Below are 55048 nucleotides of genomic sequence, written 5' to 3'. Positions count from 1 at the left end.
GCCGTCGTAGTCGAAGTCCCAGACGGCTCCGAGGACGTCGCGTTTGGAGACGACCTCGCCCGCCCGCGAGACGAAGTACTCGAGGACGCTGAACTCGCGCGCGGTCAGCGGCACGGCGACTCCGCCCCGCTCGACGGTCCGGGACGCCGGATCCAGCACGAGATCGCCGACGACGCGCACCGTGGGCCGCTCGGCGGCTCCGCGGCGGATGAGGGCGCGCAGCCGCGCGACGAGCACCGGGAACGAGAACGGCTTGGTGAGGTAGTCGTCGGCGCCGGTGTCGAGGGCCTCGACCTGGTCGAGGTCGCCGTCCTTCGCGGTGAGCATCAGGATCGGGGTCCAGTCCTCGGCGGCGCGCAGCCGCTCGCAGACGCGGAAGCCACTGACGTCCGGGAGCATCAGGTCGAGGACGATGGCGGCGTAGTCGGCCTCCTGCGCGTACCAGAGGGCGTCGGTGCCGGTGGTCGCGGTGTCCACGGCGAAGCCCTCGGCCTCCAGGCCCGTCTCGAGGGCGCGGAGCAGGTTGATCTCGTCGTCGACGACCAGGATGCGGATGGCGGCCTCCCCGGGCTCGGCGCGCGGGGCCCCGCGCGAGCCCAGGCTAGCCGCGGCCCCGCTGAAGCCCGCCTGAAGGGCCGGCGGACCACCTCCCCGCCGAGGCGCCGGCTCCCCGCCGGGACACCGGCCGGAGCGCGGTGTCCCGGCGGGACGCGCGGCGCCCGGGCGCGGGTCACTCGTCGCGGTCGGTGTACTCGCCCTCGCCCTCGGCGGAGGTGCCCGCGGCGCTGGTGTCGACGTAGCTGCCCTTGTCGGCGGTGCTCTGCTCGTTGACCGAGGTGTCGACGTAGCTGCCCTCGGCCTCGCCGGCGGTGTGCGAGACGCCCTCCGTCGAGGTGTACTCGCCGCCCTCGGTGTCCTCGGTGCTCGTGCCCTCGGCGACGTGACGGCCGTGGCCGGCGGTGTGCTCGTCGTGACCCTCGTGGTGGTCGTGGTGCTCGTGACCCTCGTGGTGCTCGTTGTCGTGGTCGTGGTGGGCCATGGCGGCCTCCTCGCTTCGTCGCGTCGGTGCGCGGTCGGATCCGCCGCGCTCGCTCCGAGACTTCTGCATCGGGGGCGGGGGTGCAAGACGTGGCGGCTGCACATCCGTGCCGCGCAACTCCTACCGGCGCCGGATCCGTCCGCCTAGCCTCCGAGGATGAGCAGACCCCTTCGCACCCGCTGGAGCGTCATCGGCCAGCTCGGCCCTGCCTTCGACGACGGCGGTCCGATGCTGCTGGTCGAGGCCCGATCGGCGTTCGGGCGCCGCCCGATGCACCGCGCCAAGGCGCAGCTGCTGCTGTCGGCGCTCCGCCACCGCGCCCGCGAGCTCGGGGACCGCGCCGAGTACGTCCGCTCCGAGACCTTCGGCGAGGCCCTCGCCGGGCGCGACGACCTCGAGGTGATCGACCCGCCGACCCGCGGCGGCCGCCGCCTCGCCCGCAGGCTCGGCATGAGCGTCCTGCCCAGCCGCGGCTTCATCACGGCCGAGGAGGACTTCCGCGAGTGGGCGCTCTCCCGCTCGGGCAAGCGCCTGCTGCTGGAGGACTTCTACCGGTTGAGCCGCGAGCGCACCGGCGTGCTGATGCGCGGCGACCAGCCCGAGGGCGGCCGCTGGAACTACGACCACGACAACCGCCAGCCTCCGCCCAAGGGCGCCTCCCGGCTCGGCCTGCCGGACCCGTGGTGGCCGGAGGAGGACGACATCGACGAGGAGGTGCGCGCCGACCTCGCGCGCTGGGAGGCCGAGGGGGCGGTCCGCCTGGTCGGCGCCGACGGTCCGCGCCGATTCGCCGCGACGCCCGCCGAGGCCGAGGCGGCGCTCGCCGACTTCGTGTCGTCGCGCCTGGGCGACTTCGGGACCTACGAGGACGCGATGCTCTCAGGCGACTGGACGATGGCCCACTCGCTGCTCAGCGCCCCGATGAACCTCGGCGTGCTCGATCCGCGGACGGTCGTCGAGGCGGCCGAGGCGGAGTACGCCGCCGGGGGCGCGCCGATCGCGGCGACGGAGGGGTTCATCCGCCAGATCCTCGGCTGGCGCGACTACGTCTGGAACCTGTTCTGGCACCTCGGACCGGAGTACCGGAACCGCAGCCGCGCGCTCGGCGCCTCCACGCCGCTGCCCGCCGAGCTGCTCGCGCTCGACCCGAGCGGCATCGAGGCGAACTGCCTGCACGAGACTCTCGACGACGTGCACCGGCACGGCTGGGCGCACCACATCCAGCGCCTGATGGTGCTCGGCAACTGGGGACTGCAGCGGGGGTGGGATCCGGCGGAGCTCAACGACTGGTTCGTGGACGTCTTCGTCGACGGCACGGAGTGGGTGATGCCGGCGAACGTGATCGGGATGTCCCAGCACGCCGACGGCGGCGTCGTCGCGACGAAGCCGTACGCCTCGGGCGGCGCCTACATCAACCGGATGTCCGACTACTGCGGCGGCTGCCGCTTCGACCCGAAGGTGCGCCTGGGCGAGAACGCCTGCCCGGTGACCGCCGGGTACTGGGCCTTCCTCGACCGGGCCGAGCCGGTCCTCCGCGGCAACCACCGGATGGCCCAGCCCCTCGCGGGCCTGCGCCGCCTCGCGGACCGCGAAGCGGTGGTCGACCAGGAGCGCCTGCGCGAGACGTACTGACGCGGGGTCGGCGGCACGCCCGCCGCTACTCCGCGCGCACGAAGCGCGACACGGTGACCGCGACCGTCACCGCGGTCGTCCCCTCCACCGCCGCGAGCCGAGCGTCCAGCGCCTCGGGATCCACGTGGTGGGCACTCGGCCCCATCAGCACCTCGGCGCGCAGCTCGTCGACGCTCATCAGCACCGTCGTGTCGAGCTCGATGCGCTCCTCGAGCGCGAACCCCGCCAGCTGCTCGTCGAGCCGCTCCGCCTTGCCGGCGTCGATGCCCAGCATCCCGAACCGCTCGCGGATCTCGTGCAGGTGCCTCTCGCGCGGAGTGACGACGACGGCGACGCCGCCCGGACGGAGCACCCGTCGCATCTCCGGGGCGTTCCGCGGCGCGAAGACGGTGAGCAGCGCGTCGGCGGAGGCGTCGGCCAGCGGGAGGGGCTGCCAGAGGTCCGCGGTCGCGATCGCCGCCCGAGGGTGCGCGCGGGCGGCGCGGCGGGCGGCCGGGGCCGAGAGGTCCAGGCCCAGCCCGTCCGCCGCCGGATGCGCCTCGAGCACGGCCGCGAGGTAGGCCCCGGTGCCGCAGCCGAGGTCGACCACGAGCCGCGCATCGGCGGGGACGGCCGCGGCGACCGCGTCCTGGATCACGCGGTAGTGGCCGGAGCCGAGCAGGTCGGCGCGGGCCTGCACCATCGCCGTGGTGTCGCCCGAGGTCGCGTGCCTCCCGCGCAGGAGCGAGGCGTAGCCCTGGCGCGCGAGGTCGGAGCTGTGCCCGAGGGGGCAGCGGAGCGAGGAGGGGCGGGGCAGCGCGTCGGGGGCGAGCGCGCCGCCGCAGACCGGGCAGGCGAGGGCGGGCAGCACCGTCGATCCGGGTCGGGCGGCCGGATCGAACGCGCTCACTCCGCTCCGGGCGCGCGCGCCCGCATGGCGGTGACCGCCGCGTTCAGCGTCGCGATGGTCGGCACCGCGAACAGCGCCCCGGCGAGCCCGGCCACCTCGAGCCCGGTCGCGACTCCGAGCACCACGGCGAGCGGATGCACCTTCACGGCGGTCCCGAGGATGAGCGGCTGCAGCACGTGCCCCTCGAGCAGGTGCACCAGGATCACGACGCCGACCATCACCAGCGCGGCGACGGGCCCGCTGAACAGCAGAGCGACCAGTGCGGCGAGCGCACCGGTCACGATCGCGCCGAGGATCGGGACGAACGAGCCGAGGAACACCACGATCGCGATCGGCACGACGAGCGGCAGCTGCAGCGCGAGCGCGCCGATGCCGATGCCGACGGCGTTGATCCCGGCGACGCCGAGCTGCGCGATCACGAACTGGCTGAGGGTCCGCCAGCCGGCGGCGCCGCCGCGCTCCATCGCGGGGCGCGCGCGGCGGGGGAGGAGGCGGAGGAACCAGTGCCAGATCCGGCGGCCGTCGAGGAGCAGGAAGATCAGCGAGAACAGGGTGAGGAGGGTTCCGGCGAAGACCTCGGCCAGCTGGGAGCCGACGGCGAGGGCCCCGGACGCGATCGTCGACGCCTGCGCGTCGGCCCAGTCGACCGCGCGCTGCGCCCAGTCCGAGAGCTGGACGTCCGAGAACGACAGCGGCGGGCTCCGCAGCCACGCCTCGACGCCGTCGACCGCGTCGAGAGCGCGCTGCCCCACTCCGCTGAAGCCGGAGCGCGACTGCACGATCACCAGCCCGACGAGGCCGGTCAGCAGGAGGAGCATCAGGACGATCGAGACCAGGACCGCGAGCGGGCGGGGGAGCCGCAGGCGCTCGAGCCGGTTCCGCAGCGGGGTGAGGAGCGCGGTGAGCAGCAGCGCGATCAGCACCGGCACGACGATCACGGGCAGCAGCGAGACGAGGCGCACGAGGAGGTAGAGGAGCCCGGCGACGGCGAGGAAGCGCCACGACCAGGCGGCGGCGATCCGCATCCCGGTCGAGACGTCGCCCGAGGCGTCGTCCGGCGAGTCCGAGGGGGCCGGAGCCGTGACCGCAGCCGGGGGAGCGGCGGCCGCAGGCGGACTCGCCGCCGTGCCGTGCCGCTCGTCGCGCGCTCGCCGTCCCCGCATGACCCCTCCGATCCTCTCGCAGTGTACGGCGGAGCGGCCGTCCGGGACCGGGAGGGAGCCCGGGGGCGCCCCGCCTGGAGGGATCCGGGCGCCGGATGTGCCGGCAGCGGCTCGTCCGGAGGGCGGAACGCGCCGGATCGCGCCGTCTCCGCCCCGTTCCCCGTCTCGGCCGCGGGAGGCCGGTCCGCGCCGGTAGCGTTGTGCGGGTCGATGCCGAGCGAGGAGGGCGACGGATGCTGGAGGCGGTTCTCGCGATCGCCGCGTGGTGCGCGGGCGCGGTGCTCGTCGTCAGCGGCGCCCTGAAGCTCGGCCGCACGGAGCGGTTCCGGGCGAGCCTCGAGGCGCTCGGGGTCCCCCTCCTCCTCCGGCGCCGCGGCTGGTTCGCGGCCGCCTTCCCCGTCGTCGAGATCGCGCTGGGCGCCGCGGTGGTGCTGGCGCCCGCTCCGGCGCACCGTGCCGCCCTCGTGCCGGTGGCGCTCCTCGACGCCGTGTTCCTCGTCGTCGCCGTCCGCGCGGTCCGCGCGACGGAGGACGTCGACTGCGAGTGCTTCGGCGGGCTGGGCTCGGCACGGATGACCGGACGCACCGTCGCGAGGAACGCGGTGCTGCTCGCGCTCGCGGTCGCCGGGGCCCTCGGCGGGCTCGCTCCGGCCGCGCTGCTCGGCGGCGGCGGTGCCTCGGCGGCGGCGTCCGGGCTCGCCGCCGCTCTCGCCGCGGTCTCGCTCGTGCTGGTGCGCGACCGCCGTGCGGCGTCGACGGCCGCTCGCGTCCGGGCGGCCGCCCGCCTGTCCGCAGCCGACAGGGAGTCCGCGCCGGGGCGCGCGCCCGAGGGCGACCTCTCGGCCGCCGACCTCGCGTTCGTCACGGTGGCCGGCGAGCTCCTGACGCTCGAGGAGCTGTCCCGCCCGGCGACGCACCTCGTCTTCTTCTCGCCCTCGTGCGCCGCCTGCCACGAGCTCGTCGAGCGCTTCCGCTGGTGGCCCCACGGCCTGCGCCCGGGCGAGGAGCTGCTGCCCGTCCTCCTCGGCAGCCGCGAGGACTTCGCGGTGCACGCCGTCTACGGGCCGCTCGTCGACCACGCCCTCTACGATCCGGAGGGCCGCGTCGCCGCCGCCCTCGGCCGAGCGGGGACGCCGGGCCACGTGCTGCTCACGCCCGAGCGTCCGCTCGGCGACGGCTGGACCTCGGGAGCCGCGTCGATCGAGGCACGCGTGCTCCGGCCCGGATTCCTCGCCGAGCTGCAGGCGGCCGGCCCGGACCCGGCTCCGGCGGCCGGCGGCGCGGTACCGGCGGGGTGACGACGGCCGGCGGGCGGAGCGGTGCCGCCGGGCTGTCGACGACCGACCGACGGCGGCCGGGCTCAGCGGCGCTCGAACTCGCCGGACATCGAGCCGTGCACGGGGTGGGCGGGATCGTCACCCACGGCGCGGGCGGGATCGTCGATCTCCACGGCGCGGGACGGGGGCTCCTCGTCGCTCGCGTCGAGGCCGAAGCCGTCCTCGAGCAGCTCCTGGGCGATGCGGCTCGACAGGCCGCTCCTCTCGCCCGGTCCGGGGTCGCTCTCCGGGTCGACGGGGGCGGCGAACGCCTGCTCGAGTCCGGACGCCGGCATCCCGGCGTCGTCGATCGAGTCGGCTCGCCCGTCGAAGGGTCCTCGTGCAGGTCTCGGCATGCGCCCGAGCGTAGAGGACGGGCCCCCGGAGGTCGACGCTCCGTCGCGCACTGCCGGGCCGCCCGCGCGCCTGGTCAGTCGTGCAGCGACCAGGAGTGGGGAGCGACCTGGACGCCGCCGACGGTCGCCGTCTCGTCGCCGATGTTCAGCGCGAGCCGCGCGGTGCGTCCCTCCGGGCCCTCCGCCACGAGCATCACGGCGGTGTTGGAGAGGTCGACCGTGCGGGTGCTCGCGCCGACCAGCCACGGGTTCCGTCGGCGGAACGCGACGACCTCCTGGTGGGCCCGGTAGGCCTCCCCGCCCGGCCACTCGGCGGGCTCGGCCGGGAACTCCGGGCGGATCGCGTCGTCGCCGCCGATCCGCTCCTCCTTGACGCCGCGCAGGCCCCGCTCGTCGCCGGAGTAGATGCTCGGCACGCCGGCGACGAAGCCGAGGATCGCCGCGGCGTGGCCGTGGTGGCGCTCGTCGCTGACGGCGCTGGCGATCCGGGTCACGTCGTGGTTGCCGACGAAGGTGAGGGGCAGGAACTCGCGGACGAAGTCGTCGTGGCGCTTCAGGGACCAGGCCAGCTCGAAGAGGTTCGCCTCCTCGAGGGAGTTGCGGACGGCCTTCCAGAGCTCGTACTGCGTGACCGAGTCGAGCCCCGACTCCCGCACGTAGCCGGTGTAGTCGCCGTGGATGACCTCGCCGACGAACCATGCGTCGGGGAAGCGCTGCCGCACCGGGTCGATCGCCGCGTGCCAGGCCGCCGGCGCGACCGCGTACGCCGCGTCGAGCCGCCAGCCGTCGATGCCCCGCTCGAGCCAGTGCGCGAGCACGGAGGACACGTGCTCCGCGACCTCGGGGTTCCCGTTGTCGAGCTCGACCAGAGCGTCGTGCCCCTCGAACACGTCGACGCGGAGGCCGTCGACCTCCTGCGACCGCTCGCTGCGGGAGAAGCGCGCCGCCTCGGGGGAGCCCTCGCCGGCTGCGACCGCGGCACGCCACCAGGGGTGCTCCCGTCCCACGTGGTTGAAGACCCCGTCGAGCAGCACCCGGATCCCGCGCTCGCGGCACGCGGCGATCAGCGCGTCGAGGTCTGCCTCGTCGCCGAGGCGGGGATCGACCCGGAAGTGGTCGACCGTGTCGTAGCCGTGGGTGGAGGAGGCGAAGACCGGCCCCAGCAGCAGCCCGTTGCAGCCCAGCGCCAGCAGGTCGTCGAGCCAGGGGAGCAGGGCGCGGAGGCGGTGCTGCGGCTCGTCGTCCGGGCCCGGACCCTCCGAGGCGCTCGCCTCGGCGCCCGTGAAGCCGAGCGGGTAGACGTGCCACCAGATCGCCGTCGAGATCCAACCGTCCGTCTGAGCCATCGTGGCCGTCCTCCCGGCCCGCTCGGGCGCAGGCCGCCGTCACTGTAGCGAGGCGGGCTGGACCGGAGCCGCGCCCGCTCACGAGCCGGGCCGCAGGGCGGCGATCCAGGCCAGCACGGCGAGGCCCGCCCGCACGGAGGCGGGTGCCGTGACGGTGCAGACGAGCAGCGCGAGAGCCGCGCAGGCGAGCCCGGCCACCGCGCTCCCCCGCTCGCCCGCCCACCGCAGCGCCCGCACGGACGCGATCACCGCGGCGACCGCCACGGCGACGGCGGGGAGGGCCCAGAGCGGATGCACGGAGGACGCGAGCGCGAGCAGGCCCAGCGCGAGCGCGGCGAGGCCGGGCTCGTACGGCCGGCGAGCGGGAGGGTGCCGCCGGGGCGGCCGGGGGAGGGCCGCGTCGGCCGGAGCGGATGGAGGGAGGAGTGCCGTCGTCGTCATGAGCCGATCCTCGTCAGGCGGCGGACTCTGCGGAGTGGCGATCGGCGGATCGGTGGACGAGAGGCGCCGAGCGCCTCCTGTGGAGGGACCGACCGGCGCGATCGGCGTCGTTCCGGGCGTCTCAAGGCCGGAATCGCCGGAGATCCGGGGCGGGGCTGGTAGGTTACCGACGGTCCGACCGGTTGAGGACGTCCGTCCCCGGCCGAGGACGATCCATCGAAACCAGCTGTTCCGACAGCGAGAACGTCCTGGGAGGACACTCCATGGCTGACAAGTCGCTCAACCGCACCGAGCTCGTCGCGAAGATCGCCGCCGACTCCGGCCAGAGCCAGGCCGCCGTCAACGGCGTCCTCGACTCGCTCTTCACCACCCTCGCCGACTCCGTGTCGAACGACGTGAAGGTCACCATCCCCGGCTGGATCGCCGTCGAGCGCACCTCCCGCGCCGCGCGCACCGGCCGCAACCCGCAGACCGGCGAGACCATCCAGATCGCCGCCGGCCACTCGGTCAAGGTCTCCGCGGGCACCAAGCTCAAGGCCGCCGCGAAGTAGTCGCGCCCTCCGACACGGCCCCGGCACTGCGCCGGGGCCGTCGTCGTCCGCGGACGCGGCTGCCGATCAGCCGCGGAACGTAGGCTGGACCGGTGAATCGAACCGTCCGGATCGTCGGCCCTGCGCTCGTGCTCGTCGCCGCAGCGCTCGTCGCCCTCCTCGCGGCCCTGGCCTTCGGCGGGGGAGCCGCGGCTCCGCTGCTGAACGATCCCGGCCCCGTGGTCCGCTACGGCCTCCCGATCGCCAAGCTGGCCGTCAATCTCGGCGCCGCGGGCATGATCGGCTCGCTCGTGCTGACGCTGTTCGCGCTGAGCCCCCGCGCCGCCGCCGCCCGCGACGCCCAGTCCTCGTCCCGCGCCTCGACCGCTCACGCCTCCTCGCGCGGCGGCCAGTCCTCCTCCCGCGCCGGATCGACGCGCACCGCGGTCGCGCCCGCGCGCCCCGCGCCCGCCGAGGCCGCGCCCGAGCCGCGCACCGAGTTCTCGATCGCCCTCGACGTCGCCGCCGCCAGCGCCGCGTTCTTCGCGGCGGCCAGCGCGGTGACCGGGTTCCTCACCTTCCTCAACGTCACGCAGACGCCCCTGAGCCTCGACCGCGACTTCGGCACCAAGCTCAGCTACTTCATCGGCAGCATCGAGGTCGGCCAGGCCTGGCTCATCACGACGCTGCTCGCGGCCGTCGTCACCGTCCTCTGCTTCGCCGTCCGCAACCAGACCGCGCTCGTCTTCGTCACGGGCCTGGCCCTGCTCACGCTGCTGCCGATGGCGCAGCAGGGGCACGCGGCGGGAGCGAGCGGGCACGACGCCGCCGTCACGGCGCTGGGCCTGCACCTCGTCTTCGCGGCGATCTGGCTGGGCGGCCTCATCACCGTCATCGCCCTGCGGCCCCTGCTCGGCGGCTCCCGCCTGCTGCCCGTGATCGAGCGCTACTCCAGCCTCGCGCTCGTGAGCTTCGTCGTGGTCGCGGCGTCCGGGTACGTCAGCGCCGAGCTCCGGCTCGCCACTCTCGACAACCTGCTGACCGGCTACGGGATCCTCGTGCTGGTCAAGGTCGCGGCGCTGGTCGCGCTGGGCCTGTTCGGCGTTCTGCAGCGCCGCTACCTCATCGAGCGGATGCGGAAGGCCGGCGGTGTCGGCGGCCGCAGCTTCTGGTGGCTCGTCGGCGCCGAGATCGCCTTCATGGGGATCGCCTCCGGAGTCGCTGCGGCGCTCGCGCGCACCGCGACCCCGGTCGACCAGATCGCCGCCAGCCAGCTCACGGATCCGACCCCGGCCCAGCTGCTGACGGGCGAGCCCCTGCCGCCGCCCGCGAGCGCGATGAACTTCCTCACGCTCTGGAACATCGACCTGGTCTGGCTCCTGGTCTGCTCCTTCGCCATCGCGTTCTACGTCGCCGGAGTGGTGCGCCTGCACCGCCGCGGCGACCGCTGGCCCCTGCACCGCACGATCCTCTGGATCGCGGGCATGCTCCTCCTGGCCTACATCACGAACGGCGGGGTGAACGCGTACGAGAAGTACCTGTTCAGCGCCCACATGCTCTCGCACATGGTCCTCACCATGGCGGTGCCGCTGCTGCTCGTCCCGGCGGCACCGGTCACGCTCATCGCCCGCGCCGCCGCCCGCCGCACCGACGGCTCCCGCGGCGCCCGCGAGTGGGTGCTGCTCGCCGTTCACTCGCGCTTCGCCACCGCGATCTCGCACCCGATCGTCGCCGCGCTGCTGTTCGTCGGGTCGCTCTGGGGCTTCTACTACTCCCCGCTGTTCCGCTGGGCCACCACGGACCACATCGGCCACGAGTGGATGATCGTCCACTTCCTGATCACCGGCTACCTCTTCGTCAGCGTCCTGATCGGAGTGGACCCGAGCGTGCACCGCGTGCCCTACGCGATGCGCCTCCTGCTGCTGCTGGGCACCATGGCGTTCCACGCCTTCTTCGGCCTCGCACTGATGACGGGGGAGGGGCTGCTCCTGGCCGACTGGTACGGAGCGATGGGCTGGGGCACCTCCGCGCTCGCCGATCAGCAGGCGGCCGGCGGCATCGCGTGGAGCATCGGCGAGATCCCCACCCTCGCGCTCGCGATCGTCGTCGCGATGATGTGGAGCCGCTCCGACGCCCGCGAGACCAAGCGCCGCGACCGCCAGGCCGACCGCACCGGAGAGGCCGAGCTCACGGCCTACAACGACCGCCTGGCCGCCCTCCAGAAGCGCGGCTGATCCGCGCCCGGGCCCCGGGGTCCCGGCGGCCCGCGGGTACAGTGGAGCGGTGACTCAGCCGACCCTCTCCGACGAGCAGCAGCGGGTCTTCGACCTCATCGAGAACACGCGCGAGCACCTGTTCGTCACGGGTCGCGCGGGCACGGGCAAGTCCACCCTGCTCAACCACCTGAGCTGGAACACCGACAAGCAGATCGTCATCTGCGCCCCCACCGGCGTCGCGGCGCTGAACGTCGGCGGCCAGACCATCCACTCGCTCTTCCGACTGCCGATCGGCGTCATCGCCGACTCCGACCTCGACCAGCCGCCCGAGCTGCGCAAGCTCCTCAACACCATCGACACGCTCGTCATCGACGAGATCTCCATGGTCAACGCCGACCTGCTCGACGGGATCGACCGCAGCCTCCGGCAGGCGCGGCAGCGGCGCTCCGAGCCGTTCGGGGGCGTGCAGGTCGTCCTCTTCGGCGACCCGTTCCAGCTCGCACCCGTTCCCGGCGATCCGGAGGAGCGCGCCTACTTCGCCGACCGCTACCGCTCGCTGTGGTTCTTCGACGCCCTCGTCTGGCAGGAGGCGCCGCTGCGGATCGTCGAGCTCGGCCGGATCCACCGGCAGAGCGACGAGCGCTTCAAGTGGATGCTCAACGCGGTCCGCTTCGGCATGGTGACGAAGGAGATCGCCGACGTGCTGAACGCGGCGGGCGCGCGGACGCCTCCGGCCGACGACGCGATCACGCTCGCGACCCGCAACGACACGGTCAACCGCATCAACCAGGCGGCGCTCGCGCGGCTGAAGGGCCCGCTGAAGACCGCGTCGGCCGAGATCAGCGGCGACTTCGGCGGGCGTGCCTATCCGGCGGACCAGAACCTCGAGCTCAAGATCGGCGCGCACGTGATGTTCCTGCGCAACGACTCCGAGCAGCGCTGGGTGAACGGCACGATCGGCCGGGTGACGAAGGTCGCGGGAACGGTGTGGGTCGAGGTGGACGGCGAGGTCCACGAGGTCGAGCCCGCGACCTGGGAGCGCTACCGTTACTCCTACTCCGCCGCGACGAAGAAGCTCACCCGCGAGATCGTCGCCGAGTTCGCACAGTTCCCGCTCCGCCTGGCGTGGGCGGTCACGATCCACAAGTCGCAGGGCAAGACCTACGACTCCGCCGTGGTCGACCTCGGGCAGCGCGCCTTCGCCCCCGGGCAGACCTACGTGGCGCTCAGCCGCATCACGAGCCTCGAGGGGCTCTACCTGACGCGGCCGCTCCGGCCGAGCGACATCATCGTCGACAAGGACGTGCTGCGCTTCATGTCCGAACGGCGAGCCGAGCCCGCCGCCGTCGCGGAGGCGTCCGCGGACTGACGCCCCGCGGAGGACGTGGGAGCAGGGGCCTCAGGCCGCCGCGCAGGTCCGGTCGAGATCGCGGAACAGCTCCGTCGTCAGCCGGTACGCCTCCGCGACCTCCGCGATGACCCGCTCGCGCTCCTCCTCGTCCCAGCCCGCGGCGTCGAGCTGCTCGCGGTAGGTGGCGCGGAAGGCCGACGGTGCGGCGATCTCGCCGAAGAGGAAGAAGCCGACGCCGTTGGTCTCGAAGCCGAACCGCCGCTGCAGCAGCCCGCGGACGATCGCGCAGCCGGAGAGGTCGCCGAGGTAGCGCGTGTAGTGGTGGGCGACGAAGCCGCCGCTCCAGCCCGCGGCCACGGTGCGGATCCGGTCGACGTAGGCGCTGGTCGAGGGCAGCGGGCGGATGCGCTCCCGCCAGTCCTCACCGACGAGGAAGCGCAGGTCCTCCGCGATCGCGGGGAGCCGGGTGAGCTTGGCCGAGAGGAAGGGCTCCGCGACCGGATCGCCGGCCATGTCCTCCGCCACGGCCTCGAGGGCCTCGTAGACGAAGTAGTGCTGCGAGATGAGCGCGATGTAGTCGTCGCGGCTGCCGGAGCCGGTCATCAGCGAGGTCATGAAGGCGGCGCCCTCGTCGTCCGCGCCGGACTGCCCGATGCGCAGGCGCAGGGCCTCGGAGAACGGGATGACGTTCGACACGGTGGCCTCCCTCGGCGACTGAGGTCTGCCTTACCTTAGCCGAGCGGGGCCGCCGGGACCAGAGGGCGTCAGTGCCCGTGTCCGCGGTCGACGACGGAGTGCATCATCCCGCCCATGTCGCCCGAGCCGCCCGAGGAGGCGGCCATGGCGGGGGTGGCGAGGGCGGAGACGGTGAGCGCGCCGGCCAGGAGTCCGACGAGAGCTCGCGACGGCGAGACGGCCTTCTCCTCGACGCGCGGAGAGCGGAGCGAGACGGCCACCACGGCGACCGCGATCAGCTGGAGGACCGCGGCCGCCAGCGCGGGGAGGGGCTCGGCGAGTGCGCCGAGGGCCAGAGCGAGGGCGAACGCCGCCAGGGAGGCGACCGCGACGACCAGCGCGGAGCGCGGCACGACGATCCGGCCGCGTGCCAGGACGAGGACCGCCCAGAGGATCTCGACGGCACCGAGCACTCCGATCACCGGGGCCTGCACGCCCTCGCCGCCGGCGGCGAGCGAGAGGTGGACGAGCCCGGCGCCGAGTCCGGCGAAAGCGGCGTTGCAGCGGGCCACGGTGGTCATGGCGGCTCCTTCGCTGGATCGGGGAAGAAGAGGAGGCCCCGGATCGACACACCGCATCGTGTCGTCCGGGGCCGTTCAGTCCGTCCGCCGCGGAAAACGGCGGGCCCACGGCGGACGGAGTAGAGGGGGGCGGCAGGTGCCGCCCGGGTCAGGCGGTCGCTGCGGTGCGCGTCCTCGCCGTCTTCTCGGTGCCGAGTCCGACTCCCAGGAGCACCAGCGCGCTGGCCAGGTGCAGGAAGTGGTCGGCGGTGTTCAGCGCCAGCACGTTCAGGGCGGTGTCGACCAGGAAGAAGCCGACGATGCCGAGCAGCAGGTACACCGCTCCGACGGTCACGTTGACGGTCTTCGCCGCGGCGACGGTCGACAGGCCCGCGATCAGCAGCGCGCCTCCGATGAGCAGGTGGGCGATGTTGTGCAGCGGGTTCACCTCGAAGACGCCGAGCAGGAGCCCGCCTTCGGTCGAGAGGAACTGCACGCCTCCGGTCACGACGAAGCCGAGGAGCCCGACGACGACGTAGACGGCTCCGAAGAGAGTCGCCAGCAGTCGATTGGGGGATCTGCGCATGGTCTCTTACCTCCTTCGAGCAGCGCCTCTGCGCTGTACTCCCTCTCTTCGTAACCCGGCGCCTGCCGGTTTGGGAACGGGGTGGACTCCGCCGGTCACGGTCAGGACACGAATCGCGATCGCGCGCTCAGCGGCCCTCTCCGGCCCGACGGAGCCCCCGTACAGTGGTGCCGTTCGCAGACGACGGGGGAGTCGCACGGCATGGGATCTCGCAGACGGACGCGGACAGGACTGCTCGTCGTCCCGGTCCTCGTGCTCGCACTGGCCGGCTGCACGCCCGCCGCCGCCTCGCGCGTGGCGGAGGCGCCCGCGCAGGCGGCGTCGGAGGAGCTCGCCTCCGCCCTGTCGGGGTTCCTCGACGAGACGGTCGGCGTCGCCGGCGCGACCGGAGCGGTCGCCGGCGTCTGGTCGCCGTGGGGCGGCAGCTGGGAGGGCGCGGTCGGCTGGGAGTCGGACGAGCGCACCACCGCCCTCACCACCGACGCGCACCTGCGGCTCGGCACCGGCGGCACCGAGGCGATGACCTGCGACGTGGTCCTCGCCCTCGCCGACTCCGGCCGGGTCGACCTCGACGCCGACGTCGGCGAGACGCTGCGCTCCCTGCCCGGCATCGACGGGCTCACCCTGCGCGAGCTCTGCGCGCACACCTCCGGCCTGGCCGACTTCCGCTCGGCGCTCTGGCCGACCGTGCTCCAGAACCCCCCGCGGCAGTGGCCGACGCTCGAGCTGCTCGCCGCGGCCCAGGTGCGCGGTGCCTCGGCCGAGTCCGGAGCGGCGTGGTCCGACTCCGCCACCGGTCCGCTGCTCGCCGGCATCGTCGCTGCGCAGGTGACCGGTCGGAGCATCGGGGAGCTCTACGACCAGTACGTGGTGCCGCGGTACGGGCTGCGGAGCACGGAGCTGCCCGGCGCCTCCGAGGTCGACCTGCCCGCTCCGTCCCCCCGCGGCTATGCGGTCGCGCTCGACCCGGCGACCGGGGAGAAGCGCTGCGACGTGCGCCTCGACGTCACCGCCGCGTCCCCGTCCGCCCTCGGCGCCGCCGGCGGAGCACTGACCGATCTGGAGGACCTCCGGCGGCTGGCGACGGGTCTCGCGGCCGATCCCGCGGACGACGCCATGTGGCGGGACCCGGTCGTCCAGGGCCAGGGCCGCGCCGACTACCTCCGCGCCGGGCTCGGCGGGCACGAGGCGGGACCCCTCCGCGGCTTCTCGGGCCTCGCGCCCGGCTTCGTCACCGCGGCGTACTCCGACCCGGTCTCGGGCCTGACCGTGGCCGTCTCGATCAACAGCTCGACGCCCGGCGGGGACTTCGCCGCGACGGTCGCCCGCACCCTGGCCGCCATCGCGGTCGAGCAGGGAGCCGCGGCGGGAGCCGAGGGCCTGCCCCGGCTCCCGTGGACGGCCGACGGCGAGCGCGGCGCCGTGCAGGGGACCCCGACGCGCTGCTGATCCGGCGGCGCCCTACTCTGGTGCCATGCCGATCACTCCCGACACCAAGGACTGGACCTGGGTCCTCGAGCGCCCGTGCCTCGAGTGCGGTTTCGACGCCTCGCTCGTCGACGCCGACGAGGTCGCCGAGCTCATCCGCGAGAACGCCGCCGCCTGGCCCTACGTGCTCGACCGCGACGACGCGGCGGGCCGGCCCGACGACGAGACCTGGTCGCCGCTCGAGTACGCCGCGCACGTGCGCGACGTGCACCGCATCTACCGCACCCGTGTGCAGCTGATGCTCGCCGGCGACGACCCGCTCTACCCCAACTGGGACCAGGACGTCACCGCCGTGGAGGAGCGCTACGACCAGCAGGACCCCGCGACGGTCGGCCGCGAGCTGGTCGAGGCGGCCGAGCGCATCGCCGAGGTGTTCGACTCCGTCGCCGGCGCCCAGTGGCAGCGCCGAGGCCGCCGCAGCGACGGCGCGGCGTTCACGGTCGACACGATCGCCCGCTACTACCTGCACGACGTCCAGCACCACCTGCACGACGTGCAGGGCTGAGCTCAGGTGTCGATGAGCTGGGGATTGAGGAACGAGAGCGTCCGCGCGTAGGCGAGCGCCGCGGAGGCGGGGCTGACCGCGTCGCGCAGGTTGCCGTTCGCGAAATGCCGCTGCGTGTCCGGGTAGGTGTGCGCCGTGACCGGCGTCCCCGACTCCTTCAGCCGTCCGACGAACGACTCCGGGTCGTCGCCCGCGGGCCACTCGTCGCTCTGCGCGTAGTGCAGGAGGGTGGGGCACGGGACCAGCACGTGCTCCTCCGCACCGAGGGTGGCGTAGTACGCGACCACCGCGTCCACGAGCCCGGTGCCCGCGGCGAGCAGCCCGAGGCGGCCGCCGAAGCCGAAGCCGATGACGGCGCTGCGCGGCGCCCCGGCCGCGACTCCGGTGCCGACCGCCTCGGCGACGGCGGCGAGGGTGCGGTCCTGCGCGGCCATCGCGGCGAGGTCGCGCGCGTCCTCCGGGGAGAGCGTGGCCCAGCCGTCGTAGAGGTCGGGCACGAGCACGTGGTAGCCGTGCTTCGCCACGGCCTCGGCGAACGGCTCCAGCCACGGCAGGCGCCCGAACACGTCGTGCAGCACGACCACCACGGGCCGGCCGGGGTGCCCGTACTCGAGGGCGACGCCCGGCGACGGGATCTGGACGAGCTCTGTCACCCCTCCACCCTGCCCTCTGCGTCCCGCGATCCCGCGCGCTGCCGCGGATCCGCCCGGCGTGTCGCGTCGAAACGCCGCGCGGGCGCCTCACCGCTCCGCGCGGCCGTGCGGCTTCAGCGGCAGGACGACCTGCTCGCGCAAGTGCTCGTAGACGACCGAGGTGCGCACGTCGGCGACCTCGCGGCGCTGCGTCAGCTCGTCGATGACGAAGGCGTAGAGGTCCTGGTTGTCGCGGACGGCGACGTGGATGATGAAGTCCTCCGAGCCGGAGGTGACGAACACGCCGACCGTCTCGTCGAGGCCGGCGACCCAGTCGCGGAAGGCCTCGATGATCTCGCGCGACGGCGGACGGATGCGGACCGCGATCAGCGCCTGCACGCCGCGCCCGAGGGCCGCGAAGTCGAGAGTGAGCGTCGCGCCGGTGATCACGCCGCGGCGCCGGAGGCTCCTCGTGCGGTCGAGGGCGGTGGTCGGCGAGACGTGCACGGCGGCTGCGAGGTCACGGTTCGTGATCCGTGCATCCGACTGCAGGACCTGCAGGATCCGGACGTCGAGTTCGTCGAGTGCCGCTCCTGGGCCGTTCTGCTGGTCGTTCATACGGAGATCCTGCCGAAGGGGAGCCCTCCTGCCTACTGTTCGTGACGTCACTGCGCACGAACCGAGGAGCATCATGACCATCCCCGCCCCCGACGCCGTCGGCTTCCACCCCGACGAGATCGACACCGCCGCGCCCACCCGCTCGGCCCGCCTCAAGTGGGTGGTCGTCGTCGACGAGTCCCTCCCCGCCGGCCGCGCCGTGAACGCCGCGATCTGCGTGGGCGCCGCGACGGCCGCGCACGTCGCGGGGCTGCTCGGACCGAGCCCCGCCGACGCGTCCGGATCGCTGCATCCCGGTCTGCCGTGGGCCGGCTGCACGGTCCTCGCCGCCGACGCGGCGACCCTGCTCGCGATCCGCGCGAAGGCCGAGGCGCACGACGGGACGTTCGTCGCCGACATGCCCGCGTCGGCGCAGGCCACCCGGGTGTACGACGAGTACCGGGAGGCGGTGGCGGCGAGCGGTTCCGACGAGCTGCAGTACCTCGCGGTCAGCCTGGTGGGGCCGAGGAACCGGATCGACAGGATCGTCCGGCGGCTGCCGCTGCTGGGATGACGGACGCCGCTGGTCTGCCGGACGCCGCTGCGCTGACGGACGCCGCTGCAGCGCCGGAGGAGGAGCCGCTCGCGTCGGGCCGGAGGAGGAGCCGCTCGCATCGGGCCGGAGGATCGGCCGCAGACGAGGGGAGGAGGAGAGCGAGTGACGGGAATCGAACCCGCGCCATCTGCTTGGGAAGCAGAAGTTCTACCATTGAACTACACTCGCGCGGCGCCGCTCGGGCGCACCAGGACATCGTAGCAAGGCCCGGAGCCGGCCCACGCCCCGGGTTCGCACCACGCCCTAGGATCGCAGCGTGCTCCTCTCCGACCGCGACATCTCGCTCGAACTCGCCTCCGGCCGCGTGGGGCTCGCCCCGCACGATCCGTCGATGCTGCAGCCGTCGTCCGTCGATGTGCGCCTCGACCGCTTCTTCCGGCTGTTCGACAACCACCGCTACCCGTACATCGATCCGGCCGAGGACCAGCCCGAGCTGACCCGCCTGGTCGAGACGCCGCAGGGCGAGCCGTTCATCCTCCACCCGGGAGAGTTCGTGCTCGGCTCGACCTACGAGGAGGTGTCGCTGCCGGACGACATCGCGGCGCGCCTCGAGGGCAAGAGCTCGCTCGGACGGCTCGGGCTGCTGACCCACTCGACCGCCGGGTTCATCGATCCGGGCTTCACCGGCCACGTCACCCTCGAGCTCAGCAACGTCGCGACGCTCCCCATCACGCTCTGGCCGGGGATGAAGATCGGCCAGATGTGCTTCTTCCGCCTCAGCTCGCCCGCCGAGAAGCCCTACGGCTCGGCGGAGTACAGCTCGCGGTACCAGGGCCAGCGCGGTCCGACCGCGTCGCGGTCGGCGCTCAACTTCCACCGCACGGACGTCTACACCGACTGACTCCGGCGCAGGGATCAGGGCGCGGGGGTCAGCCCAGCAGGCGGGGGAGCTGCAGCACGAGCCAGGGGGAGAACGCCCAGGGGGTCGAGCGGACGGCGGCGAGCGTCGCCTCGGCGTCGACCCACTCGTAGTCCATGACCTCGTCGAGGCGCGGATCGAGGGCGTCGCGGCTCGACAGCGTCGCCGTGTAGACGGGGCAGATCTCGTTCTCGACGACGCCGGACGCGTCGACCGCGCGGTAGCGGAAGTCCGGCAGGGCGACCTCCAGCGTGGCCAGCCGGGCGCCGAGCTCGCGCTCGGCCCGGCGGACGACGGCGTCCTCGATCCGCTCGCCCGGGGCGGGGTGCCCGCAGAAGGAGTTGGTCCAGACGCCCGGCCAGGTGCGCTTCTCGAGTGCGCGGCGGGTCACCAGAAGCGCGCCGTCCGGGGAGAAGACGTGGCAGGAGAACGCGAGGTGCAGGGGAGTGGCCGTGTCGTGCACGGTCGCCTTGTCGGCGACCCCCACAGCGTTCCCGGCCTCGTCGAGGAGGACCACCTGCTCGATCCGGTCCGTCTGCACAGTGGCGGCTGGCGAAGTCATACCCGCAAGTCAAGCACGCCGCAACACATCAGCCGGCTTATCGTCCTGGTTCTCCCCTTTGTTAGCCTTCCCACGTGGATACGCGCGACCCCGTGGTTCTGTCCCGGTTGAGGCAGGAGCACGTCGATGCCGTCCTGGACAGGTTCTTCTCGTTGGCGAGGTCCCGGGCGGTGCGTCTCGGACCCCGCTACCTGACCCTCTGGCAGACGCTGGAGGCCAACACCCGCGGCGGCAAGCGCTTCCGCCCGCTGATGGTGATCTCCGCGTACGAGGCCCACGGCGGCCAGGATCCGGAGGCCGCCGCCCACCTCGGCGCGGCGTTCGAGCTGCTGCACACCGCGCTGATCGTGCATGACGACGTGATCGACCGCGACTTCGTGCGCCGCGGCGGCCCGAACGTCTCGGGCAGCTACCGCGACGAGGCGACGACCGCGGGCCTCTCCATCCCGATCGCCGAGCACCGGGGCACCTCGGTGGCCGTGATCGCCGGGGACCTCGCCCTCACCGGCGCCCACCGCCTCGTCGAGGGCGTCGGCGCCTCCGACGGCGTGCGGGCCCGCCTGCTCACCCTGCTCGACGAGGCCGTCTTCGCCTCCGCCGCGGGTGAGCTGGCCGATGTGGACTTCTCCCTCATGCCGGGCATGCCCTCGGTCGACGAGGTGCTCGAGATGGAGCGCCTCAAGACGGCCGTCTACTCGTTCGAGGCGCCGCTGCAGGCCGGAGCGATCCTCGCCGGGGCCTCGGACGCCGCGGTGGACGCCCTCGGCGAGTTCGGCCGCTGGATCGGCATCGCCTATCAGATCGTCGACGACCTGCTCGGGGTCTTCGGCTCGGAGGGGCAGACCGGCAAGACCACGCTGGGCGACCTCCGCGAGGGCAAGCGCACCGTCCTCATCGCCCACGCGGCCGGCACGGACTGCTGGCCCGACATCGAGGCGCTGATCGGCGACGAGCACCTCGCGCCCGAGACCGCGGAGAAGGTGCGCGGCATCCTCGAGGAGTGCGGCGCCCGCAGCTACGCCGAGGGGCTCGCGAACCAGTTCGCCGACCGCGCCTGGGCGGCGCTGGAGACGCCCGCGGTGTCGGAGGCCTTTCGCAACGAGGTCCGCCCGCTCGTGGCCAGCGTGGTCGGGCGCACCCGATGAGCGCTGTCCGCCACGCGCGGATGCGCGCGACGATGCGCTCCGCCCGGCCGTGCCCCCGTACGGTGGCACGATGAGCCGCCAGAGCGAACTGTACGACCGCGTCGCGCACGAGTCGTCCGCGCAGGTGATCCGCCGCTACTCCACCTCCTTCGGGCTGGCCACGCGCCTGCTCGCCCCGGGCGTCCGCGAGCGGGTGGAGGACGTCTACGCCCTCGTGCGCGTCGCCGACGAGATCGTCGACGGCGTCGCCGAGGAGGCCCGTCTCGACCGGGCCGCGGTGGAGGAGTCCCTCGACGCCTTCGAGGCAGAGACCGAGCGCGCGCTCGCCTCCGGCTACAGCTCCAACCTCGTGATCCACGCCTTCGCGCGGACCGCGCGGGCGACCGGATTCGGCACCGAGCTCACCCGGCCGTTCTTCGCGTCGATGCGCGCCGACCTCCGCGAGACCGAGCACACCCCCGAGTCCTTCGAGGCCTACGTCTACGGCTCCGCCGAGGTCGTCGGGCTGATGTGCCTGCACGTGTTCCTCGCGGCGCCGGACGCGGGGCTCGTCTCCGAGGCCGCCCGCGAGCGGCTCGTGGCCGGAGCGCGCCGCCTGGGCGCCGCGTTCCAGAAGGTCAACTTCCTCCGCGATCTCGCCGCCGACGTCGACGGCCTCGGCCGCAGCTACTTCCCCGGAGTCGACCCGCGGGCGTTCTCCGAGCGCGACAAGGCCTCGCTGCTCGCCGACCTCGACGACGACCTCGCCGAGGCCGCCGCCATCGTGCCCGAGCTCCCGCGCTCGAGCCGGCGCGCGGTCCTGCTGGCCCACTCCCTCTTCGCCGCCCTGGCCGACCGGATCCGCGCGACGCCCGCCGAGGAGCTCCTCCGCGCCCGCGTCAGCGTGCCCACGGCCGCCAAGGCGGCGCTCGCGGCGAAGGCGGCCGTGTCGACGCTCGGCCCGCGCCTGGGCCCCGGCCCCGTCCGCGCGACCCGCTCGAGGACCGGCCCGCACCGCGCCGTCGTCATCGGCGGGGGGATCGGCGGACTCGCCTCCGCCGCGCTGCTCGCGCGCGACGGCTACGACGTGACCCTCCTGGAGGCGCGCGAGGCCGTCGGCGGCCGCGCCGGCTCGTGGGAGCACGAGGGCTTCCGCTTCGACACCGGTCCCTCCTGGTACCTGATGCCCGAGGTGTTCGACCACTTCTTCCGCCTCATGGGCACCAGCGCCGAGGAGCGCCTCGACCTCGTCACGCTCGACCCCGGCTACCGGGTCTACAGCGAGGGCGTCGACGAGCCGATCGACGTGCTCGCCGACCTCGAGTCGAACCTCGCGCTCTTCGAGAGCATCGAGCCCGGAGCGGGCGAGCGGATGCGCGCGTACCTCGACTCCGCGCGCGACACCTACGAGATGGCCAAGCGCCGCTTCCTCTACACGAGCTTCTCCTCCTTCCTCCCGCTGCTGCGCCGCGACGTGCTCAGCCGGACCGGGAGGCTCGGCCGCCTGCTGCTCACGCCGCTCGACACGTTCGCGGCGACGGCGGTCACCGACAACCGGCTGCGCCAGATCCTCGGCTACCCGGCCGTCTTCCTCGGCTCCTCGCCGTTCGCCGCGCCGAGCATGTACCACCTGATGAGCCATCTCGACCTCGCCGACGGCGTGCTCTACCCGATGGGCGGATTCACGAAGCTGATCGAGGCGGTCGCCGACGTCGCCGAGGAGGCCGGCGTCACCGTCCGCACGTCCTCGCCCGCCACACGGATCCTCACCGCCCGCTCGCCCCGCGGCGGACGCCGCGGCGCCGAGGTCGTCGGAGTCGAGTTCACGGGCCCCGACGGCACGGAGCGGATCCCCGCCGACCTGGTCGTCAACGCCTCCGACCTCTTCACCACCGAGCAGTCGCTCCTCCCCGAGGAGCTGCGGACCTACCCGCCCGCCTACTGGGAGAAGCGCGAGCCCGGCCCGAGCGCCGTCCTCGTCCTCCTGGGCGTGCGCGGGGAGCTGCCCGAGCTCGAGCACCACACCCTGCTCTTCACGAAGGACTGGCGCGACAACTTCGACAAGATCTTCGGCGAGCACCCGACCGTCCCCGATCCCGCGTCGATCTACGTCTGCCGCCCGAGCGCGACCGACGCGAGCACGGCTCCGGAGGGGCACGAGAACCTGTTCGTGCTCGTGCCGATCCCCGCCGACACCTCGATCGGCCACGGCGGAGTCGACGGCGCGGGCGACGCGCGCGTCGAGGCCATCGCCGACCAGGCCATCGCGCAGATCGCGTCCTGGACCGGCGCGACCGACCTGGCCGAGCGGATCGTCGTCCGCCGCACCATCGGCCCGGCCGACTTCGAGAGCGACCTCGGCGCCTGGCGCGGCTCGATGCTCGGACCGGCCCACGTCCTCTCGCAGAGCGCCTTCTTCCGCGCCGGGAACGTCAGCCGGCACGTCGACGGCCTGCTCTTCGCCGGCAGCTCCACGATCCCCGGCATCGGCCTGCCGATGTGCATCATCAGCGCCGAGGTCATGCTCAAGCGCGTGCGCGGCGACGTGTCGACCGAGCCGCTGCCCGTGCGGGAGGCGCCGTCCGCTCCGGTCGCGCCCGTCGCCGTGGGGGAGTAGGCGTGGGGATCCTCTACCTGCTCGCGCTCCTCGTCTCGATCACCGGGATGATCGTGCTCGACCGCCGCTTCCGGCTGTTCTTCTGGGCGGACGCGCGACGCGCGGCGATCGTGCTGCCCGTGGGAGTCGCGTTCTTCCTGGTCTGGGACCTCGTGGGGATCGGCCTGGGCGTCTTCTTCCGCGGCGAGACCTCCTACATGACCGGCCTGCAGATCGCGCCGGAGCTCCCGGTCGAGGAGGTCCTCTTCCTCACCCTGCTCTGCTACCTGACGATGGACGTGCACGGCTTCCTCTCGCAGCGCGTCTCCCGGCGGGCGGAGGCGCGCGCGTGACCTACCTCCTCCTCAACGCCGTGTTCCTCGCGGTGGTGCTGGTGCTGCTGCTGCTCGCGCTGCGCCGACGCGTCCTGCGCCTGCCCGCCGTCCTCGGCACGCTCGCCGTGCTGCTGGTGATGACCGCCGTGTTCGACAACATCATGATCGGAGTGGGCCTGCTGGTCGCCTACGACGACGACCTGATCTCGGGGATCCGGATCGGTGTCGCTCCGATCGAGGACTTCGCCTACGCGATCGCCGCGGCCCTCGCCCTCCCGGCGCTCTGGGTGCTCCTGCCCTCGCGTCGTCGGAGCGAGCCGTGAACCGGCTGCGCGCGCTGTTCGTCTCGAGCCGCCCGCTGAGCTGGGTCAACACCGCCTACCCGTTCGCGGCGGCGTACCTGCTGACCACCCGCGAGATCGACCTCGCCTTCGTGCTCGGCACGATCTACTTCCTCATCCCCTACAACCTCGCGATGTACGGGATCAACGACGTCTTCGACTACGAGTCCGACCTGCGGAACCCCCGCAAGGGCGGCGTCGAGGGCGCCGTGCTCGACCGGAGCGAGCACCGCGCGACGCTGATCGCGGCGGTGGCCACGAACGTGCCGTTCCTGGTGGCGCTCGTGCTGCTCGGGTCACCGGTCTCGTGGCTGGTCCTCGCGATCAGCGTCTTCGCCGTGATCGCCTACAGTGCGCCGGGGCTCCGCTTCAAGGAGCGCCCGTTCGTCGACTCGCTGACCTCGGCGACCCACTTCGTCAGCCCGGCCGTCTACGGGATCGCCCTCGCGGGCACCGTGGTCACCGGACCTCTGGTGGCGCTGCTCGTGGCGTTCTTCCTCTGGGGGATCGCGAGCCACGCCTTCGGCGCGGTGCAGGACATCCTGGCCGACCGCGCGGGCGGCATCGGCTCGATCGCGACCGTGATCGGAGCGAAGGCGACCACGCGCTTCGCCATCGCCGCCTACGTCGCGAGCGGCCTGCTCCTGCTCCTGCTGCCCTGGCCGGGGACCCTCGCGGCGATCCTCGCGGTGCCGTACGCGATGAGCATCTGGCCGTACCGGTCGCTCGAGGACGCCGAGGCGGAGCGGGCGAATGCGGGCTGGAAGCGCTTCCTCGCGCTGAACTTCCTGACCGGCTTCCTCGTCACGCTCCTGCTGATCGTGTTCTGGATCGCCACGGTCTGATCCGCGGCCGGCGGCGCGCGGGGAGGGGCCTCGCCCGCGTCTCCCGCGGGACGGGCCTCGTCAGTCCCGGCGGGCGGGCGGAGCGAGCCGCGGCTCCGGCACGACGGGGGCGGTGGCCGGCGGACGGCGCACCGGCAGGAGCAGCACCAGCCCCACGGCGAGGACGAGGACGAGCCCGAGGATGCCCCAGTACTGCACGTTCGCCTCGCCGCTGCCCGAGACGGCCGCGGCGATCGAGACGGCGGCTGCGAAGGCGGCGGGCGCGAGGAACGAGGCCGCCCGCCCGGTGGTCGCGTAGAGGCCGAAGATCTCGCCCTCGCGTCCCTCCGGGATGAGGCGGGCGAGGTAGCTGCGGCTCGCCGACTGCGCCGGGCCGACGAACAGGCACAGCAGCAGGCCGAAGATCCAGAACACCGTGCTCCCCCCGTCGTGCAGGACGAAGACGGCGGTGCCGCAGACGACCAGGCCGATGAGCGAGGCGACGATCACGGCCTTGGGGCCGATGCGGTCGTCGAGCGCGCCGACCGAGATGGTCGCCACTCCGGCCACGACGTTCGCGGCGATGGCGAAGAGGATCACCTCGCCGGCGTCGAAGCCGAAGGTGCCCTGCGCCAGCACGCCGCCGAAGGTGAAGACCCCGGTGAGCCCGTCGCGGAACACCGCGCTGGCGATGAGGAAGGCCACGGTGCTGCGGCTCTCGCGCCAGAGGCCGGCGACCTGCGCGAAGAGCGCGCGGTAGGAGGCGATCACGCCGACGCGCTCCGCCCGGCTCGCGCGCGCCGGCGTCTCCGGCACCGCGACCAGCACAGGGAGGGCGAAGACGGCGAACCACACGCCGGCGACCAGGATCGAGACGCGCACGTCGAGGCCGTCGTCCCCCGTCACTCCGAAGAGCCCGACCTCGGGCGAGATGAAGCCGAAGTACACGATCAGCAGCAGGACGATCCCGCCGACGTAGCCCATGCCCCACCCGAAGCCGGAGACGCGGCCGATGGTCGCCCGGGTCGAGACCTGGAGGAGCATCGCGTTGTAGTTGACGCTCGCGAACTCGAAGAAGACCGTGCCGACCGCGAGCAGTCCGAGTCCCAGCCAGAGGAGGGCCGGGTCGGGGCGCACGAGGAACATCAGCAGGATGCAGAGGACGACGACGGCGGAGTGGATCCCGAGCCAGAGCCGGCGGTGCCCGCCGAGGTCGGCCCGGCGGCCGGTGATCGGCGCGATGACGGCGACGACCACGCCGGCGGCGGCGAGGGACCAGCCGAGCGCGGCCGAGACTCCGCTCGAGGTGCCGAAGAGCCCGTCGGTGGTCAGGTAGACGGTGAAGACGAAGGTGGTCACCACCGCGTTGAAGGCCGATCCGCCCCAGTCCCACAGGCCCCAGGCGAGGACGGGCCAGCGGCCGGTGCGCGTCGTCATGGGCCCACCGTAGGGGGAGGAGGTGAACGGCCGGAAGCGGCGGGACCCGTGAGTCTGAGAGTTGAGCCGATGCGACTCAACTTCTCGCCTCCGGACTTGACGCGAGACGACGGATGCGTAAACTTGAGCGTGCGGGGCTCAACTCCCGCAGAGGATTCCGCACCACCCGTCAACTGACCGGCAGCCGCCCGCGCGACGCCGATCGCGAAGGAGAACAACGCATATGTCCCGTGCCGTAGGCATCGACCTGGGAACCACCAACTCTGTCGTGGCCGTCCTCGAGGGAGGCGAGCCCACCGTCATCGCCAACGCCGAGGGCTTCCGCACCACGCCGTCCGTCGTGGCGTTCACCAAGGACGGGGAGGTGCTCGTCGGCGAGACCGCGAAGCGCCAGGCCGTCACCAACGTCGACCGCACCATCGCGTCGGTCAAGCGCCACATGGGCACCGACTGGACCTTCGGCGTGGAGGACAAGAAGTACACCCCGCAGGAGATCTCGGCCCGCATCCTGGGCAAGCTCAAGCGCGACGCGGAGCAGTACCTGGGCGACAAGGTGACCGACGCGGTCATCACCGTCCCGGCCTACTTCAACGACGCCGAGCGCCAGGCGACCAAGGACGCCGGCGAGATCGCCGGCCTCAACGTCCTGCGCATCATCAACGAGCCCACCGCGGCCGCGCTGGCCTACGGCCTCGACAAGGGCAAGGAGGACGAGCTCATCCTCGTCTTCGACCTCGGCGGCGGAACGTTCGACGTCTCCCTCCTCGAGGTGGGCAAGGACGACGACTTCTCGACCATCCAGGTCCGTGCGACCTCGGGCGACAACCGCCTCGGCGGCGACGACTGGGACCAGCGCGTCGTCGACCACCTGGTCAAGCGCTTCAAGGACTCGACCGGCGTCGACGTCTCGAAGGACAAGATCGCTCGCCAGCGCCTCAAGGAGGCCGCGGAGCAGGCGAAGAAGGAGCTCTCCTCGAGCACCTCGACCAGCATCCAGCTGCCCTACCTCTCGCTCACCGAGAACGGTCCGGCGAACCTCGACGAGACGCTCACCCGCGCCAAGTTCGAGGAGCTCACCAGCGACCTGATCGAGCGCACCCGCAAGCCCTTCACCGACGTCATCGCCGAGGCGGGCGTCAAGGTCGAGGACATCGCTCACGTGGTCCTCGTCGGCGGCTCGACCCGCATGCCGGCCGTCGCCGAGCTCGTCAAGAAGCTCACCGGGGGCAAGGAGCCCAACAAGGGCGTCAACCCGGACGAGGTCGTCGCCGTCGGCGCCGCGCTGCAGGCCGGCGTCCTCAAGGGCGAGCGCAAGGACGTCCTCCTGATCGACGTGACCCCGCTCTCGCTGGGCATCGAGACCAAGGGCGGGATCATGACGAAGCTCATCGAGCGCAACACCGCGATCCCGACCAAGAGGTCCGAGACCTTCACCACGGCCGACGACAACCAGCCGTCCGTCGCGATCCAGGTCTTCCAGGGCGAGCGCGAGTTCACCCGCGACAACAAGAACCTGGGCACGTTCGAGCTGACCGGCATCGCGCCGGCCCCGCGCGGCATCCCGCAGGTCGAGGTCACCTTCGACATCGACGCCAACGGCATCGTCCACGTGTCCGCGAAGGACAAGGGCACCGGCAAGGAGCAGTCGATGACGATCACGGGCGGCTCGTCGCTGCCCAAGGACGACATCGACCGCATGGTCCGCGAGGCCGAGGAGCACGCCGCCGAGGACAAGGCCCGCCGCGAGGCCGCCGAGATCCGCAACAACGCCGAGACCCTGGCGTACTCGATCGACAAGCTGATCAAGGACAACGAGGACAAGCTGCCCGAGGACGTCAAGTCCGAGGTGCAGGGAGACGTCGACGCGCTGAAGACCGCGCTCGCCGGCGACGACGACGCGGCCGTCAAGACCGCGTTCGACGCCCTCAACGCCTCGCAGACCAAGATCGGCCAGGCGATCTACTCCCAGGACCAGGCCGCGCAGAGCGCCCCCGCGGACGCTCCGGCCGACGGTGACAAGAAGGACGACGAGGACATCGTCGACGCCGAGGTCATCGACGAGGACGAGCCGAAGGACACGAAGTAGCCATGGCAGCCGAGAACGAGCCCCAGGACCTCCCCGAGGAGCAGCCGGTCACCGGCGGCGAGGCGGGAGCCGAGGCGGCGCAGGACGCCCAGGACCAGGAGGGCCTCATCGAGGCCGAGGGGCCCGACGTCGAGACCAGCCTCTCGGACGCCGACCTCTCGTTCCTCTCGGGACAGTCCAGCGCCGAGACGCTCGCGGCCGAGCACCTCGCCGACCTCCAGCGGGTGACCGCCGAGTACGCGAACTACCGCAAGCGAACCGAGGCCAACCGCCAGGTCGACAAGGAGCGGGCGATCGGCGACGCGGTGAAGGTCATCCTCCCCGTGCTCGACGACCTCGACCGCGCCGAGAAGCACGGCGACCTCGCCGAGGGCGGGCCCTTCACGGCCATCGCGCAGAAGCTGCGCGGCGGAGTGGAGAAGCTCGGCCTGGTGAAGACCGGCGCCGTGGGCGACCTGTTCGACCCGAACATCCACGAGGCGATCTTCCAGCAGCCCACCCCCGGCGCCGAGACCTCCACGGTCGCGGACGTCGTCGAGGCGGGCTACTACCTCGGAGGCTCGCTGCTGCGGGCCGCCAAGGTGGTCGTGGCAGTCCCCGCCGACTGACCCCGCCACCGGCACCACCACCGCGGAGGACCCCGCCCCGCTCGGCAGCACGCTGCCGGACCGGGGCGGGGTCCCTCGCCGCATTCGACACAGGAAGAGGCACATGGCCAGCCAGGATTGGTTCGACAAGGACTTCTACAAGGTCCTCGGCGTGTCCAAGGACGTCTCCGCCGCGGACCTGAAGAAGACCTACCGCAAGCTCGCCCGCCAGTTCCACCCCGACTCCAACCCGGGGGACGCGAAGGCCGAGGCGCGCTTCAAGGAGATCAGCGAGGCGTACACCGTGCTCTCGGACGCCGAGCAGCGCAAGGAGTACGACCAGATCCGCGCCATGGGCGGCGGAGCGCGCTTCACCGCGGGAGGCCAACCCGGAGGGTTCGACGACGTCTTCGGCGGCATGTTCGGCCAGGGCGGGCGCACCTCCTACAGCACCCAGCAGGGCCCGCCGCCCGGCTTCGAGGACATCCTCGGCGGCATGTTCGGCGGCGGAGGCAGCCGCTTCGGCCAGCCCAGCGGCGGCTACCGCGGTTTCGGCGGCCCGCAGAAGGGCGCCGACGTCACCGCCAGCACCACCATCGACTTCCGCACCGCGACCCGGGGTGACACCGTCCAGCTGCAGACCGGCGACGGGCGCACCCTCTCGGTGCGCATCCCGGCCGGCGTGGCCGACGACCAGAAGATCCGCGTCCGCGGCAAGGGCCGCCCCAGCCCGGACGGCGGTGATCCCGGCGACCTGGTGCTCACCGTCTCGGTCCGCAAGCATCCGGTGTTCGAGCGCGACGGGCTGAACCTGCGCGTGACGGTCCCCGTGACCTTCGTCGAGGCGGTCTTCGGCGCGACGATCGAGGTGCCGACCCTCGGCGGCGAGCCCGTCAAGCTCCGGGTCGCCGCAGGCACCCCGAGCGGCCGCGTCCTGCGCGTCAAGGGCCGCGGCGTCACGACTCCCAAGGGCACGGGCGACCTGCTCGCCGTCCTGCAGGTCGCCGTCCCGAGCCACCTGTCCGCCGCCGCCCGTGAGGCCCTCGAGGCCTACGCCGCCGCCGAGCCGGACGAGGACCCGCGCGAGGACATCCTGGAGAAGGCCCGCTACTAGCACCGGATCGGCGCGACCGGTCGGAGGAGGAGACATGGACGAGAACACGCCCGTCTTCGCGATCGCAATCGCCGCCGAGCTGGCGGGGATGCACCCGCAGACGCTCCGGCAGTACGACCGGCTCGGGCTCGTGAGCCCGACCCGCACCGCGGGCAAGTCGCGCCGCTACTCGATGCGCGACGTGGTGCAGCTGCGCGAGGTCGCCCGGCTCTCCTCCGAGGGCGTCTCGCTCGAGGGCATCGCGCGCATCCTGCAGCTCGAGAACCAGGTGCAGTCGCTCTCGCAGCGGGTGCGCGAGCTGGAGTCGGCCCTCGCCGACGAGCTCCTGAACCGGCCGGGCCGCCGCGTGTTCGCCGCCGGACTCGAGGGGGACGTGGTCACTCTGCGCCACGGCACGCGCGCGCAGCGCCGGACCGAGCTGGTCGTCTGGCGCCCCGCGCCACGATCAGAGGCCGACGACGACGCCACGCCCTGAACGAGGGGTAGCCTGACCGGGCGCCGCCCCGTCATCGCGGCGCCCGTCCCTCCGCTCGGGGCGGAGAGCAGGAGGACCGCCGTGGACCACGACAGCAGCACCCCGCGCGACGAGCGCGACGCCCGCCGGGAGCAGGCCGCCCAGGAGCAGGTGTCGAACGCTGCTCGACAGGAGCAGGCCCCGGACTCCACGCGCGCGTCCCGCAGGACGCCCGTCGTCCCCGACAACGGGTTCTCCCGCGAGTCCTACGCGATCCACGCCACCCGCAGCGACCTCCCCCTCTTCTCGGATGCGCTGAACGCCGGCCGCGACGACTCCGGCTGGCTGTCGTCGCTCTCGAACACCCTCGCCGGACCCACCGGGCCGGTCGGCTCCCCGGACTCGGCCGCCGAGACGGCGCAGGCCGCGCTCGACCGCCGCACTCGCCGTCGGAGCGACGAGTCCGACTCCTGAGCCGCGGCTCCGGCTAGTCGCGCAGGCGCGTCGCGGCCATCCGGGCGTCGACCAGGCGGCCGCCGCTGAGGCGGGCGAGGATCACGGAGCCGAACGGCAGCGCGCGCACGAGGGGCAGGCCCTCGACCCGCTCCTCGTCCGTGTAGCCGAGGAGGACGTACATCCCGACCACGGCGATCGCGGCGATCGTCGCGACCCGCGCCGGGATCTGGTCCATCGTGCCGCCTCCGCCGTCGATCGGCTCGGCGAGCGTGACGCACATGAGGAATATCGACGCGTAGACCGCCAGGTGCACGTGGGAGCGGCTCCACGGGCGCGCGAGCGCGGCGATCGGGAGGATCCAGAGGGCGTACCAGGGGTGGATGGCGGTCGACGCCGTCACGAACGCGAGCAGCGCACCGGACAGGCGGGCGAGCGGATCGATGGAGCGCCGCGACAGCATGAGGCGCGCAGCGATCAGGCCGGCGAGCCCGAGCGCGAGGATCTTGACCACGGCGATCGCCGCGGCGGGGTCGTGACCGGTGAACTCGACGGCGCGGGAGACCGAGACCGTGACGAACGACATCGGCGCGTACCAGTGCAGGATCGAGCCGGGCACGACCATCGCCGCGACCCAGCCGACCCCGACGCCCGCGAGCAGCCCGACGGCGACCACGAGGCCGAGCGCTCCGGCGCCCGTCCAGAGCCAGCCGCGGGTGCGCTCGCGCCACGTCGCGTCGTGGCGCAGCCACAGGAGCGCGAGCACGGGGAGCGCGATCACGGCGATCGGCTTGATCGCGATCGCTCCGGCCATCAGCACGACGGCGGCGATGCGCCGGTCGGTCTGGGCGTAGTAGAGCGACGCGAGGATGAGCGCCAGCATCACGGAGTCGTTGTGGCCGGCGACGACGAAGAGCACGAGGGTCAGCGGGTTGGCGACGATCGTCCAGGCGGTGAGCGGGACCGAGAGGCCGCGCAGGCGCGCCAGGCGGAGCGCGTAGACGGCCATGACGGCGACGCCGGCGACCGACACGGCGCGGAGCATCGCGATCGAGAGCTCGGGTGCGCCGTAGCCCGCGAACTGCACCGCGGTGCGCTCGATCAGGAGGTAGAGGGGCCCGTAGGGCGTGGGCGTGTCGGCCCAGAGCGGGTCGACGCCGAGGTCGAACCAGCCGGGGAGCGTCGCGACGCCGTGGGTGTAGGGGTCGATGCCCTGGGTCATCAGGCGACCCTGCGCCACGTAGGAGAACATGTCGTGGCTGAACAGCGGCACCGTCACGAGGAGCGGAGCGGTCCAGGCGAGGGCCGCCACCACGATGGTGCGGACGGAGCCGGGGCCCGCCGCGAGCGCGACCGTGCGCAGGCGGAGCCACGCGATCAGCAGCAGCATCCCGCCGCCCACGACGAGGGCGCCGCTGGACTCGGTGAGCCAGCCCGTGGCGCGGATCGAGGCGACGAGAGGCCAGTCGCGGATGGGCGAGCCGGCGGGCAGGTAGCCCACGCCGAGCGAGCCGAGGAGGATCGCGATCGAGCCCAGCAGGCCCGTCGCCAGCGGTGCAGCCTCCATGAAGCGGAGCCGCGGCCGGCGCTGCCGTCCCGTTGCCCGGGCCGTGACCGGCCGCTCGATCGTCCCCCGTGAAGCCATCGGAGCCACGCTAAAGGATGGGACTCCGAAGTGCATGGACGGCCGGTGAACGGTTGATCAGTCGGCGCTCAGGTTGTACAAGCACCCGCACGCGGACCGATCAGGGCAGGCGCGGCACCGGGGCCGGCTCCGCGAAGCGCAGCTGGTTGCCGAACGGATCGATCACGTCGAGCGCGAAGCCGAACGGCGTGCGGGTGATCCGCGGGTTGAGGTAGGGGTACGCCTTCGCGTCGAGCTCGGCGTGCAGCTCGCGGACACCGCGGAGGGCGACGTGCACCGCGGCGCCGGGACTGCCGTCGCGGTGGTGCTCGCTGAGGTGCAGGCGGAGCCCCGAGCGCGACACCTGCAGGTAGAGGGGGGCGTCGAGCGCGGCGCGGTGCTCCCAGTCCACCTCGAAGCCGAGGTAGTCGACGTAGAACTCGCCCGCCTTGGCGACCGAGAAGATCCGCAGGATCGGCACGGCCGCCTCCAGCCGCACCGGCTCGAGCCGGTCCGGCTCCTCCGCGCTCGACCGGTCCCGTGCACGCCGTCTCGTCTCCACGCCACGAGGCTAGCCGCCCCGCGGTCGGCCCGGAGCCGGAGGGTCAGTCGACGAGATCGAGACCGCGCAGCAGCCGGAGGGTCTCGACCCCGGCGGGCGGGCAGCGGCCCGCATCGGAGCCGTCGACCCAGTGCAGCGAACCGATCTCGCCGCTCGGGCGCGCCTCCCGGTCGAGCTCGGCGGCGAAGACGCTCATGTGGACCTCCCGCCCCTCCGGCTCGCCGTGCGCCTGGGTGCAAACGGTGAACAGGGGCTCGAGGCCGAGCGCGACGGCGCCGAGCTCCTCGCGGGCCTCGCGGGCCGCCGCCTCGATCCCGCTCTCGCCCTCGTCGACCTTGCCGCCGGGGAGGTAGAGGACGTCGCGGCCCCGCGCCGTGACCATCAGGACGCGCCGGTCGCGGAGGACGGCGACGGCGGACACGACGATCGGCGGGAGGGTGCTCATCCGCTCATCATGCCCGCCGCGGGCGGACCGTCGCGGCGCCCCCGCGGCTACCATGGGGGCACACCAGAAGGACGCGCGCAGCCGGCGCGCGCCGGGGCCCCGTGCGCCCGAACAGCTGAGGAGCAACCCGTGGCAGAACCCACCACCCTCGACAAAGTCATCACCCTCGCGCAGCACAGGGGATTCGTCTTCCCCTCGGGTGAGATCTACGGGGGCACCCGCTCCGCGTGGGACTACGGGCCGCTCGGCGTGGAGTTCAAGGAGAACATCAAGCGCCAGTGGTGGAAGACCTTCGTGCAGGGCCGGGGCGACGTCGTCGGCCTGGACTCCGCGGTCATCCTGCCCACGGCGATCTGGCACGCCTCGGGACACGTCGGCGTCTTCTCGGACCCGCTGACCGAGTCGCTGATCACCCACAAGCGCTACCGCGCCGACCACCTCTTCGAGAAGTACGAGGAGGTCAACGGCCACCCGCCCGTGAACGGCCTCGCCGACATCCCCGACCCGGAGCACCCCGACAAGGTCGGCCAGTGGACCGAGATCAAGCAGTTCTCGGGCCTGATGAAGACCTACCTCGGCGTCGTCGACGACGAGTCGGGTCTGCACTACCTGCGTCCCGAGACCGCCCAGGGCATCTTCACCAACTTCGCGAACGTGCTGCAGAGCGCCCGTCGCAAGCCGCCCTTCGGCATCGGCCAGATCGGCAAGGCGTTCCGCAACGAGATCACCCCCGGCAACTTCATCTTCCGCACCCGCGAGTTCGAGCAGATGGAGCTCGAGTTCTTCGTCGAGCCCGGCACGGACGAGGAGTGGCAGGAGACCTGGATGCAGCTCGCCTGGGACTGGTTCGTCGGGCTCGGGATGAACCCCGAGAACATCCGGCAGTACGAGCACCCGAAGGACAAGCTCTCCCACTACTCCAAGCGCACCGTCGACATCGAGTACCGCTTCAGCTTCGCCTCGGGCGAGTGGGGCGAGCTGATGGGAGTCGCGAACCGCACCGACTACGACCTCAAGACGCACATCGAGCACTCGGGCAAGGACCTCTCGTTCTTCGACCAGAACAAGAACGAGCGCTACGTGCCGTTCGTGATCGAGCCGTCGTTCGGCCTCACCCGCGCGCTCATGGCGTTCCTCGTCGACGCCTACGAGGAGCAGGAGCTGCCGCCGAACGCCAAGGGCAAGGTCGAGACGCGGACCGTGCTGCACCTCGACCCGCGCCTGGCGCCGGTGAAGGTGGCCGTGCTGCCGCTCTCGCGCAATGAGGCCCTCTCGCCGCTCGCGCGCCGCGTCGCCGACCAGCTGCGCCAGCTCTGGAACGTCGACTTCGACGACTCCGGAGCGATCGGCCGCCGCTACCGCCGCCAGGACGAGATCGGCACCCCGTACTGCGTGACCGTCGACTTCGACTCGCTCGAGGACGACGCCGTGACCGTCCGCGACCGCGACACGATGAAGCAGGAGCGCATCCCGCTCGAGCAGCTCGAGTCGTACCTCTTCACCGGGCTCCGCGGGGCCTGACGCTCCTCCCGGGACTCCGCCGACCGGACGGGTCGGCGGCGTCCCGGAGGGCGCGGACCAGCCGGCCCTGCGGTCAGCGCTCGCGGGCGAGCAAGGCGAAGACGAGGGTCGAGGTCCACTCGCCCTTGCAGAACTCGTCCTCCCGGTGGTGCGCCTCGAGGCGCATCCCGAGGCGCTCGCAGAGGCGGGCGGAGGCGGTGTTCCGAGCGTCGAGCTGCGCGATCACGCGGTGGGCGCCGAGGGTGTCGAACGCGAGGTCGAGCAGCGCCCGGGCGGCCTCGGTCGCGTAGCCGCGCCCCTGCGCCTCCGGGTGCAGCACCCAGCCGATCTCGACCGCCTCCTGCTCGACGGACGTCGCGATGAGCGTGAGGTCGCCGATCATCCTCCCGGCGAGGACGCCCTCCCGGGGGACGATCGCCAGCACGGCCGCGTCGCCGTCGGCGGCGAGCCGTGTCGAGGGGAGGCGGCGCTGCAGGTGCGCCCGCGACTCCTCGGGGGTGCGCACCGGCCAGCGGAGGAACCGGACGGCGTCGGCGTCGCCCTGGTAGCGCGCGTGGTCCTCGGCGTCCTCCGGTCCGAGGGGACGCAGGAGCAGGCGCTCGGTGAGCAGCGGCGCGGAGCGCAGCGGCTCCGCGTCGAAGGGGAGCCGGAGGCTCACGCGGTGGCGGCGTCCGCGTCGGGGCGGGCGGCGGCGGCGGGCTCGGCCGGGACCTCGATGCCGAAGAGCGCCTCGAGCCCGGTGAGATAGGCCCCCTGGGCTCCGGCGCGCGCGTAGTCGCGGGCGCGGACGCTCGGAGTGTGCAGCAGGACGCCGGCGAGGTGGCGGAGCGCCTGCTCGGTGCGGCCGTCCTCGTCGCCGCGCGAGCGGGCCCGCTCGATCTCGGCGTCGAGCGCGTCGAACACGTGGGCGCGCAGGGCGACGACGGCCGGAGTGAGGCTCTTCTCGTCGGCGACGTCCGAGAACTTCCGGGCCGCCTTGTCGACGAGCGCGCGCGCCTGCTGCGACGCGTCGAGCACGTCGAGAGGTGCGTGCAGGCTGATCGTCTCGAGGTCGAGGAGCTCGACGCCGGCGACCGAGGTGACGTCGGAGGCGACGTTGCGCGGCAGGCCCAGGTCGATCACGAGCTGGCGCTCGCGGGAGAAGCCCTGGAGGCGCCCGGCGGCGAGCAGGGCGGCGTCGAGCACCGGCTCCTGGGTCGTGGTGCAGGTGATGACGATGTCGGCCGAGACCGCCTCGAGCGCGAGATCGGAGGCGGCGATGGGCCGGAGCGAGCGGCGGGCGGCGAAGCCCTCGGCGCGGCCGGAGGGGGAGTGCACGGCGATGTCCACCACTCCGCGGTCGCGCAGGGCCGCGACGGTCGCCCGCGCGTAGCTGCCGGTGCCGACGAGGAGGACGCGGGCGGCCCGCCAGTCGGTGACGCGGCTCGCGGCCAGGTCGAGCGCGAGGCGCACGATCGAGCGGCCGGCGCTGCCGAGGCCGGTGCGGTTCTTGATGCCGCGCGAGGTCTGCGAGGCGCGCTGGAACAGCCGCTCGAGCTCGGAGGAGGTGGTGCCGAGGCGGCGCGCCTCCTCGAGGGACCGGCGGACCTGGCCCGCGATCTCGCCCTCGCCGACCACGACGGACTCCAGCCCGCTGGAGACGGCGAAGAGATGCTCGGCCACCCGGTCGCCCGAGACGACGTCGACGCTCCCGCGCAGCTCGTCCTGCTCGACGCCGGTCGCGGCGCTGACGGCGGCGGTGGCGGCCTCGACGGCGACGGCCTGCGCGGCGGTCAGCGGCTCCTCGATGTCGAGGTAGGCCTCGAAGCGGTTGCAGGTCGCGACGACGACGGCTCCGGAGACGAAGTCGATCCCCTCGGAGAGGGCCGCGGTCACGGCGGAGGAGTCGACGGAGAGCTTCTCGAGGAGATCGAAGCTGGCGTTCTTGTGCGACGCCGTCAGACACAGAAGCACCATGTCAGTCTACGCGCGCTCTGCGGGGCGGGGTCCCCGGACTGGGGAGGAATGCACGGATGCGCCTGGAATAATGCCGCGGTGACCTCCCCCACCGACGGCCTGCTCGATCCGCTGCACCCCCTCTCCGCCGGCCGCACGGCCGACTCGCTGCTCCTGCGCGCCTACCGCTCCGAGCGGGGCGAGAGGACGCCCGTCTGGTTCATGCGCCAGGCCGGCCGCAGCCTCCCGGAGTACCGGGCCCTGCGCACCGACACGAAGATGCTCGACGCCTGCCTCGACCCGGCGCTGGCGAGCGAGATCACCCTGCAGCCGGTGCGGCGCCACGGAGTGGACGCGGCCATCTTCTTCAGCGACATCGTGATCCCGCTGCGGCTCGCGGGCGTCGGCGTCGACATCGTCCCCGGTCGCGGTCCGGTGCTCGAGAAGCCGGTGCGCACGGCCGCCGACGTCGCCGAGCTCGCCTCGATCGACCCGTCCGTGCTCGACGAGACGCTCGAGCCCATCCGCGAGGGAGTGCGCCGCACCGTCGCGGGCCTCGGCGACACCCCGCTCATCGGCTTCGCCGGCGCTCCCTTCACCCTGGCCGCCTACCTGGTGGAGGGCGGCCCGTCCAAGGACCACCTGCGCGCGCGGACGATGATGCACGCCGACCCCGCCGCCTGGGCTCAGCTGATGGAGTGGACCGCCGAGGTCACCGGCCGCTTCCTCCGCGCGCAGGTGCTCGCCGGGGCCAGCGCCGCGCAGCTCTTCGACTCCTGGGCCGGGGCGCTCTCGCTCTCGGACTACACGACCCACGTCGCTCCCGCCTCCGCGCGCGCCCTCGTCCACGTGCGCGACCTGGCGTTCGACCACGGGGAGACGCGCCGCAACGTCCCGATCGTGCACTTCGGCGTCGGCACCGGCGAGCTGCTCGGAGCGATGCACGGCATCGGCGCCGACGTGGTGGGCGTCGACTACCGGATCCCGCTCGACGAGGCCAACCACCGCCTCGGCGGCTTCGTGCCGGTGCAGGGCAACGTCGACCCGGCGCTGCTGACCGCGCCGTGGGAGGTCCTCGAGTCCCACGTCGACGACGTGCTCCGCCGGGGCCTGAGCGCCCCCGCGCACGTGCTCAACCTCGGCCACGGCGTGCCGCCCGAGACCGACCCCGACGTGCTCACGCGCCTCGTCGCGTTCGTGCACGCCTGGCGGCCGTGAGCGAGGAGCGCCCCCGCGACGCGGCGTCGTACGACGTCGCCGTCGTCGGCGGCGGAGTGGCGGGGCTCGCCGCCGCCGCGGAGTGCCTGCGCATCGGCCTGCGCGTCGTGGTGCTCGAGGCGGGGGAGCGGGTCGGCGGCTCCGTCTCTCCGCTCGCCCTGGCCGGAGCCGCGCTCGACGCGGGCGCCGAGAGCTTCGCCACCCGCGGCGGCCACGTCGAGCGGGCGCTCGCCGCGCTGACCCTCGACGGCGTCCCGCTCGCCGAGTCGATCGTCGAGCCCCGGACGCACGGCTCGTGGCTGCACCTCTCGGGCGGCCGCTCCGTGCCGTCGCCCCGGGCCGGCATCCTCGGCATCCCCGGCACGCCGCTCGCCCCCGACGTCGTGCGGGCGATCGGCCGCCGCGGCGCCTGGCGCGCCTGGCTCGACACCCTGATGCCGGTGCTGCGCATCGGCCGCGCGCACTCCCTCGCCGAGCTGGTGCGCACCCGGATGGGCGAGCGCGTGCTCGAGGACCTGGTCGCGCCGGTCGTCTCCGGCGTGTACTCGAGCCGGCCGGACGACATCGACGTCGACCTGGCCGCACCCGGACTGAACGGCGCGCTCACCCGCGCGGGCTCCCTCGCCCGGGGCGTGGCCGCCCTCCGCGCGAACCTCCCGGCCGGAGTCGCGGTCCGCGGGCTCGAGGGCGGGATGCACCGCCTGGTCGCCGCGCTGGTCCAGCGGATCGACTACCTCTCCGGCGAGATCCGCACCGGCGCCTCCGTGCAGCGGCTCGAGGGCTCCGACGGGGACTTCGTCCTGACCCTCGCCGACGGCGCTCTGAGCGCCCGAGCGGTGATCGTCTCGACCCCGGAGCGCGACGCCCGGGCGCTGCTCGCCGGCCTCGCCCCCGCCGTCGCGGAGCGCGCCGACGAGGCGCCCCACGACTCCGTCGAGCTGGTGACCCTCGTCCTCGACGACGCCCGCCTGGACGCAGCCCCCCGCGGCTCCGGTGTGCTCGTGGCGCCCACCGCCACCGACGTCACGGCCAAGGCGATCACGCACGCGACCGCGAAGTGGGACTGGCTGGCCGCCTCCCTCCCTCCCGGGCGCCACGTGCTGCGCCTCTCCTACGGGCGCCCGGGCGAGCGCCCGCCGCTCGAGGGGCGCACCGATGCCGAGGCGGCGGCGATCGCCCTGCTCGACGCCTCGACGCTGCTCGGACTCGCCCTCGATCCGGCGTCGCTCGTCGACTCCGCCCGGGTGCGCTGGGCCAACGTCCGGCCCGCCGCGGCGCTCGGCCGCCGCGCGCACCTGGAGGCGTTCCGCGAGGCGCTCCTCCCGATCGAGGGAGTCGCCGTGACCGGCACCTGGATCGCGGGCACGGGCCTCGCCTCGGTGCTCCCGCACGCCGCCGAGACGGCCGCCCTTATCCGGCGCCGACTGGTGCGTCAAGGAGTCGGGCTGCCGAGCGACGCCCACGACGCCGACGGCTACTCTTAGGCCCAGGCATCCGCGCGAGCGCGCGGCGTGCCCCGGCACGAGTGGTCACCGACCGCGTGGACGATCGCGAGAGCGACCCAGGACGAGGAGTAGGCGTGAAGGGCAAGATTCTTTTCGTGGCAGGAGCCGCAGCCGGGTACGTGCTGGGAGCACGCGCCGGCCGCAAGCGGTACGAGCAGATCGCCTCGGCGGCAGGCCGCTTCTGGCGGACCCAGCCGGTGCAGGACGTCGCGGGCGCCGTCGGCGGTGCCGCGAAGACCCAGCTGAGCAGCGTCTCGGACAAGGCGTACGAGGTCGTGCGCTCGGTGGTCGTCAAGGCCGTGTCCGGCGGCAGGAAGGCCCAGGGAGCGAGCGACGCGGAGGCGTCGGCCGCCGCCCGCAAGGCGGCCTCGAAGGTCGACGAGGCCGCGGCGTCGGCCGGCTCCGGCGGGTCGACGACGTCCACCTCCACCAGCAGGGCCTAGTGCTCATCCCTCCGGCCGTGCCAGGCGCGCGCCGGCCGGCACGTCCCACCCTCGAGGAGCTCCCGTGGTGAACGAACGCAATCCCAAGAACGCCCGATCACTGGGAGAGCTGGTCAGCGACCTGCCCGGCCTCGTGATCGAGCTCGTCAAGGCCGAGGTCGCCTCGCTGAAGAACGAGCTGGCGGGCAAGGCGAAGAGCGCGGGTCTGGCCGTCGGCCTGTTCGCGGTCGCGGCCTTCCTCCTCCTGACCGCGTGGGCGACGCTGGTCGCCTTCGCGATCATCGGCATCGCCTCCTGGCTGCCGGACTGGCTGTCGGCGCTGATCGTGACGGTCTTCTTCCTCCTGGTGGCCGTGATCCTCGCCCTCGTCGGCGTGCGCACCATCAAGAAGGCCGTGCCGCCGGTGCCGCAGGACTCGATCGACAGCATCAAGAAGGACGTCCAGGCGTTCAAGGGAGTGGGCAGCTATGACAACTGAGCGATCCGTCAGCAGCACCACGCCCCGCTTCGTCGACCCGGCGGAGCTGAAGCCCGGCCAGCTGAAGGCCGACATCGAGCGCGCTCGCTCCGAGCTCGCCGCGACCCTCGACGCGATCGAATACAAGGTCAACGTGCCGCGCAAGGTGCGTACCGCCCAGCGGACGATCGAGCGCAAGCTCCAGGTGGTGCGCCGCCAGAACCCCTCCGCGCTGATCGCCGGAGCGGTCGGCGCCGCCGCCGCCGTGGGCCTCGTCGTCTGGGGCGTCGCGAAGCAGATCATCGAGGACTGAGTGCCGGAGGGCCCGGGGCGCTAGCGTCCCGGGCCCTCCGGCGCCAGAGCCCCCGCCGCTTTTGTGCATCGGCACGAGCGGAGGGATGATGGATCAATGACCGATCAGACCGCCGGCACGGCGGGTCCCGTTCAGTCCGCCCCCGACACGAGCGCCGCCGCTCCGGCGCCGCAGCCCCCCGCCGATCAGGATCACTCCGATCAGGCCCTGGGATACACGCTCTGGGCGGTTCTCCGCAGGGATCCCGCACGTCCGTTCACCCTCTCCAGCGACGCCGTGGATCCCGCGGTGAAGCAGTACGAGCACCTCGTCGCCCAGCTCGAGGGCGAGGGCGTGACCGTCCGCGGCACCTACGACGTCTCGGCCCTGCGCGCCGACGCCGACATCATGCTGTGGCTCACGGGCCCGGCGCCCGAGGAGCTGCAGCGGGCCTACCGCGAGCTGCGGCGCACGGAGCTGCTGGTCGGCCTCCTGCCGACGTGGAACGCGATGGGCGTGCACCGCGACGCTGAGTTCAGCTCGAACCACCTCCCCGCCTACATGCGCGGGAAGGCGCCGGCCCGCTGGCTCACGGTCTACCCCTTCGTCCGCTCCTACGAGTGGTACATCCTCCCCGAGGAGGAGCGCCGCGCGATGCTCGCCCAGCACGGGCGCCAGGGCTCGCGGTTCCGCTCCGTCCTGACCAACACGGTCGCCTCGTTCTCGCTCGGCGACTACGAGTGGATCCTCGCCCTCGAGGACGAGGAGCTCGTCAACCTCGTCGACCTCATGCGCGACCTGCGCGCCACCGAGGCCCGCCGCCACGTGCGCGAGGAAGTCCCCTTCTACACAGGCCGGCGCATCGACGCCGACCAGATCGCCGAGGTGCTTCGATGAGCGACACGACCAGCGAGCCGATCCTCGTCCGCGGGGCCACCCCTGCGGCGGCGTCCGGCCCCGAGCACGTCGAGGTCCCCGTGGCCTACGACGCGATCCTCCTCGCCGGCTTCGGCGGGCCCGAGGGCCAGGACGACGTCATCCCGTTCCTCCGCAACGTCACCCGCGGCCGCGGCATCCCGGAGGAGCGCCTCGAGGAGGTCGCCCACCACTACCGCCACTTCGGCGGCGTCAGCCCGATCAACGCGCAGAACCGCGCGTTGAAGAAGGCGCTCGAGGCCGAGCTCGCGAACCGCGGCATCGACCTCCCCGTGCTCTGGGGCAACCGCAACTGGGCGCCCTACATGAGCGAGGCCGTCGCCGAGGCGAAGGAGCGCGGGTTCACCAACCTGCTCGCCATCGCCACCAGCGCGTACTCCTCCTTCTCGTCCTGCAGGCAGTACCGCGAGGACTACGCGGCGGCGCTCGACGCGACCGGCCTCGAGGGCGAGCTGCGGATCGACAAGGTGCGCCAGTTCTTCGACCACCCCGGCTTCGTGATGCCGTTCATCAAGGCCGTCCACGACGGGCTCGACGAGCTGCGCGAGCGGATGCCCGACCTCGATGTCACGTCCGAGGTGGAGGTGCTGTTCTCGACGCACTCGATCCCCATGGCCGACGCCGAGCGCAGCGGACCCCACGAGCGCCACGACGACGGCACCGTCGTCGACGTGCACGAGTTCGGACCGGGCGGCGCCTACGAGGCGCAGCACCTCGCCGTCGCCGAGGTCGTCATGGCCGCCGCCACGGACGAGGACGTGCCCTGGCAGCTGGTCTACCAGTCGCGCTCCGGCCCGCCCACCCAGCCCTGGCTCGAGCCGGACATCAACGACGCCATCGCGGAGCTGCCGGCCCGCGGCCGCCGCGCGCTGCTGATCGTCCCGCTCGGCTTCGTGTCCGACCACATGGAGGTCATGTGGGACCTCGACAACGAGGCCCTCGAGACCTCGGAGGAGCACGGACTCGTCGCGCTCCGCGTCGCGACCCCCGGCACGGACCCGGTCTACGTCTCCGGCCTGATCGACCTGGTCCTCGAGCGCGTCAACGGCGTGCCGACCGAGGACCGGCCCTCGATGACGGCGCTCGGCCCCTGGTACGACGTCTGCCGCCCCGGCTGCTGCGAGAACGTGCGAGCGGGGTTCAAGCCCGCCCTGGCGGGAGTCGCACCGTGATGAGGAGTCGTCTGTCGTGAGCATCAGAGTCGGCACCCGCGCGAGCGCGCTCGCGGTGGCGCAGACCCGGATGACGGCCGATCTGATGTCGGCCGCCGCGGGGGTCCCCGTGGAGCTGGTGCGCATCGAGTCGGACGGCGACCGCATGCGCGGCTCGCTCGCCTCCCTCGGCGGCACCGGCGTGTTCGTCAGCGCCCTGCGCGACGCGCTGCTCGCCGGGCGCTGCGATGCGATCGTGCACTCGCTGAAGGACCTGCCCACCGCTGCGGTGGAGGGCCTGCTGCTCGGAGCGGTCCCCGAGCGGGAGGACCCGCGCGACGCGCTCTGCGCCCGCGACGGGCTCACCCTGGCGACCCTGCCGGTCGGAGCCCGCGTGGGCACGGGCTCGCCCCGTCGGCGCGCGGCGCTGCTGGCCGCCCGTCCGGACCTCGAGATCGTGGACATCCGCGGCAACATCGACACCCGGCTCCGGAGGGTGCTGCCCGGCAGCGACTCGCCGCTGGACGCGATCGTGCTCGCCCTGTCCGGCCTGCGCCGCCTCGGCCGGGTCGACGCGATCACCGAGGTGCTCGGCTTCGACGTCTCCCCGCACGCCCCCGGTCAGGGAGCGCTGGCCATCGAGGTGCGCGACGAGGAGCCGTCGGAGGAGTTGCGTGCCGCTCTCGCGGCGGTCGAGCACGTGCCGACCCGCGCGGCGATCACGGCCGAGCGGTCGCTCCTCGCCTCCCTCGAGGCCGGGTGCGCCGCTCCGATCGGAGCCTCCGCGGTCGTCGAGGAGGACCGCGTGGTCCTGCACGGCGTGGTCTTCGCCGTCGACGGCACGGCGTCCCTCGCACGGGAGGTCGCGGAGCCGGTCGGTAACGGTTCGGTCGGCGGTGGTCGACACCGGGCGGATCCGCAGTATGGTGGTCGCGAACTGCCCGTCGTCGAAGCCGCGTTCCGTTGCGGCTCTCTGCTCGCTGACGCGCTTCTCGGTGCGGGTGCCGCCGAACTCGCACCCCTGGGAGCCCCTTCGTGATCGTCCCCGCCGCCTACTCCCAGTGGGAGAAGCCGTTGCAGGGGTGGCGCATCCTCGTCCCCCGCGGAGGCCCGTGGGGGGACGGTGTCGCCGCCGCTCTCCGTGCCAAGGGAGCCTCGCCCGTCGTCGCTCCGATGATCAACTTCGCGCCGACCGACGACTTCCCGGCGCTCGAGCAGGCCCTCGCCGACCTCGAGGCCGGCGCCTTCGACTGGATGACCGTCACGAGCGCCACCACGGTCGACGTCCTGTCCCTCCTGCGCACCACCGTGCCCGCCAGCACCAAGGTGGCGGCGGTCGGCGAGACCACGGCGGCCGCGCTCGTCGCCGCCGGCTACTCCGTGGACCTCGTCCCCTCCGAGGACAACTCCGCCCGCGGCCTCCTGGCCGAGTGGGAGGAGGCGACCGGCGGTCGGCACCCCTTGCGCGTGCTGACGCTGCGGTCCGAGATCGCCAAGCCGCTGCTCACCGAGGGCCTCACCCGCATCGGGCACGACGTGCGCTCCGTGGTCGCCTACCGTACGGTCGGCGTCCCGGTGGAGGAGCGCGTCGTGGCGGATGTCGCCGGCGGAGCCGTGCACGCGATCCTCGTCACCTCGGGCAGCGTGGCGGAGCAGGTCCAGAAGCAGCTCGGCCCGGTGCCCGAGTCGATCCTCGTCGCCGCGATCGGCCCGCAGACCGCGAAGGACGCCCGCGCCTTCGGCCTGCGCGTCGACGTCGTCGCCGACGAGCGCTCGGCCTCCTCCCTCATCGACGCGGTCGCCGCCGTCGCCACGGAGCGCGCTCCCCGCTGAGCCGCCTCCCCGGCGCGACGTCGGCCGGGAGGGGCGGGCCTCGCCCCGCAGGCCAGGGATCCGCCTCTCGGCTGATGTCGTGCGTCCGGAGCACCTCCACGGGGTGAGGCGTTCGCGCTCCCGGGAGGTGCTCGGCGGGGCGGGATTACGCTGGAGGACATGACTGCCATCCGCCCGCGCCGCCTCCGCACGACCCCCGCACTCCGCCGTCTCGTCCAGGAGACGCGCATCCACCCGGCGCAGCTGATCCTGCCCCTCTTCGTGGCCGAGGGGACCACCGAGGCCCGGCCGATCGGGTCGATGCCGGGGGTGATGCACCACTCGCTGGACAGCGTCCGCGGAGCGGTGACGGAGGCGGCCGAGGCGGGGATCGGCGGCGTGATGCTGTTCGGCGTGCCCACCACGCGCGACGCGGTCGGCTCCGGTGCGACCGACCCCGACGGCGTGCTCAACGCCGCGACGCGGGTCGTCGTGGAGGAGGTCGGCGACGCGCTGGTCGTGCAGAGCGACCTGTGCCTGGACGAGTTCACCGACCACGGCCACTGCGGCGTGCTCGACGACCGCGGGCGCGTCGACAACGACGCCACGCTCCTCCGCTACGAGGAGATGGCGCTCGCCCAGGCCGAGGCCGGCTCCCACCTGCTCGGGCTCTCGGGGATGATGGACGGCCAGGTCGGAGCGATCCGCGCCGCTCTCGACGGCGCCGGGCACCTGGACACCGCGATCCTCGCGTACTCGGCGAAGTACGCCTCCAGCTTCTACGGTCCGTTCCGCGAGGCCGTGCAGTCCACGCTCGAGGGCGATCGCCGCACCTACCAGCAGGACCCGGCGAACCGCCGCGAGGGCCTGCGCGAGGCGACCCTCGACCTCGCCGAGGGTGCCGACGTGGTGATGGTGAAGCCCGCCATGAGCTATCTCGACGTGCTCTCGGACGTCGCATCCGTCTCGGACGTGCCGGTCTGGGCGTACCAGGTGTCGGGGGAGTACGCGATGATCGAGGCCGCCGCCGCGAACGGCTGGATCTCGCGCGAGCCGGCGATCCTGGAGTCGGTCACGGGGATCCTCCGCGCGGGGGCCGACGCGGTTCTCACGTACTGGGCCGTCGAGATCGCTCGCGACCTGCTGAAGTAGCCGCTCCTCCTCCCGGGAGCGAGCCTCGGCATCTCGTCCGAAAGCGCCTCTCCGGCGCGAGGGCGCCGGGCGGCGCGCGTACCCTGGAGGGGTGACCACCTCGGCGAACGACACCCTGTACGAGCGTGCCCGGCACGCGATCCCCGGAGGCGTCAACTCGCCCGTCAGAGCGTTCCGCTCGGTCGGCGGGACCCCGCGCTTCATGGTCTCGGCCGCCGGCCCGTACATCACGGACGCGGACGGGCACGAGTACGTCGACCTCGTCTGCTCCTGGGGCCCCGCGGTCCTCGGGCACGCGCACCCCGAGGTCGTCGCGGCGGTGCAGGAGGCGGCCGCCCGCGGTCTCTCGTTCGGCGCGTCCACTCCCGCCGAGACCGACCTCGCCGAGCTGGTCGAGGCGCGGATCACGGCCGGGGGAGTCTCGCCGATCGAGAAGCTCCGCCTGGTCTCCACCGGCACCGAGGCGACGATGACGGCGATCCGCCTCGCCCGCGGCGTCACCGGCCGCGACCTGCTGATCAAGTTCTCCGGCCACTACCACGGCCACTCCGACGGACTGCTCGCCGATGCCGGCTCCGGTCTCGCGACCCTCTCGCTGCCCGCCTCCGCCGGCGTCACGGCCGCGACCGCGGCCCAGACGATCGTGCTGCCGTACAACGACCTCGAGGCGGTGCGCGCGGTCCTGGCCGAGCGCGGCGCCGACATCGCGGCGGTCATCACCGAGGCCGCGGCCGCCAACATGGGCGTCGTCGCTCCGGACCCGGGCTTCAACGCGGCCCTCGCCGACCTCGTGCACGCGAACGGCTCGCTGCTGATCATGGACGAGGTGCTCACCGGCTTCCGCGTGAGCGCCGGCGGCTGGTGGGGGCTCGAGAACCGCGGCGCCGAGGCTCCGTACCGGGCCGACCTCTACACCTTCGGCAAGGTCATCGGCGGAGGGATGCCGGTCGCGGCTCTCGGCGGCCGTGCGGACGTCATGGACCACCTGGCGCCGCTCGGGCCGGTGTACCAGGCGGGCACCCTCTCCGGGAACCCGGTCGCGGTGGCCGCGGGCATCCGGACGCTGCAGCTGGCCGACGACGCGGTCTACGCCTCGCTGGACGCCACGGCGCTGACGCTCCAGCGCGAGGTGTCGGCGGCGCTGACGGCCGAGGGCGTCGCGCACACGGTGCAGACGGCCGGGAGCCTCTTCAGCTTCATGTTCACGGACCTGGGCCGGCCGGTGCGCGACTACGCCGAGGTCCAGGCGCAGGAGTCGTTCCGCTACCCGGCGTTCTTCCACGCGATGCTCGACGCGGGCGTCTCGCTGCCGCCGTCGGTGTACGAGGCCTGGTTCGTCTCGGCCGCGCACGACGACGCGGCGATCGGGCGCATCGTGGACGCGCTGCCGGCGGCGGCGAAGGCCGCAGCGGCCGCTCGGGCGTAGGCTCCCGGGCCACCCGCGGATCAGGCGGGGGGCCCGCCGCACCGGATCTCCGGGCGGCGGACGTCCCGCGCGCCCGGCCGCCGGCGTGCGGCGACCGGGCAGGGGCCCTCAGCCCCGGCGCGAGACCGACTTCGGCAGCACGAACACCAGCGCGAAAGCGGCGACCGCCATCAGGGTGCTGAGGAGCATCGCGGGAGCCGCGGCGTCGAGGAAGCCAGAGGCGACCGTGTCCGGACCCGTGATGACGAGGCTCCCGAACAGCACGCTGCCGATGACCGCGATGCCCACGGCCGAGCCGATGCGCTGGATCGCCGAGATCACGCCGCTCGCCGCGCCCGCGTCCTGCGGGTCGACGGTCGAGACGATGAACTGCACGTTCGGGGCGATGAAGAAGCCGTTGCCGAGGCCCGCGATCAGCAGCGGCGGCAGGAGCTGCCAGTTGCTGATCGAGTCCGGGGTCGCGGTCAGCAGCACCAGCCAGACCCAGCCGAGCCCGATGGCGAGCAGTCCGCTGCCCATCACCAGGACGTTGCGCCCCAGGCGCGCCGTCATCCGGTTGCTCTGCGAGGAGCTGATGATGCTGCCGATCGCGAAGGGGATCGACACCAGGCCCGACTCGAGCGCGGTGTGGCCGAGGCCCGACTGCCAGAGCAGCGAGATGGTGAAGAAGATGCTCGTGAAGGCCGCGAAGTAGACCAGCGCGAGGATCACGCCTCCGGTGAAGGCCGGGTGGCGGAACAGCGTCGGCGGCACCAGGGGAGCGCGTCCGCGGCGGACGTGGAGGACCTCCCAGGCGCCGAACGCGGCGAGGAGCAGGACTCCGCCGGCGATCGAGAGGAAGGTCCACAGCGGCCAGCCCTCGTCCTCGCCCTGGATGAGCGGGACGAGCAGGGCGACCAGGCCGCCGGAGACGAGGACGAGGCCGAGCCAGTCGACGCCTCCGCTCGGGGCGCGGTCGCCGGCCTCGAGGTCGCGGCGGGCGGGGAGGAGGACCGCGGCGGCGATCAGGGTCGCGACGCCGATGGGCAGGTTCACCCAGAAGACCAGGCGCCAGCCGTTCTCGTCGCCGAAGGCCTGGATGATCAGGCCGCCGATGATCGGGCCGAGCGCCGACGAGACGCCGAGGACCGCGCCCATCACCGCGAAGGCCTTGCCGCGCGAGGGACCGCGGAAGAGGAGCTGGATGTAGGCGTTGACCGCCGGGACGAAGACGCCGCCCGCCAGGCCCTGCACGATGCGGGCGACGACGAGCTGGGTGTCGTCCGCGGCCAGTCCGCACGCGAAGCTGGCGACGGTGAAGAGGGCGATGCCGCTGACGAAGACCCACTTGTGCCCGAAGCGGTCGCCGAGGCGGCCGGCAGGGATCAGGGCGAGGCCGAACGCGAGGGCGTAGCCGGAGATGATCCAGGAGAGCGTCGACTCGGAGGCGTCGAGCGTGGTGCGGATGGTGGGAAGCGCCACGTTCACGATGGTCGTGTCGAGCAGGGCGATGAACATGCCCGCGAGCAGGACGATCAGCGAGCGCCAGGCGCGCTTGTCGGGGGCGGGAGGGGCGCCGGTCGATCGGGCGGTCGACGTCTCGGTCATCGCAGGAGTGCCTTTCGAGCAGGGGGGGAGGGGTGGTCCGTCAGACCTGTTCGAGGGACGCGACCGGATGTGAATGCTCGCAGGAGAAACCGGGTTTCCGCACGCCGGGATCTGTGGGGGCCTTCAGACGGAGGGCATGCCGCAGGCTCGCCTCGCGGGGCGTCAGCGGATGCGCGACTCCGCTAGCCGGGCGCAGTCGATGCAGAGCTCGGCCGTGGGCCGGGCGGCGAGGCGGGCGGCCCCGATCGGGCGGCCGCACGAGGCGCAGTCCCCGTAGCCGCCGGTGCCGAGGCGGGTGCGAGCGGCGTCGAGCTCGCGCGCCGTGCGGGCGAGAGCGTCGCGGACTCCGGCCATCCGCGACCACTCGGCCGAGAGCGGCGTGCCCTCCGGGTCGTGCTCGTCATCGGCGGTGCCGTCGGCACGGTCGCGCAGGAGCTCGGCCAGCGAGGCCTCGAGCCGGGCCGCCTCGTCGCGCGTCTCGGCCTGCCGCTCGGCCAGCAGCGCGTCGAGGAGGCGCGCCTCGTCCGGATCCATCGGCATCCGACCATGCTGCCACCCACGCGAGCGGCGGGGCATCGTTGTTCGATCCGGCGCTGACCCGGCGGCGGGCGGCGGGGCAGACTAGAGGCATGCCCGTCGTGACCGTGCTCCCCGACCGCCTCGAACTCCGCCTCACCGCGGCCGAGCGACTGCTCGCGTTCCACCGCAGCGACGTCGTCGTCGACCGGTCGAGCATCCGCTCGGCGACGGTCACCGAGGACCCCTGGATCTGGGTCCGGGGCATCCGCGCGCCGGGCACCGCGGTGCCGCTCACGCTCGCAGCCGGCACGTGGAAGTTCCACGGCGGCAAGGACTTCCTGCTGATCAAGCGCACCGCCTCGGCCGTCGTGATCGACCTGGTCGACGAGGACTACTCCCGCCTGATCGTGAGCACCAAGCACGCTCCCGAGCTGATCGCGGCCCTCCAGCTGGGGACGACGACCGCGGCGATCCCCGTGATCGAGACCGACGACCTCGTGATCGTCCCCGAGGTCGCCGAGCAGGCGGAGCGGGCCCAGGCGGCCGCCGCGGAGAAGCGCGCGAAGAAGAAGGCGAAGGCGGCGGAGGCCGCGGCCGTGGCCGTGGCCGCGGAAGCGGCGGGTCCGGCGACGGTGGTCGAGGGGCAGGAGGCGGCGAGCGGCGGGAGCGCGGCGACAGCGGCGACCGCGGCTCCGGAGGCGGACGGCGCCGCGGAGGACGTCGCGGCGCCGACGGAGTCAGCAGCGGGGGCCGCTCCGAAGAGCCCGAAGGCCACGCCGAAGGGCGCTCCGAAAACGAGTGCTCGGACCGCCGCGAGCACGCCGGCCGAGTCCGGGGCTTCCGCGCCCGTGGACGTCATCGGCTCCGAGCCGATCGACTCCGCAGCTCCGGTGAAGCCCGCGGAGCCGAAGCCCGCCGAGCCGAAGCCCGCGGAGCCGAAGCCCGCGGAGCCGAAGTCCGCGGGATCGAAGCCCGCCGAGCCGAAGCCCGCCGGATCCGAGTCCGCCGAGCCCGCCCCCGCGAAGCCGGCTCCGGCCGCGAAGCCCGCGCCGAAGCCCCGCACGCCGGCGAAGCCCCGCGCCGCGCGCCCCGACTCCTCCGTCGGTCACGCGTCGGCCGAGCCGAGCGGCGCCACCGAGGCTGCGGAGTAGCGCACCGCCGCACGAGCAGCCGCCCCGCAGCGCCGGCCGGGGCGCCCCCTCCTCCACGCTCGAGGCGGGCGGACGCCCTCCGGCGACGCCGTGCACTCAGGCGCGGACGTCCACCAGCGTCCGACCGTGCGAGCGGCCGGCGAGCACGTCCTCGGCCGCGTCGACCGCCCCGCCGAGCGGCACCGTCGTCGTCAGCTCGTCGAGCAGCTCCAGGTCGAGGTCGTGGGCGAGGCGGCGCCAGGCCTCCTCGCGGAGCTTGCGCGGCGCCTCCACCGAGTTGATGCCGGCCAGCGTCACTCCGCGCAGGATGAACGGCATCACGCTCACCGGCAGGTCCGGGCCCTGCGCGAGACCGCACGCCGCCACGGTGCCGCCCCACCGCGTCTGCGCGAGGGCGTTCGCGAGCGTGTGCGAGCCGGCGGAGTCCACCGCTCCCGCCCAGCGCTCGGACTGCAGCGGCTTCCCGCCCTCCTGCAGCTCGGCGCGGTCGATGACGTCGGAGGCGCCGAGGCGCTGGAGCAGAGCGCCGTGCTCGCCGAGCCGGCCGGTCGAGGCGACGACCTCGTGGCCGAGGCGCGCCAGGAGCGCGACGGCGAGCGACCCCACGCCTCCCGAGGCCCCCGTCACCAGGACGGGACCGCTGCCCGGCCGCACGCCGTGCCGCTCGAGCGCCAGCACGGCCAGCATCGCCGTGAAGCCCGCGGTGCCGATCGCTCCGGACCGTGCCGCCGAGATGGCGCCGGGCAGCCGGAGCAGCGACGCGGAGTCGACACGCGCCCGCTCGGCGAGCCCGCCGTCGTGGCGCTCGCCGAGGCCGGCGCCGTTGAGCACCACCCGGTCGCCGGAGTCGAAGCGCTCGCCCGCCTCGCCGTCCGCGTACTCCACGGTGCCGACCAGGTCGATGCCGGCGACGAGCGGGGTGCGGCGCACGATCCCGGGCCGCCCCGCCAGCGCCAGGGCGTCCTTGTAGTTGACGCTCGAGTACTCGACGGCGATCGACACGTCGCCGTGCGAGCGGTCGGGGTCGTCGCGCTCGAGGAGGCGGGCTCGGTTGGGGGTGTCGGTGTCGGAGTCGGAGTGCCGCTCGACGACGATGGCTCGGTACATGGGCCCACGCTACGCCCGCGGGCCCGCGGCCGGGCGGTCAGTTCAGGGGCCGGGTGCCCTCGGGGAGCGATCCGCCGGAGTAGAGGGCGGAGGCCGCGTCCTGGAGCGCCGTCAGGGCGACGCGCTGCGTCCACGGACCGTAGGAGACGCGGGCCAGCCCGAGCTCCTCGAAGCGGGCGGGCGACTGCGATCCGGGGACGCCGATGACGCTGACGCGCTGCCGCCCGAGGGCGGCGACGAGGGACTCCAGCTCGGCGTCCTGGAGCAGCCCGGGGACGAAGAAGCAGGTGGCGCCGGCGTCGAGGTAGGCGCGGCCGCGCTCGATCGCGTCGGCCAGGACCTCGCCGCGGTCGCGGTCGCCGGCGCGGAGGAGCACGTCCGTGCGGGCATTGAGAGCGAAGGGCACCGCCTCCTCCTCGGCCGCGGCGACGGCCTTCTCGACCGCCCGCAGCGCCTCCGGGAGCGGCTTCGCCTGGTCCTCCAGGTTCGCGCCCACGACGCCGATCCCGATCGCGCGGCGGACCGTCTCGCCCGTGTCGCCGTAGCCCGCCTCTAGGTCGGCCGAGACCGGGACCTCGACGGCGGCGACGATGCGCTCGATCATGCCCAGGTGCAGCTCCAGCGGGATCCGCTCGCCGTCCTCGTAGCCGAACGCCGCCGCGATGGAGTGGCTGGCGGTCGCGAGCGCCCGGGTCTCCGGGAGTGCGGCGATCGTGGTCGCGCTGATCACGTCCCAGACGTTCACCACCTGCAGCAGCTCGGGGGCGGTGTGGAGGTCGACGAGGGTGCGTCCGCGCGCTTCGATGCTCATGGCACGAGCGTAGGGCCCGCGTGCGCGGCGCAGGCCGCCGCATCGCAGTCGGCGCAGACCACGAGCTGGGCGCGGCAGGAGAGATCGGTGCAGTTGCGCATCCGGCTGGTCGGCGCGGCGCACGAGGTGCAGCGGCCGAGCGCCTCGGCGTCGGGGGAGAAGGAGACGGAGCCGCGGCCGTCGAAGACGTACAGGGCCCCCTTCCACAGACCGCGGTCGCGCCGCGCCTCGGCGTAGCGGACGACGCCGCCGTCGAGCTGGTACACCTCGCCGAAGCCGCGCGCCGTCATCAGGCTCGACAGCACCTCGCAGCGGATGCCGCCGGTGCAGTACGTGACCACGGGCCGGCCCTTGAGGTGGTCGTAGACGCCGGCGTCGAGCTGCTCGACGAACTCGCGGGTGCTGGAGACCCCCGGCACGATCGCCCCCTCGAACCTGCCGATCTCGGCTTCGAAGGCGTTGCGGCCGTCGAAGAGCACCACGTCGTCGCGCTCGGCGACGAGGGCGTCCAGCTGGTCCGGGTCGAGCCGCGGCGCCGTCCCGACGACCCCGTCGGCGTCGACCCGCAGCTCGTCGGGCGCGCCGAACGAGACGATCTCGTCGCGCACCTTCACCGAGAGACCGGGGAAGTCGAGGCTGCGGCCGTCGTCGTCGAGGCCGGAGCCGTCGCTCCACTTCACCTCGAGCCCGTGGAAGGCCGAGTGCTCACGGGTGCGGCGGACGTAGCGCTTCAGGGCGTCCATCCCGCCGCCCAGCGTGCCGTTCACCCCGTGCTCCGAGATCAGCAGGCGCCCGCGCAGGCCCAGCGACTCGCACAGCTCGCGCTGCCACAGCCGCACGGACTCGGGGTCGGCCAGCGGCACGAAGCGGTAGAACAGCAGGATCTTCGGCAGCACCGGCACATCCTACGAGGACGTCCGGACCGGGGCGCGGCGTGTGGCAGCATCGTCGGGTGCCCGACGCCTCCGCCCCCGTGCCGCACTCCCGCCTCGAGGACGTCTTCGGTCTCGTCACCGGTGCGTTCGTCGTGTCGCTCGGCCTCTACCTGCTGCGCGCGAGCCAGGCGGTCACGGGCGGCACCGCGGGTCTCGCACTGCTGCTGGGGTACCCGCTCGACATCCCGTTCGGCGTGATCCTCGTCACGGTCAACGTGCCGTTCCTCGCCCTCTCGCTGTGGAAGAAGGGCTGGCGCTTCACGCTGCGGACCATGTTCTCGATCGTGCTGGTCTCGGTCCTGGCGGGCCTGCACCCGCTGGCGTTCGGCGAGCTGCGGATCGAGCCCGTCTACGGCGTCCTCACGGGCGACGTGCTCGCGGGGATCGGCCTCCTGATCCTCTTCCGGCACGGGTCGAGCCTGGGCGGATTCAGCATCGTCGCCCTGATCGCGCAGGAGCGGCTCGGCTGGCGGGCGGGCTACGTGATGATGGCGCTCGACGCGTGCGTGGTCGCGGCCGCGCTGCTGGTGGTGCCTCCGCTGAACGTGCTGATCTCGGCGGCGGGAGTGGTGGTGCTCAACCTGGTCCTGGCGTTCAACCACCGGCCCGGGCGCTATCTCGGGTCCTGACCCCCTCCGCAAGCCCTTCGGCGCGCACCGCCGGGTTCCTAGGCTGAGGGCGCGGGCCCCCGCCCGCCCTTCCCGAACGGAGAAACCGGATGTCCGACTGGACCTACGACCCCTACGCCCGCCTCGGCGAGGTGCCGACCTTCGCGCTCGAGAGCGACGACATCGCCGACGGTGCGCCCCTGTCCGCCCGCCACTACGGCGAGGGCTCCGGCGGGGAGGACGTCTCGCCGCACCTGCGCTGGTCGGGAGCCCCCGCCGAGACGAAGAGCTTCGCCGTGACGGTGTTCGACCCCGACGCGCCCACCGGCTCCGGCTTCTGGCACTGGGCCGTCTACAACCTCCCGGCCGACACCACGGAGCTCCCCACGGGAGCCGGAGCCGCCGGCTTCGAGCTGCTCCCGGCGGGCGCGCAGACGCTGCCCAACGAGATGCGGCTGCGCCAGTTCGTCGGAGCGGCGCCGCCGGACCGCGAGCACCGCTACTTCTTCGTGGTGCACGCCCTCGACGTCGAGTCGCTCGACCTCGATCCGGAGTCGACGCCGGCGATCCTCGGCTTCAACGCGCACTTCCACACCCTCGCGCGGGCGCAGATCGTCGCCACGGCGACGCCGGACGGCGCGAAGGGCTGACCCGCTCCGCGGGGAGCGCGCGCTACCCGAAGAGGGTGCGCGCCTCCTCGTAGCGGGCGTCCGGGACCGTCTTGAGGGTGCCGAGCGCCTCGGCGAAGTCCACGTGGTAGATGTCGGTGCCGCGCAGGGCGACCATGCGGCCCCAGTGCTCGGCGACGACGGAGTCGATGGCGGCCATGCCCAGGCGGGTCGCGAGGACGCGGTCGAACGCGGTGGGCGTGCCTCCGCGCTGGATGTGGCCGAGCGTCGTGGCGCGGGTCTCGATGCCGGTGCGCTCCTCGATGAGCGGAGCCAGCAGCTCGCCGATGCCGCCGAGGCGGGGCCGGCCGAAGGCGTCGAGGCCGCGCTCGGAGTGGGCGTCGTCCATCGTGTCGAGCGAGAAGCCCTCGGCGACCACGACGAGCGGTGCGCGCCCGCGGTCCTGCGCGCTCTGCACCCACTCGACGATCTGGTTTAGGGAGGTGCGCTTCTCCGGGATGAGGATGACGTGG

At 73.3% G+C, this 55048-nt stretch carries 59 protein-coding genes and 1 tRNA gene (2 of these 60 running past the window's edge); 34 read left to right on the top strand and 26 right to left on the bottom strand.

Going from position 1 to position 55048, the window contains the following annotated elements:
- Both C5B98_RS04190 and C5B98_RS16825 read right to left on the bottom strand, forming a co-directional pair.
- A protein-coding gene (locus C5B98_RS04190; protein WP_104249963.1) for a response regulator transcription factor crosses the window boundary here: on the bottom strand, positions 1-555 show its 5' portion. It extends 117 nt beyond the left edge of the window; only the first 555 of its 672 coding nucleotides appear in the window; its start codon is at positions 553-555; the stop codon falls past the left edge of the window.
- Positions 556-730: 175 nt separating this feature from the next.
- The gene (locus C5B98_RS16825) at positions 731-1039 is read right to left on the bottom strand and encodes a hypothetical protein (protein WP_181027115.1); all 309 of its coding nucleotides are present in this window, start codon (positions 1037-1039) and stop codon (positions 731-733) included.
- 156 nt (positions 1040-1195) lie between these two features.
- Between C5B98_RS16825 and C5B98_RS04180 the strand changes: the two genes are divergently transcribed.
- Positions 1196-2671 carry a cryptochrome/photolyase family protein gene (locus tag C5B98_RS04180; RefSeq protein ID WP_104327372.1) on the top strand — a complete coding sequence of 492 codons (1476 nt, stop codon included), beginning with the start codon at positions 1196-1198 and terminating at the stop codon, positions 2669-2671.
- A gap of 25 nt (positions 2672-2696) precedes the next feature.
- Here C5B98_RS04180 and C5B98_RS04175 read toward each other — a convergent pair whose 3' ends face one another.
- Both C5B98_RS04175 and C5B98_RS04170 read right to left on the bottom strand, forming a co-directional pair.
- Positions 2697-3560 (bottom strand): methyltransferase domain-containing protein, encoded by an 864-nt coding sequence (locus C5B98_RS04175; protein ID WP_104226120.1) that lies wholly within the window; start codon positions 3558-3560, stop codon positions 2697-2699.
- Positions 3557-4723 (bottom strand): AI-2E family transporter, encoded by a 1167-nt coding sequence (locus tag C5B98_RS04170; RefSeq protein WP_104226121.1) that lies wholly within the window; start codon positions 4721-4723, stop codon positions 3557-3559. The genes C5B98_RS04175 and C5B98_RS04170 overlap by 4 nt, the downstream gene beginning before the upstream one ends.
- Positions 4724-4956: 233 nt before the next feature.
- Between C5B98_RS04170 and C5B98_RS17205 the strand changes: the two genes are divergently transcribed.
- On the top strand, positions 4957-6021 hold the full coding sequence (locus tag C5B98_RS17205; protein ID WP_104327371.1) for a MauE/DoxX family redox-associated membrane protein: 1065 nt from the start codon (positions 4957-4959) through the stop codon (positions 6019-6021).
- Between the two features lie 62 nt (positions 6022-6083).
- Here the strand turns inward: C5B98_RS17205 and C5B98_RS17200 are convergent, their stop codons facing one another.
- The 3 genes from C5B98_RS17200 to C5B98_RS04150 form a co-directional block, all read right to left on the bottom strand.
- The gene (locus C5B98_RS17200; RefSeq protein WP_146076888.1) at positions 6084-6395 is read right to left on the bottom strand and encodes a hypothetical protein; all 312 of its coding nucleotides are present in this window, start codon (positions 6393-6395) and stop codon (positions 6084-6086) included.
- 74 nt (positions 6396-6469) lie between these two features.
- A complete protein-coding gene (locus C5B98_RS04155) occupies positions 6470-7741 on the bottom strand; it encodes an alpha-amylase family glycosyl hydrolase (protein WP_104222910.1) in 1272 nt (423 codons plus the stop codon).
- A gap of 78 nt (positions 7742-7819) precedes the next feature.
- Positions 7820-8182: a hypothetical protein gene (locus tag C5B98_RS04150; protein WP_104327370.1), complete on the bottom strand. Its 363-nt coding sequence runs from the start codon at positions 8180-8182 to the stop codon at positions 7820-7822.
- A gap of 263 nt (positions 8183-8445) precedes the next feature.
- Here C5B98_RS04150 and C5B98_RS04145 point away from each other — a divergent pair, with 263 nt between their 5' ends.
- From C5B98_RS04145 to C5B98_RS04135, 3 genes are all read left to right on the top strand, one after another.
- Positions 8446-8733 (top strand): HU family DNA-binding protein, encoded by a 288-nt coding sequence (locus tag C5B98_RS04145; RefSeq protein ID WP_056037903.1) that lies wholly within the window; start codon positions 8446-8448, stop codon positions 8731-8733.
- Positions 8734-8825: 92 nt separating this feature from the next.
- Positions 8826-10946 (top strand): bifunctional copper resistance protein CopD/cytochrome c oxidase assembly protein, encoded by a 2121-nt coding sequence (locus C5B98_RS04140; RefSeq protein ID WP_258063434.1) that lies wholly within the window; start codon positions 8826-8828, stop codon positions 10944-10946.
- Positions 10947-10995: 49 nt separating this feature from the next.
- On the top strand, positions 10996-12297 hold the full coding sequence (locus tag C5B98_RS04135; protein WP_104222908.1) for an ATP-dependent RecD-like DNA helicase: 1302 nt from the start codon (positions 10996-10998) through the stop codon (positions 12295-12297).
- A 30-nt stretch (positions 12298-12327) separates the two neighbouring features.
- Here C5B98_RS04135 and C5B98_RS04130 read toward each other — a convergent pair whose 3' ends face one another.
- The 3 genes from C5B98_RS04130 to C5B98_RS04120 form a co-directional block, all read right to left on the bottom strand.
- Positions 12328-12975 (bottom strand): heme oxygenase (biliverdin-producing), encoded by a 648-nt coding sequence (locus tag C5B98_RS04130; RefSeq protein WP_104327369.1) that lies wholly within the window; start codon positions 12973-12975, stop codon positions 12328-12330.
- A 68-nt stretch (positions 12976-13043) separates the two neighbouring features.
- Positions 13044-13535 (bottom strand): hypothetical protein, encoded by a 492-nt coding sequence (locus tag C5B98_RS04125; RefSeq protein ID WP_104249917.1) that lies wholly within the window; start codon positions 13533-13535, stop codon positions 13044-13046.
- Positions 13536-13683: 148 nt separating this feature from the next.
- Positions 13684-14100 carry a DUF4383 domain-containing protein gene (locus C5B98_RS04120; protein ID WP_104222905.1) on the bottom strand — a complete coding sequence of 139 codons (417 nt, stop codon included), beginning with the start codon at positions 14098-14100 and terminating at the stop codon, positions 13684-13686.
- A 201-nt stretch (positions 14101-14301) separates the two neighbouring features.
- Between C5B98_RS04120 and C5B98_RS04115 the strand changes: the two genes are divergently transcribed.
- Positions 14302-15549 (top strand): serine hydrolase, encoded by a 1248-nt coding sequence (locus tag C5B98_RS04115; protein WP_104327368.1) that lies wholly within the window; start codon positions 14302-14304, stop codon positions 15547-15549.
- A gap of 25 nt (positions 15550-15574) precedes the next feature.
- A complete protein-coding gene (locus tag C5B98_RS04110) occupies positions 15575-16093 on the top strand; it encodes a DinB family protein (protein WP_104222903.1) in 519 nt (172 codons plus the stop codon).
- A 2-nt stretch (positions 16094-16095) separates the two neighbouring features.
- Here the strand turns inward: C5B98_RS04110 and C5B98_RS04105 are convergent, their stop codons facing one another.
- Both C5B98_RS04105 and C5B98_RS04100 read right to left on the bottom strand, forming a co-directional pair.
- Positions 16096-16746: a dienelactone hydrolase family protein gene (locus tag C5B98_RS04105; RefSeq protein ID WP_104226129.1), complete on the bottom strand. Its 651-nt coding sequence runs from the start codon at positions 16744-16746 to the stop codon at positions 16096-16098.
- Between the two features lie 87 nt (positions 16747-16833).
- Complete coding sequence (locus C5B98_RS04100) at positions 16834-17343, bottom strand: Lrp/AsnC family transcriptional regulator (protein ID WP_104226130.1); 510 nt, start codon at positions 17341-17343, stop codon at positions 16834-16836.
- Positions 17344-17416: 73 nt separating this feature from the next.
- On the opposite strand from C5B98_RS04100, the gene C5B98_RS04095 reads away from it, so the two are divergent.
- On the top strand, positions 17417-17896 hold the full coding sequence (locus tag C5B98_RS04095) for a DUF2000 domain-containing protein (protein ID WP_104327367.1): 480 nt from the start codon (positions 17417-17419) through the stop codon (positions 17894-17896).
- A 139-nt stretch (positions 17897-18035) separates the two neighbouring features.
- On the opposite strand, the gene C5B98_RS04090 is transcribed toward C5B98_RS04095, so the two are convergent.
- Positions 18036-18106, bottom strand: a tRNA-Gly gene (locus C5B98_RS04090).
- Positions 18107-18194: 88 nt separating this feature from the next.
- Between C5B98_RS04090 and dcd the strand changes: the two genes are divergently transcribed.
- Positions 18195-18779 (top strand): dCTP deaminase, encoded by a 585-nt coding sequence (gene dcd / locus C5B98_RS04085; RefSeq protein WP_104222898.1) that lies wholly within the window; start codon positions 18195-18197, stop codon positions 18777-18779.
- Between the two features lie 28 nt (positions 18780-18807).
- Here dcd and idi read toward each other — a convergent pair whose 3' ends face one another.
- A complete protein-coding gene (gene idi, locus C5B98_RS04080; RefSeq protein WP_104222897.1) occupies positions 18808-19359 on the bottom strand; it encodes an isopentenyl-diphosphate Delta-isomerase in 552 nt (183 codons plus the stop codon).
- 170 nt (positions 19360-19529) lie between these two features.
- On the opposite strand from idi, the gene C5B98_RS04075 reads away from it, so the two are divergent.
- The 5 genes from C5B98_RS04075 to C5B98_RS04055 all read left to right on the top strand — a co-directional run bounded on the left by C5B98_RS04075 (position 19530) and on the right by C5B98_RS04055 (position 24600).
- The gene (locus tag C5B98_RS04075) at positions 19530-20504 is read left to right on the top strand and encodes a polyprenyl synthetase family protein (protein WP_244229492.1); all 975 of its coding nucleotides are present in this window, start codon (positions 19530-19532) and stop codon (positions 20502-20504) included.
- A 70-nt stretch (positions 20505-20574) separates the two neighbouring features.
- On the top strand, positions 20575-23100 hold the full coding sequence (gene crtI / locus C5B98_RS04070) for a phytoene desaturase family protein (protein ID WP_104327383.1): 2526 nt from the start codon (positions 20575-20577) through the stop codon (positions 23098-23100).
- Between the two features lie 2 nt (positions 23101-23102).
- The gene (locus tag C5B98_RS04065) at positions 23103-23432 is read left to right on the top strand and encodes a lycopene cyclase domain-containing protein (RefSeq protein WP_104255346.1); all 330 of its coding nucleotides are present in this window, start codon (positions 23103-23105) and stop codon (positions 23430-23432) included.
- A complete protein-coding gene (locus C5B98_RS04060; RefSeq protein ID WP_104222893.1) occupies positions 23429-23737 on the top strand; it encodes a lycopene cyclase domain-containing protein in 309 nt (102 codons plus the stop codon). Before C5B98_RS04065 ends, C5B98_RS04060 begins: the two co-directional genes overlap by 4 nt.
- Entirely contained in the window at positions 23734-24600 is an 867-nt protein-coding gene (locus C5B98_RS04055; RefSeq protein ID WP_104315059.1) for a prenyltransferase, read from the top strand. Before C5B98_RS04060 ends, C5B98_RS04055 begins: the two co-directional genes overlap by 4 nt.
- Positions 24601-24660: 60 nt before the next feature.
- Here the strand turns inward: C5B98_RS04055 and C5B98_RS04050 are convergent, their stop codons facing one another.
- Positions 24661-26016, bottom strand: coding sequence for an MFS transporter (locus C5B98_RS04050; RefSeq protein ID WP_104222891.1), 1356 nt, complete (start codon positions 26014-26016; stop codon positions 24661-24663).
- Between the two features lie 223 nt (positions 26017-26239).
- Here C5B98_RS04050 and dnaK point away from each other — a divergent pair, with 223 nt between their 5' ends.
- From dnaK to C5B98_RS04025, 5 genes are all read left to right on the top strand, one after another.
- Positions 26240-28102 (top strand): molecular chaperone DnaK, encoded by a 1863-nt coding sequence (gene dnaK, locus C5B98_RS04045; protein WP_104222890.1) that lies wholly within the window; start codon positions 26240-26242, stop codon positions 28100-28102.
- A gap of 2 nt (positions 28103-28104) precedes the next feature.
- Positions 28105-28710: a nucleotide exchange factor GrpE gene (locus C5B98_RS04040; protein WP_104237617.1), complete on the top strand. Its 606-nt coding sequence runs from the start codon at positions 28105-28107 to the stop codon at positions 28708-28710.
- A gap of 103 nt (positions 28711-28813) precedes the next feature.
- Positions 28814-29803, top strand: coding sequence for a DnaJ C-terminal domain-containing protein (locus tag C5B98_RS04035; protein WP_104222888.1), 990 nt, complete (start codon positions 28814-28816; stop codon positions 29801-29803).
- 34 nt (positions 29804-29837) lie between these two features.
- Entirely contained in the window at positions 29838-30278 is a 441-nt protein-coding gene (locus C5B98_RS04030) for a heat shock protein transcriptional repressor HspR (RefSeq protein ID WP_104327366.1), read from the top strand.
- A gap of 81 nt (positions 30279-30359) precedes the next feature.
- Complete coding sequence (locus C5B98_RS04025; protein WP_104327365.1) at positions 30360-30731, top strand: hypothetical protein; 372 nt, start codon at positions 30360-30362, stop codon at positions 30729-30731.
- Between the two features lie 13 nt (positions 30732-30744).
- On the opposite strand, the gene mptB is transcribed toward C5B98_RS04025, so the two are convergent.
- The 3 genes from mptB to C5B98_RS04010 form a co-directional block, all read right to left on the bottom strand.
- A complete protein-coding gene (gene mptB, locus C5B98_RS04020; protein WP_146076887.1) occupies positions 30745-32355 on the bottom strand; it encodes a polyprenol phosphomannose-dependent alpha 1,6 mannosyltransferase MptB in 1611 nt (536 codons plus the stop codon).
- Between the two features lie 100 nt (positions 32356-32455).
- Positions 32456-32896: a glyoxalase superfamily protein gene (locus tag C5B98_RS04015; RefSeq protein WP_208543318.1), complete on the bottom strand. Its 441-nt coding sequence runs from the start codon at positions 32894-32896 to the stop codon at positions 32456-32458.
- Between the two features lie 43 nt (positions 32897-32939).
- Positions 32940-33341 (bottom strand): NUDIX domain-containing protein, encoded by a 402-nt coding sequence (locus C5B98_RS04010; RefSeq protein ID WP_104317691.1) that lies wholly within the window; start codon positions 33339-33341, stop codon positions 32940-32942.
- A gap of 129 nt (positions 33342-33470) precedes the next feature.
- Between C5B98_RS04010 and C5B98_RS04005 the strand changes: the two genes are divergently transcribed.
- The gene (locus C5B98_RS04005) at positions 33471-34862 is read left to right on the top strand and encodes a glycine--tRNA ligase (RefSeq protein ID WP_104226140.1); all 1392 of its coding nucleotides are present in this window, start codon (positions 33471-33473) and stop codon (positions 34860-34862) included.
- Between the two features lie 73 nt (positions 34863-34935).
- On the opposite strand, the gene C5B98_RS04000 is transcribed toward C5B98_RS04005, so the two are convergent.
- Together C5B98_RS04000 and C5B98_RS03995 are read right to left on the bottom strand one after the other, a co-directional pair.
- On the bottom strand, positions 34936-35520 hold the full coding sequence (locus C5B98_RS04000; protein ID WP_258062863.1) for a GNAT family N-acetyltransferase: 585 nt from the start codon (positions 35518-35520) through the stop codon (positions 34936-34938).
- Positions 35517-36815, bottom strand: coding sequence for a glutamyl-tRNA reductase (locus C5B98_RS03995; RefSeq protein WP_104260433.1), 1299 nt, complete (start codon positions 36813-36815; stop codon positions 35517-35519). Before C5B98_RS03995 ends, C5B98_RS04000 begins: the two co-directional genes overlap by 4 nt.
- Before the next feature lie 51 nt (positions 36816-36866).
- Here C5B98_RS03995 and hemE point away from each other — a divergent pair, with 51 nt between their 5' ends.
- The 11 genes from hemE (at position 36867) to hemL (ending at position 47189) form a co-directional block, all read left to right on the top strand.
- The gene (gene hemE / locus C5B98_RS03990) at positions 36867-38015 is read left to right on the top strand and encodes a uroporphyrinogen decarboxylase (protein ID WP_104222882.1); all 1149 of its coding nucleotides are present in this window, start codon (positions 36867-36869) and stop codon (positions 38013-38015) included.
- Positions 38012-39499 (top strand): NAD(P)/FAD-dependent oxidoreductase, encoded by a 1488-nt coding sequence (locus tag C5B98_RS03985; protein ID WP_258063432.1) that lies wholly within the window; start codon positions 38012-38014, stop codon positions 39497-39499. Before hemE ends, C5B98_RS03985 begins: the two co-directional genes overlap by 4 nt.
- A 116-nt stretch (positions 39500-39615) precedes the next feature.
- Positions 39616-39963, top strand: coding sequence for a YtxH domain-containing protein (locus C5B98_RS03980; protein WP_146076886.1), 348 nt, complete (start codon positions 39616-39618; stop codon positions 39961-39963).
- A gap of 67 nt (positions 39964-40030) precedes the next feature.
- Entirely contained in the window at positions 40031-40441 is a 411-nt protein-coding gene (locus C5B98_RS03975) for a phage holin family protein (RefSeq protein WP_258063431.1), read from the top strand.
- The gene (locus C5B98_RS03970) at positions 40431-40733 is read left to right on the top strand and encodes a DUF3618 domain-containing protein (protein WP_104222879.1); all 303 of its coding nucleotides are present in this window, start codon (positions 40431-40433) and stop codon (positions 40731-40733) included. Before C5B98_RS03975 ends, C5B98_RS03970 begins: the two co-directional genes overlap by 11 nt.
- 96 nt (positions 40734-40829) lie before the next feature.
- Positions 40830-41609 (top strand): hydrogen peroxide-dependent heme synthase, encoded by a 780-nt coding sequence (gene hemQ, locus C5B98_RS03965; protein WP_104233087.1) that lies wholly within the window; start codon positions 40830-40832, stop codon positions 41607-41609.
- Positions 41606-42820, top strand: coding sequence for a ferrochelatase (locus C5B98_RS03960; RefSeq protein ID WP_104269435.1), 1215 nt, complete (start codon positions 41606-41608; stop codon positions 42818-42820). The genes hemQ and C5B98_RS03960 overlap by 4 nt, the downstream gene beginning before the upstream one ends.
- Positions 42821-42836: 16 nt before the next feature.
- Positions 42837-43838, top strand: coding sequence for a hydroxymethylbilane synthase (gene hemC / locus C5B98_RS03955; RefSeq protein ID WP_104317689.1), 1002 nt, complete (start codon positions 42837-42839; stop codon positions 43836-43838).
- Positions 43838-44632, top strand: coding sequence for a uroporphyrinogen-III synthase (locus C5B98_RS03950; protein ID WP_104222950.1), 795 nt, complete (start codon positions 43838-43840; stop codon positions 44630-44632). The genes hemC and C5B98_RS03950 overlap by 1 nt, the downstream gene beginning before the upstream one ends.
- A gap of 159 nt (positions 44633-44791) precedes the next feature.
- Positions 44792-45763, top strand: coding sequence for a porphobilinogen synthase (gene hemB, locus C5B98_RS03945; RefSeq protein WP_104226145.1), 972 nt, complete (start codon positions 44792-44794; stop codon positions 45761-45763).
- A gap of 91 nt (positions 45764-45854) precedes the next feature.
- A complete protein-coding gene (gene hemL, locus C5B98_RS03940) occupies positions 45855-47189 on the top strand; it encodes a glutamate-1-semialdehyde 2,1-aminomutase (RefSeq protein ID WP_104226146.1) in 1335 nt (444 codons plus the stop codon).
- 108 nt (positions 47190-47297) lie between these two features.
- Here the strand turns inward: hemL and C5B98_RS03935 are convergent, their stop codons facing one another.
- A complete protein-coding gene (locus C5B98_RS03935; RefSeq protein ID WP_104327364.1) occupies positions 47298-48776 on the bottom strand; it encodes an MFS transporter in 1479 nt (492 codons plus the stop codon).
- Between the two features lie 162 nt (positions 48777-48938).
- The gene (locus C5B98_RS03930) at positions 48939-49316 is read right to left on the bottom strand and encodes a TraR/DksA family transcriptional regulator (RefSeq protein WP_258059381.1); all 378 of its coding nucleotides are present in this window, start codon (positions 49314-49316) and stop codon (positions 48939-48941) included.
- An 89-nt stretch (positions 49317-49405) separates the two neighbouring features.
- Here C5B98_RS03930 and C5B98_RS17405 point away from each other — a divergent pair, with 89 nt between their 5' ends.
- Positions 49406-50446, top strand: coding sequence for a hypothetical protein (locus tag C5B98_RS17405; RefSeq protein WP_308471263.1), 1041 nt, complete (start codon positions 49406-49408; stop codon positions 50444-50446).
- A 96-nt stretch (positions 50447-50542) separates the two neighbouring features.
- Here C5B98_RS17405 and C5B98_RS03920 read toward each other — a convergent pair whose 3' ends face one another.
- The 3 genes from C5B98_RS03920 to C5B98_RS03910 are packed head-to-tail and all read right to left on the bottom strand — an operon-like array spanning position 50543 to position 53260.
- On the bottom strand, positions 50543-51553 hold the full coding sequence (locus C5B98_RS03920; protein WP_104327363.1) for an MDR family oxidoreductase: 1011 nt from the start codon (positions 51551-51553) through the stop codon (positions 50543-50545).
- Between the two features lie 37 nt (positions 51554-51590).
- Complete coding sequence (locus C5B98_RS03915) at positions 51591-52364, bottom strand: isocitrate lyase/phosphoenolpyruvate mutase family protein (RefSeq protein WP_104226149.1); 774 nt, start codon at positions 52362-52364, stop codon at positions 51591-51593.
- The gene (locus C5B98_RS03910) at positions 52361-53260 is read right to left on the bottom strand and encodes a rhodanese-related sulfurtransferase (RefSeq protein ID WP_104226150.1); all 900 of its coding nucleotides are present in this window, start codon (positions 53258-53260) and stop codon (positions 52361-52363) included. The genes C5B98_RS03915 and C5B98_RS03910 overlap by 4 nt, the downstream gene beginning before the upstream one ends.
- Positions 53261-53316: 56 nt before the next feature.
- On the opposite strand from C5B98_RS03910, the gene C5B98_RS03905 reads away from it, so the two are divergent.
- Both C5B98_RS03905 and C5B98_RS03900 read left to right on the top strand, forming a co-directional pair.
- A complete protein-coding gene (locus tag C5B98_RS03905) occupies positions 53317-53928 on the top strand; it encodes a YitT family protein (protein WP_244230588.1) in 612 nt (203 codons plus the stop codon).
- An 89-nt stretch (positions 53929-54017) separates the two neighbouring features.
- Positions 54018-54557 (top strand): YbhB/YbcL family Raf kinase inhibitor-like protein, encoded by a 540-nt coding sequence (locus C5B98_RS03900; protein ID WP_104222867.1) that lies wholly within the window; start codon positions 54018-54020, stop codon positions 54555-54557.
- 22 nt (positions 54558-54579) lie between these two features.
- On the opposite strand, the gene C5B98_RS03895 is transcribed toward C5B98_RS03900, so the two are convergent.
- Positions 54580-55048 carry the final stretch of a 6-phosphofructokinase gene (locus tag C5B98_RS03895; protein ID WP_104226151.1) on the bottom strand. It continues 560 nt past the right edge of the window, so 469 of the gene's 1029 nt are visible here — the last part of the coding sequence; the start codon falls outside the window, past its right edge — the gene reads right to left on this strand; it ends in the stop codon at positions 54580-54582.

The organism is Rathayibacter sp. AY1A5 (genome assembly GCF_002930875.1).
Taxonomy (GTDB): domain Bacteria; phylum Actinomycetota; class Actinomycetes; order Actinomycetales; family Microbacteriaceae; genus Rathayibacter.
Note: the sequence above shows the minus strand (reverse complement) of the source record. Positions and strands in the feature narration are given on the sequence as shown.

Bases quoted from the DNA above. Each gene is read 5' to 3' on its own strand.
- C5B98_RS16825 (WP_181027115.1), bottom strand. From the start codon at position 1,039: ATGGCCCACCACGACCACGACAACGAGCACCACGAGGGTCACGAGCAC.
- C5B98_RS04180 (WP_104327372.1), top strand. From the start codon at position 1,196: ATGAGCAGACCCCTTCGCACCCGCTGGAGCGTCATCGGCCAGCTCGGC.
- C5B98_RS04170 (WP_104226121.1), bottom strand. From the start codon at position 4,723: ATGCGGGGACGGCGAGCGCGCGACGAGCGGCACGGCACGGCGGCGAGT.
- C5B98_RS17205 (WP_104327371.1), top strand. From the start codon at position 4,957: ATGCTGGAGGCGGTTCTCGCGATCGCCGCGTGGTGCGCGGGCGCGGTG.
- C5B98_RS17200 (WP_146076888.1), bottom strand. From the start codon at position 6,395: ATGCCGAGACCTGCACGAGGACCCTTCGACGGGCGAGCCGACTCGATC.
- C5B98_RS04155 (WP_104222910.1), bottom strand. From the start codon at position 7,741: ATGGCTCAGACGGACGGTTGGATCTCGACGGCGATCTGGTGGCACGTC.
- C5B98_RS04150 (WP_104327370.1), bottom strand. From the start codon at position 8,182: ATGACGACGACGGCACTCCTCCCTCCATCCGCTCCGGCCGACGCGGCC.
- C5B98_RS04145 (WP_056037903.1), top strand. From the start codon at position 8,446: ATGGCTGACAAGTCGCTCAACCGCACCGAGCTCGTCGCGAAGATCGCC.
- C5B98_RS04125 (WP_104249917.1), bottom strand. From the start codon at position 13,535: ATGACCACCGTGGCCCGCTGCAACGCCGCTTTCGCCGGACTCGGCGCC.
- C5B98_RS04120 (WP_104222905.1), bottom strand. From the start codon at position 14,100: ATGCGCAGATCCCCCAATCGACTGCTGGCGACTCTCTTCGGAGCCGTC.
- C5B98_RS04115 (WP_104327368.1), top strand. From the start codon at position 14,302: ATGGGATCTCGCAGACGGACGCGGACAGGACTGCTCGTCGTCCCGGTC.
- C5B98_RS04110 (WP_104222903.1), top strand. From the start codon at position 15,575: ATGCCGATCACTCCCGACACCAAGGACTGGACCTGGGTCCTCGAGCGC.
- C5B98_RS04100 (WP_104226130.1), bottom strand. From the start codon at position 17,343: ATGAACGACCAGCAGAACGGCCCAGGAGCGGCACTCGACGAACTCGAC.
- C5B98_RS04095 (WP_104327367.1), top strand. From the start codon at position 17,417: ATGACCATCCCCGCCCCCGACGCCGTCGGCTTCCACCCCGACGAGATC.
- idi (WP_104222897.1), bottom strand. From the start codon at position 19,359: ATGACTTCGCCAGCCGCCACTGTGCAGACGGACCGGATCGAGCAGGTG.
- crtI (WP_104327383.1), top strand. From the start codon at position 20,575: ATGAGCCGCCAGAGCGAACTGTACGACCGCGTCGCGCACGAGTCGTCC.
- C5B98_RS04050 (WP_104222891.1), bottom strand. From the start codon at position 26,016: ATGACGACGCGCACCGGCCGCTGGCCCGTCCTCGCCTGGGGCCTGTGG.
- dnaK (WP_104222890.1), top strand. From the start codon at position 26,240: ATGTCCCGTGCCGTAGGCATCGACCTGGGAACCACCAACTCTGTCGTG.
- C5B98_RS04040 (WP_104237617.1), top strand. From the start codon at position 28,105: ATGGCAGCCGAGAACGAGCCCCAGGACCTCCCCGAGGAGCAGCCGGTC.
- C5B98_RS04035 (WP_104222888.1), top strand. From the start codon at position 28,814: ATGGCCAGCCAGGATTGGTTCGACAAGGACTTCTACAAGGTCCTCGGC.
- C5B98_RS04030 (WP_104327366.1), top strand. From the start codon at position 29,838: ATGGACGAGAACACGCCCGTCTTCGCGATCGCAATCGCCGCCGAGCTG.
- mptB (WP_146076887.1), bottom strand. From the start codon at position 32,355: ATGGCTTCACGGGGGACGATCGAGCGGCCGGTCACGGCCCGGGCAACG.
- C5B98_RS04010 (WP_104317691.1), bottom strand. From the start codon at position 33,341: ATGAGCACCCTCCCGCCGATCGTCGTGTCCGCCGTCGCCGTCCTCCGC.
- hemE (WP_104222882.1), top strand. From the start codon at position 36,867: ATGCACGGATGCGCCTGGAATAATGCCGCGGTGACCTCCCCCACCGAC.
- C5B98_RS03970 (WP_104222879.1), top strand. From the start codon at position 40,431: ATGACAACTGAGCGATCCGTCAGCAGCACCACGCCCCGCTTCGTCGAC.
- hemQ (WP_104233087.1), top strand. From the start codon at position 40,830: ATGACCGATCAGACCGCCGGCACGGCGGGTCCCGTTCAGTCCGCCCCC.
- C5B98_RS03960 (WP_104269435.1), top strand. From the start codon at position 41,606: ATGAGCGACACGACCAGCGAGCCGATCCTCGTCCGCGGGGCCACCCCT.
- hemB (WP_104226145.1), top strand. From the start codon at position 44,792: ATGACTGCCATCCGCCCGCGCCGCCTCCGCACGACCCCCGCACTCCGC.
- C5B98_RS03935 (WP_104327364.1), bottom strand. From the start codon at position 48,776: ATGACCGAGACGTCGACCGCCCGATCGACCGGCGCCCCTCCCGCCCCC.
- C5B98_RS03930 (WP_258059381.1), bottom strand. From the start codon at position 49,316: ATGCCGATGGATCCGGACGAGGCGCGCCTCCTCGACGCGCTGCTGGCC.
- C5B98_RS17405 (WP_308471263.1), top strand. From the start codon at position 49,406: ATGCCCGTCGTGACCGTGCTCCCCGACCGCCTCGAACTCCGCCTCACC.
- C5B98_RS03920 (WP_104327363.1), bottom strand. From the start codon at position 51,553: ATGTACCGAGCCATCGTCGTCGAGCGGCACTCCGACTCCGACACCGAC.
- C5B98_RS03915 (WP_104226149.1), bottom strand. From the start codon at position 52,364: ATGAGCATCGAAGCGCGCGGACGCACCCTCGTCGACCTCCACACCGCC.
- C5B98_RS03900 (WP_104222867.1), top strand. From the start codon at position 54,018: ATGTCCGACTGGACCTACGACCCCTACGCCCGCCTCGGCGAGGTGCCG.